This is a genomic window from Roseburia sp. AF22-2LB, assembly GCF_003461125.1.
Taxonomy (GTDB): domain Bacteria; phylum Bacillota; class Clostridia; order Lachnospirales; family Lachnospiraceae; genus Roseburia_C; species Roseburia_C amylophila.
In genome coordinates, this window is record NZ_QTWM01000010.1 from 1649 (window position 1) to 59319 (window position 57671).

The 57671-nt window shown below is 39.8% G+C and carries 48 protein-coding genes, 4 tRNA genes, 2 pseudogenes and 1 other annotated feature (1 of these 55 cut by a window edge); of the genes and pseudogenes, 6 read left to right on the top strand and 48 right to left on the bottom strand.

The window, feature by feature from the left end; genetic code table 11:
• From DWX96_RS12610 to DWX96_RS12625, 4 genes and pseudogenes are all read right to left on the bottom strand, one after another.
• Positions 1–629, bottom strand: a 629-nt coding sequence (locus tag DWX96_RS12610; protein ID WP_242988799.1) for an ABC transporter ATP-binding protein, incomplete at its 3' end; no start/stop codon positions are given.
• 669 nt (positions 630–1298) lie between these two features.
• Positions 1299–1676: pseudogene (locus DWX96_RS12615) on the bottom strand (tyrosine-type recombinase/integrase); the annotation flags it as partial.
• 187 nt (positions 1677–1863) lie between these two features.
• A complete protein-coding gene (locus DWX96_RS12620; protein ID WP_118057701.1) occupies positions 1864–2172 on the bottom strand; it encodes a nucleoside triphosphate pyrophosphohydrolase in 309 nt (102 codons plus the stop codon).
• Positions 2173–3285: an HNH endonuclease domain-containing protein gene (locus DWX96_RS12625; protein ID WP_197420866.1), complete on the bottom strand. Its 1113-nt coding sequence runs from the start codon at positions 3283–3285 to the stop codon at positions 2173–2175. It lies immediately after the preceding gene.
• 153 nt (positions 3286–3438) lie between these two features.
• On the opposite strand from DWX96_RS12625, the pseudogene DWX96_RS14910 reads away from it, so the two are divergent.
• Positions 3439–3492, top strand: a pseudogene (locus tag DWX96_RS14910) (hypothetical protein); the annotation flags it as partial.
• Positions 3493–3524: 32 nt separating this feature from the next.
• On the opposite strand, the gene DWX96_RS14655 reads toward DWX96_RS14910, so the two are convergent.
• The 25 genes from DWX96_RS14655 to DWX96_RS12750 all read right to left on the bottom strand — a co-directional run bounded on the left by DWX96_RS14655 (position 3525) and on the right by DWX96_RS12750 (position 27652).
• On the bottom strand, positions 3525–3794 hold the full coding sequence (locus DWX96_RS14655; protein ID WP_242988800.1) for a hypothetical protein: 270 nt from the start codon (positions 3792–3794) through the stop codon (positions 3525–3527).
• Between the two features lie 105 nt (positions 3795–3899).
• On the bottom strand, positions 3900–4172 hold the full coding sequence (locus DWX96_RS12640) for a hypothetical protein (RefSeq protein ID WP_118057699.1): 273 nt from the start codon (positions 4170–4172) through the stop codon (positions 3900–3902).
• Between the two features lie 220 nt (positions 4173–4392).
• On the bottom strand, positions 4393–5109 hold the full coding sequence (locus DWX96_RS12645; RefSeq protein WP_005604447.1) for an HAD family hydrolase: 717 nt from the start codon (positions 5107–5109) through the stop codon (positions 4393–4395).
• 668 nt (positions 5110–5777) lie between these two features.
• Positions 5778–6344, bottom strand: a complete 567-nt coding sequence (locus DWX96_RS12650; RefSeq protein WP_118057698.1) for a hypothetical protein — start codon at positions 6342–6344, stop codon at positions 5778–5780.
• Between the two features lie 20 nt (positions 6345–6364).
• A complete protein-coding gene (locus tag DWX96_RS12655) occupies positions 6365–6643 on the bottom strand; it encodes a helix-turn-helix domain-containing protein (RefSeq protein WP_118057697.1) in 279 nt (92 codons plus the stop codon).
• Positions 6644–6761: 118 nt separating this feature from the next.
• Positions 6762–7424, bottom strand: a complete 663-nt coding sequence (locus DWX96_RS12660) for a hypothetical protein (RefSeq protein WP_118057696.1) — start codon at positions 7422–7424, stop codon at positions 6762–6764.
• Between the two features lie 30 nt (positions 7425–7454).
• Entirely contained in the window at positions 7455–8168 is a 714-nt protein-coding gene (locus DWX96_RS12665; protein WP_118057695.1) for a metallophosphoesterase family protein, read from the bottom strand.
• 484 nt (positions 8169–8652) lie between these two features.
• A tRNA-Thr gene (locus DWX96_RS12670) sits at positions 8653–8725 on the bottom strand.
• A 100-nt stretch (positions 8726–8825) separates the two neighbouring features.
• Positions 8826–9488, bottom strand: a complete 663-nt coding sequence (locus DWX96_RS12675; RefSeq protein WP_118057694.1) for a hypothetical protein — start codon at positions 9486–9488, stop codon at positions 8826–8828.
• A gap of 82 nt (positions 9489–9570) precedes the next feature.
• Complete coding sequence (locus tag DWX96_RS12680) at positions 9571–9888, bottom strand: helix-turn-helix transcriptional regulator (protein WP_055274060.1); 318 nt, start codon at positions 9886–9888, stop codon at positions 9571–9573.
• Positions 9889–9919: 31 nt separating this feature from the next.
• Positions 9920–11788, bottom strand: coding sequence for an AAA family ATPase (locus DWX96_RS12685; RefSeq protein WP_118057693.1), 1869 nt, complete (start codon positions 11786–11788; stop codon positions 9920–9922).
• Between the two features lie 833 nt (positions 11789–12621).
• Positions 12622–12828 (bottom strand): hypothetical protein, encoded by a 207-nt coding sequence (locus tag DWX96_RS12690; RefSeq protein WP_118057692.1) that lies wholly within the window; start codon positions 12826–12828, stop codon positions 12622–12624.
• Positions 12829–12962: 134 nt separating this feature from the next.
• Entirely contained in the window at positions 12963–13865 is a 903-nt protein-coding gene (locus tag DWX96_RS12695) for a hypothetical protein (RefSeq protein ID WP_118057691.1), read from the bottom strand.
• The gene (locus tag DWX96_RS12700) at positions 13855–15006 is read right to left on the bottom strand and encodes a DUF2779 domain-containing protein (protein WP_199535180.1); all 1152 of its coding nucleotides are present in this window, start codon (positions 15004–15006) and stop codon (positions 13855–13857) included. Before DWX96_RS12700 ends, DWX96_RS12695 begins: the two co-directional genes overlap by 11 nt.
• Positions 15003–15320: a hypothetical protein gene (locus tag DWX96_RS14440; protein ID WP_197420864.1), complete on the bottom strand. Its 318-nt coding sequence runs from the start codon at positions 15318–15320 to the stop codon at positions 15003–15005. The genes DWX96_RS12700 and DWX96_RS14440 overlap by 4 nt, the downstream gene beginning before the upstream one ends.
• A 535-nt stretch (positions 15321–15855) precedes the next feature.
• Positions 15856–16524, bottom strand: a complete 669-nt coding sequence (locus DWX96_RS12705; protein ID WP_118057690.1) for a hypothetical protein — start codon at positions 16522–16524, stop codon at positions 15856–15858.
• 324 nt (positions 16525–16848) lie between these two features.
• The gene (locus DWX96_RS12710) at positions 16849–18645 is read right to left on the bottom strand and encodes a transglycosylase domain-containing protein (protein WP_118057689.1); all 1797 of its coding nucleotides are present in this window, start codon (positions 18643–18645) and stop codon (positions 16849–16851) included.
• 745 nt (positions 18646–19390) lie between these two features.
• Positions 19391–20737, bottom strand: a complete 1347-nt coding sequence (locus tag DWX96_RS12715; RefSeq protein WP_147337988.1) for a hypothetical protein — start codon at positions 20735–20737, stop codon at positions 19391–19393.
• 12 nt (positions 20738–20749) lie between these two features.
• Entirely contained in the window at positions 20750–21739 is a 990-nt protein-coding gene (locus DWX96_RS12720; protein ID WP_117947800.1) for a guanosine polyphosphate pyrophosphohydrolase, read from the bottom strand.
• Positions 21740–21761: 22 nt separating this feature from the next.
• On the bottom strand, positions 21762–22829 hold the full coding sequence (locus DWX96_RS12725) for a lysozyme inhibitor LprI family protein (RefSeq protein WP_118057687.1): 1068 nt from the start codon (positions 22827–22829) through the stop codon (positions 21762–21764).
• A 51-nt stretch (positions 22830–22880) separates the two neighbouring features.
• Positions 22881–23930, bottom strand: a complete 1050-nt coding sequence (locus tag DWX96_RS12730; protein WP_118057686.1) for a GGDEF domain-containing protein — start codon at positions 23928–23930, stop codon at positions 22881–22883.
• Positions 23931–23945: 15 nt separating this feature from the next.
• Positions 23946–24593, bottom strand: a complete 648-nt coding sequence (locus DWX96_RS12735) for an HAD family hydrolase (RefSeq protein WP_118057685.1) — start codon at positions 24591–24593, stop codon at positions 23946–23948.
• Positions 24594–24623: 30 nt separating this feature from the next.
• Positions 24624–24896 (bottom strand): sensor histidine kinase, encoded by a 273-nt coding sequence (locus DWX96_RS12740; protein WP_118057684.1) that lies wholly within the window; start codon positions 24894–24896, stop codon positions 24624–24626.
• A gap of 96 nt (positions 24897–24992) precedes the next feature.
• On the bottom strand, positions 24993–26528 hold the full coding sequence (locus DWX96_RS12745; protein WP_118057683.1) for an ABC transporter permease: 1536 nt from the start codon (positions 26526–26528) through the stop codon (positions 24993–24995).
• Between the two features lie 278 nt (positions 26529–26806).
• Complete coding sequence (locus DWX96_RS12750; protein WP_158561856.1) at positions 26807–27652, bottom strand: DegV family protein; 846 nt, start codon at positions 27650–27652, stop codon at positions 26807–26809.
• A 721-nt stretch (positions 27653–28373) separates the two neighbouring features.
• Here DWX96_RS12750 and DWX96_RS12755 point away from each other — a divergent pair.
• Positions 28374–28922 carry a TetR/AcrR family transcriptional regulator gene (locus DWX96_RS12755; RefSeq protein WP_118057681.1) on the top strand — a complete coding sequence of 183 codons (549 nt, stop codon included), beginning with the start codon at positions 28374–28376 and terminating at the stop codon, positions 28920–28922.
• Here the strand turns inward: DWX96_RS12755 and DWX96_RS12760 are convergent.
• Positions 28914–32093: an AAA family ATPase gene (locus DWX96_RS12760; RefSeq protein ID WP_118057680.1), complete on the bottom strand. Its 3180-nt coding sequence runs from the start codon at positions 32091–32093 to the stop codon at positions 28914–28916. The two genes, DWX96_RS12755 and DWX96_RS12760, sit on opposite strands and share 9 nt — an antisense overlap.
• Complete coding sequence (locus DWX96_RS12765) at positions 32090–33247, bottom strand: exonuclease SbcCD subunit D (RefSeq protein ID WP_118057679.1); 1158 nt, start codon at positions 33245–33247, stop codon at positions 32090–32092. Before DWX96_RS12765 ends, DWX96_RS12760 begins: the two co-directional genes overlap by 4 nt.
• Before the next feature lie 613 nt (positions 33248–33860).
• Between DWX96_RS12765 and pckA the strand changes: the two genes are divergently transcribed.
• Entirely contained in the window at positions 33861–35465 is a 1605-nt protein-coding gene (gene pckA, locus DWX96_RS12770) for a phosphoenolpyruvate carboxykinase (ATP) (RefSeq protein ID WP_118057678.1), read from the top strand.
• Positions 35466–35538: 73 nt separating this feature from the next.
• Here pckA and DWX96_RS12775 read toward each other — a convergent pair whose 3' ends face one another.
• Positions 35539–36294, bottom strand: a complete 756-nt coding sequence (locus tag DWX96_RS12775) for a tRNA threonylcarbamoyladenosine dehydratase (protein WP_022242242.1) — start codon at positions 36292–36294, stop codon at positions 35539–35541.
• Positions 36295–36442: 148 nt separating this feature from the next.
• Positions 36443–39217, bottom strand: coding sequence for a hypothetical protein (locus tag DWX96_RS12780; protein ID WP_118057677.1), 2775 nt, complete (start codon positions 39215–39217; stop codon positions 36443–36445).
• Between the two features lie 203 nt (positions 39218–39420).
• On the opposite strand from DWX96_RS12780, the gene DWX96_RS12785 reads away from it, so the two are divergent.
• Entirely contained in the window at positions 39421–40164 is a 744-nt protein-coding gene (locus DWX96_RS12785; RefSeq protein ID WP_158561855.1) for a LytR/AlgR family response regulator transcription factor, read from the top strand.
• A 269-nt stretch (positions 40165–40433) separates the two neighbouring features.
• Here the strand turns inward: DWX96_RS12785 and DWX96_RS12790 are convergent.
• The 10 genes from DWX96_RS12790 to ispF form a co-directional block, all read right to left on the bottom strand.
• Positions 40434–40506: transfer RNA gene (locus DWX96_RS12790), tRNA-Thr, on the bottom strand.
• Positions 40507–40573: 67 nt separating this feature from the next.
• On the bottom strand, positions 40574–42715 hold the full coding sequence (locus DWX96_RS12795) for a YhgE/Pip domain-containing protein (protein ID WP_118057676.1): 2142 nt from the start codon (positions 42713–42715) through the stop codon (positions 40574–40576).
• Positions 42716–42729: 14 nt separating this feature from the next.
• The gene (locus DWX96_RS12800; RefSeq protein ID WP_199534332.1) at positions 42730–43122 is read right to left on the bottom strand and encodes a hypothetical protein; all 393 of its coding nucleotides are present in this window, start codon (positions 43120–43122) and stop codon (positions 42730–42732) included.
• Positions 43123–43141: 19 nt separating this feature from the next.
• Complete coding sequence (locus DWX96_RS12805; RefSeq protein ID WP_118057675.1) at positions 43142–45313, bottom strand: YhgE/Pip domain-containing protein; 2172 nt, start codon at positions 45311–45313, stop codon at positions 43142–43144.
• 4 nt (positions 45314–45317) lie between these two features.
• Positions 45318–45914, bottom strand: a complete 597-nt coding sequence (gene sigH / locus DWX96_RS12810; protein ID WP_118057674.1) for an RNA polymerase sporulation sigma factor SigH — start codon at positions 45912–45914, stop codon at positions 45318–45320.
• 12 nt (positions 45915–45926) lie between these two features.
• Positions 45927–46682: a 23S rRNA (guanosine(2251)-2'-O)-methyltransferase RlmB gene (gene rlmB, locus DWX96_RS12815; protein ID WP_416390276.1), complete on the bottom strand. Its 756-nt coding sequence runs from the start codon at positions 46680–46682 to the stop codon at positions 45927–45929.
• A 10-nt stretch (positions 46683–46692) separates the two neighbouring features.
• Positions 46693–47154: a Mini-ribonuclease 3 gene (locus tag DWX96_RS12820; RefSeq protein WP_022242900.1), complete on the bottom strand. Its 462-nt coding sequence runs from the start codon at positions 47152–47154 to the stop codon at positions 46693–46695.
• Positions 47139–48557, bottom strand: coding sequence for a cysteine--tRNA ligase (cysS, locus tag DWX96_RS12825; protein ID WP_117698606.1), 1419 nt, complete (start codon positions 48555–48557; stop codon positions 47139–47141). The genes DWX96_RS12820 and cysS overlap by 16 nt, the downstream gene beginning before the upstream one ends.
• A gap of 31 nt (positions 48558–48588) precedes the next feature.
• Entirely contained in the window at positions 48589–49266 is a 678-nt protein-coding gene (epsC, locus tag DWX96_RS12830) for a serine O-acetyltransferase EpsC (RefSeq protein ID WP_022242902.1), read from the bottom strand.
• 130 nt (positions 49267–49396) lie between these two features.
• Positions 49397–49615: a binding site (T-box leader), on the bottom strand.
• 79 nt (positions 49616–49694) lie between these two features.
• Positions 49695–50234, bottom strand: a complete 540-nt coding sequence (gene ispF / locus DWX96_RS12835) for a 2-C-methyl-D-erythritol 2,4-cyclodiphosphate synthase (protein ID WP_022242903.1) — start codon at positions 50232–50234, stop codon at positions 49695–49697.
• 355 nt (positions 50235–50589) lie between these two features.
• Here ispF and DWX96_RS12845 point away from each other — a divergent pair, with 355 nt between their 5' ends.
• Positions 50590–51084 carry a DUF6512 family protein gene (locus tag DWX96_RS12845; RefSeq protein ID WP_118057672.1) on the top strand — a complete coding sequence of 165 codons (495 nt, stop codon included), beginning with the start codon at positions 50590–50592 and terminating at the stop codon, positions 51082–51084.
• A 184-nt stretch (positions 51085–51268) separates the two neighbouring features.
• Here the strand turns inward: DWX96_RS12845 and DWX96_RS12850 are convergent.
• The 5 genes from DWX96_RS12850 to DWX96_RS12870 form a co-directional block, all read right to left on the bottom strand.
• Positions 51269–51342 (bottom strand) — tRNA-Met (locus tag DWX96_RS12850).
• Between the two features lie 23 nt (positions 51343–51365).
• Positions 51366–51438 (bottom strand) — tRNA-Val (locus DWX96_RS12855).
• Positions 51439–51646: 208 nt separating this feature from the next.
• Positions 51647–52498: a DegV family protein gene (locus tag DWX96_RS12860; protein ID WP_118057671.1), complete on the bottom strand. Its 852-nt coding sequence runs from the start codon at positions 52496–52498 to the stop codon at positions 51647–51649.
• Between the two features lie 25 nt (positions 52499–52523).
• Positions 52524–54944 carry a homocysteine S-methyltransferase family protein gene (locus DWX96_RS12865; RefSeq protein WP_118057670.1) on the bottom strand — a complete coding sequence of 807 codons (2421 nt, stop codon included), beginning with the start codon at positions 54942–54944 and terminating at the stop codon, positions 52524–52526.
• Positions 54941–56749, bottom strand: a complete 1809-nt coding sequence (locus DWX96_RS12870) for a bifunctional homocysteine S-methyltransferase/methylenetetrahydrofolate reductase (protein WP_118057669.1) — start codon at positions 56747–56749, stop codon at positions 54941–54943. Before DWX96_RS12870 ends, DWX96_RS12865 begins: the two co-directional genes overlap by 4 nt.
• 169 nt (positions 56750–56918) lie before the next feature.
• Between DWX96_RS12870 and DWX96_RS12875 the strand changes: the two genes are divergently transcribed.
• Positions 56919–57671, top strand: the 5' portion of a protein-coding gene (locus tag DWX96_RS12875; RefSeq protein WP_022242649.1) for a Cof-type HAD-IIB family hydrolase. It continues 87 nt past the right edge of the window; 753 of the gene's 840 nt are visible here — the first part of the coding sequence; its start codon is at positions 56919–56921; its stop codon lies beyond the right edge, outside the window.

Below are 57671 nucleotides of genomic sequence, written 5' to 3' on the forward strand. Positions count from 1 at the left end.
AAGCTGGCGGCATTGGAATCATGGGTTACCATCAGGATCGTAGCTTGTTCGTCACGATTCAGGCCGGACAGCTTCTCCATAAGACTTCTTGCGTTCTTAGAATCCAGCGCACCCGTCGGTTCATCGGCAAGGATCATTTGGGGATGTAAGATCAGAGCCCTTGCTGCCGCAACACGCTGACGCTGGCCACCGGACATCTTGGACGGAAACTTATCCAGAACATCAGAAATTTCCAGATAGTCAGCCAACTGCTTCAGCCGCTGGCTGCTTTCTGTTTCGGCTACCCCATGCAAGGAAGTCGGGAGCAGGATATTTTCCCTGCCAGTCAGGTTGTCCAGCAATTCAAAGTTCTGGAATAGATAACCAACTTTTTTGCCACGGTACTCGGCAAGAGCCTTTTCCTTGAGGGATTGCAGAGTATCTCCCTCCACCTGAATGCTTCCACCTGTAGGCTGAATCACAGTTGCAATACAGTTGAGAAGCGTGGATTTGCCGGAACCACTGCTTCCCATAATACCGAGAAACTCTCCCGGCATGACCTGAAAAGTGATTCCGTTCAGTGCTCTCGTCTGGTTTGGCAACGTCCCATAGACTTTGGTAAGATTTTCAATATTCAAAATTGGTTTCATGTGAATGCCTCCTATCCATTTCTGGGTAAATGATAGCACAGAAGCACAATAAATAACACTTACAGTCGCTGTAAGGATTCTGTTCCTGTTTTCAGAACAAGAATGACGCATCAAGCGGAATAAGTATATGTTTTGTAAAAACGTCGGGTGACAATGAAAAAATATACTGGACTACCGGATTGGCTAACTTGCATTTCTTTGTCAATTCTGGTAACCGCTTCAAACATGGAAGTTTCTGTTCTTACTTTTATTATACTCAATCAATAAAATCAACACGGTTCAGCAAATTTTAATTATTTCCAATATGACAAAATTGCTTCCTGTTATATTTATCTATTTCTTTATTTCTCTATTATTCCGATCCGGTCTTCCAAAGGTATAAATAAGGTGTAAATTATTCGTCAATCATCAAAAAATCCTTTAAAGCCTAGGCTTTCACAGCATCCATTAAACACTGCCGTGGCAGATGAATAAGATTTTTAGCATATTTTATGTATCCTCCTAAAAGCCCTCAAAACCTTATAAATACTGGTTTTGCGAGGTGGTGCATTTGGCAGACTAACATTTGTTTTTTGATAAAAATTGATGCTTTTTCCCATATTTTTATGGGCAAAAGTGTTATTTTTGTGTTACAAAAAGCAAAGTTGAAAACAGCTGCGTCATGCTAGTCTACATTACACCTTTCATTTTCATTACATTTCTGGCCTCTTTTAATCTGACAAGTTCCTCTCTGGCATCATCTAATCCTAAGTGCGTGTACACATTCATGGTCACTGCTATATCCGAATGTCCCATGATGTACTGAAGCGTCTTTGGATTCATTCCCTGACGTGCCATATTCGAGCAAAAGGTATGTCTACATATATGTGGCGTAATCGGTGGAAGCTGCAAAGCATGCTGGTGATTATACTTGTCCCTAGCATGCTGAATGTACTTCTTCCAATGAAGTGCCACCATTGGCTTTCCCTCCTTACCAAAGAAAAGAAATCCACCATAGCCATCAATAATAGGCTCACGCTTTGGTCTATTACGATTGGCTACAATTCTCTGGCACAATTCCTTAAGCTCTGTCAGTTTACAGCCTGTAGCATCCTCTATGGATGAGAGTACCTTTTTTCCTTCTTTGTGATTATTCGATACAAACTGAGGTCGATATGCTGCATTAGATACAACCGAGCCATCAATATATGCAGTTTCAAACCCTTGTCGCATTTCGTTTATCATGCTTCCACCTCTACTCTACATATTCTAAAAATATCTTGTCAGAAAATCCGCCTCGTTCTTCCGCCTTCTTTGCTCTCATAGCCTCAAGCTCATCCAAGCTATATCCTCTCGCTACACAAATAGCCTGAAGCGCTTCTAGCACATCTGCCATCTCTTCTAGATTCTTATCTGCCTGATACTCTGCAACCTCTTCATTTAACTTTGTTTCGAGCGCAGCAATGTATTCTTCATCAGAAAGAATTTTTGTTTTACAAGTTTTCCCATCCGCTTCAATTATTTCTGGAATTTTATCTCGCACTAATTTGTTATAGACCTTCATTTACTCCCCCATCTGATACTGCCAGCTACTAAATCCACAGTTTTTTGCGGATTGATAAACTGGCAAAATAACCGATTTCAGTTCTCCTGCAAATTCGTTATATTCCAAACCTTGGTGATATACACGATATTTAATATCATCGCTATTAATATGCTCCTTCGCACACTTTTCAAATTCCTTATGAACCTGATCATACTTCCACATCAATTGGTAAGATTGATATTCCTGCCTTGCTAATCGTTCAAAGTAAGTCTCCCAATCTGGAAGATTATTGCTCTTTGAACTATTGATAGTCTTTGTCGTAGGATTTAAATTCCACATCTCATCATGCGCCACATAAGACCACGGAACAAAGTGATCGATAGAAATATCTTTTTCTGTCAAAATCTCATTTCCGTATATCTCACGAACAGGTTCCAATCCAATAATAAGCTTCCAGTATTTCTTAACCTTTTCAAGCTTACGCTCCTGAGGTGGATATAGCTTGTCCGCTATTCCTGGAACACTTGGATTCCTCTTCTGGATGTATAAAATCATATTGTATTCCAGCCAACCTCTGATGATTTCCTGATTTTTAATTATGTAATTAGCCCAATCGTCGTTCACAATAATTGATGTAGATAAACCATTCAGCGCAGTGAAGTAATACATAAGCCGCTGCTCTTGGTTAATCTTAGCAATCAAATTACTTTCAGAAACATCCCATTCTTTTCCCTTCATAGACGGCATAAATGGCGACTGTAGACGATATGGAACATTGTAAGTAAGCGTACGCTTCTTGCTATTTATATCTCGATCCTGAGTATTTTTCAGCAGATTCAAAATTGCAGTCTTTTTTTCACAGGATTTTAGCTCTGGATATTTCTGTTTAATTAGATTTACTACTGCTTCCAAAGTATCCTTCGGTCCAAGATTCAGATGATATTCTGTGACCATATACCAAGCATCAGCTATCATTTCATCTACGAGTTCCTCATAGGATATCTCTTGTTTTCCTTCGGTGACCTTTGCTACAATTGCCTTAAACCAAAAGAACTTATAGCACTCATTGGTATTGTCAAAAAGACGACCAAGATATTCAATATTCAGTTCTTCGGAACATGGTAATTGCATATACTCTCCACCTTTCAGATTTTATAATTGATCGTACTTTGCTGCGCTTCCCTTTGCTTTATCCACTGGATACTTAGCCTCGTTTTGAAACATCTTCATATTAATGATTTCGTCTGCATCCAAGCCAAGCTTCCGCAAAAGTTGTATCCTCACATGCTCAGGAGAACAAGGGCTTGCGGGCTATATCAAAGTGGTGTTGAGCTTGAACTTGTATCTAGAATACTTGGACATACATCTACTCAAACAACCCGCATATACGCTTCTCCATCGATAGAAATGCTGAAAGCGGCAATGGAAAACAATAGTGTTGATATATCCGAAACAGCTGAATGGCTGGATAATGAAGAAGAATTAGCCAGACTTTGTGGAATAAGATAATAATTATCCTCAGCTTTGAAGGTATTTACACGATAATTGTGGAGAAAAATAAAAAGCTGAGGATAAAAATAAACTGAGGATAATCCCGCCGCAAGGTAGATTTTTTTGAATCCTGTTGCATCATTTAACATAGGTCGATGCCTCAACTAAGGTACGGATCAATGAATCTGGAACTGACTGTTTCAGTTCTACAGAAATGCCGCTTGGGAAATGGATTATTGCAACAGTTTCATTGTCTAAAATCGCTGTCTGCGAATTATATGTGTTAACGGATTCTGTTGGTGTGGGTAGTTCAACGAAAGAAGTTTTCTTTTGTTCCATAGATTCCAAACAGAATGCCCGAACCTGCTTAAGCCGGTAATAGTAGTCAGCTTTGGTAATATAATGCCATTAGCATCACACCAGTCAATCACTTTCATTCCGACAGGACGGTTCTGGCAATCCGTGATCTGTTGAGCCCACTGTTGCAAGCGAACCTGCTTTGCAACTGCTGTAGTATTTGTAGCCATAATCTGTACCTCCCATATCTTAGTCAAAAAAGTTTAGGCTCAACTTTTTTAACAAATATACTATGATCATAGTATATCGATATTGATTTAGGTTTGGTAGGTACCTTCGTTTCATCGTTTACTTTTTATTGGCTAAAATATTGAATTTTCAAGGTTCAGCACACTTTTCAGTATGGGAAGTTTGAGATAGTAATATTTAGATGTTTTTAGTTCTTGTTTTTTATTGAGCAGAACTTCTTATAGAAAGTTCAGTATTATACTGCCCAATGTCGTTGAGTAATACATTATGTATTTCATATAAATTCTTAATTTTACATATATTTTTCTCACATATACTATTTCTATCCACAAGTACACATTTCATTCCAATTTTTTCACATGGCAAAATATCTGTTTTTATATTATCACCAACATATATAACTGAATCAATTTTCTCGCCTGACTGTTTGACCGCCTCATAAAAAATATCAACCGAAGGTTTTGCAAATCCTGTTTCTTCTGAAATAAGAATTATTTCAAAATATTTTTCAATGTTCGTACAACTCAACTTTGCTCTTTGCTGTATAGATTTCCCATTACTTATGATACCTAGTCGATATCCTTCCAATGAATGTAGCATATCAACCACATCATCAAATAAAATCCAACTATTTTCTAATTGTTTTTGATACTCTTCAAACAATTCCATTGCAATCTTTTCATTTTCCACATACCCACAATAACTTAACATTTTAATAAATCGATTTTTTCCTTGCTCTTCGAAAGTTATCTGTTTTGATAAATAATAATCAAAATACTTTCTAGAAATCTTACTCCAATAATCTGTTTGATTATTATTTAATACCAGTCCATATTTTTCTTTAAATATGAACTCTATCGCTTTTCTCTCTGAAGAATTGTAATCAATCAACGTATTATCTAAATCGAAATAAATCATAATAAATGCTCCTTATTCAATTAATTCTCAAGTAACACTTTTTCTTATACTACACTATGCATATTCTTATAGTCCGTATTTGTATTTCCACATCCTCCATAATAAATGCGACACTATATCACTCTTAGTGTATTCCTAACCGCGAATAATTTCAATTAATTTTTATTCTGTTTGGCGAACAGTTTTCTATATGTTGACAGCATGACCCGCAACTGTGCTTGAAGGCAAAAGAAAAGGCCCCGATTATAGATAATCCCTCTCAATCAGAGCCTTCGGTAGAACAGCCTAGCACAGCCGCCCCTGCTGTAAACATATTTATTTAGCTAATGCAATCCACCCCTACTATTCTTCTAATTCAGTTTGAACTAGCATAAATATTGTGACTGGTCACTTATCCAATATTACTAGTATGGGTTCTATCAACTTCACATAAAAATAACTGTGGAAAATCCAAAGACTTTCCACAGTTTTGTGTTTAGAACCGAACCTCCACACGCAGTTTCCTGCAGGTTTTCTACAACGCAACTGTCAAGAAATCATGCTTTCTGATGTTATTCACGTTAAACAAAAACTGATAACAAATAACGAATAACAAATATACCTTAACAATGAACACGAACCTCCTGGATCAACTATCAATCTCATGAAGCCTTGTACGGATATTTCATTTAGATGTCTACTTCAAACTGTACCGTTTGATTATATTTATCAAGTGCCATTTGCATTTCCATAATCGACTTAGACACAAGTTCATACTCGTTTTTAACTAGTTCCAAATCGTAATTAATGTATCTATACTCAGGAACCGAATTACGTGACATATAAGAACGTTGTTCTTCTCTGGATTTAGGCAATCGTTTACGCATTACGTCTAATACCGTTTTTCTTCTATTCAGCTGTGCCATCTTAATAAGAATGCTATCTATACTCATTGTTACATCACCTACTAGAACCTTTGCGTTTGCATTAGTTACATTAAGTTCATGCTTTATAATAGCAATCTTCTCATCTAGCGCAGCAATTGTTGTTGCGACCTCGACATAATCATAATCAGGAACAACTGGCTCCTCATTAATTGCCGCAACATATGTGCAGGCCTCTTCCTCCTTGTTCAGCCAGAAAGCCTTATCCTCTTCCAAACTCTTAAGCATTTTATTTGCATATGCTGATGTCATTGTTTGCGTATCTTTTCTCCTCTCTACTTTTCCTGATTTCTCCTGTTCTGATATCAGCATAAAGCCTTCCGCTAAGTTTGTCATTGTACTAACAGTTTAACGGAAAATCCCCATAAACGAACAATATCCCCGTCAATGACGAGGATATCTTCTATGCTGGTGTGCAGTAATCTGCTTAAGATTACAAAATTGTCTAAGCTCGGTAATGATCTACCTGAAATCCATTTGTAGACTGCTTGTGGATTTTCAAATCCCATAGCATTCTGCACGTCTTTCACGGTATAACCATTTTCCACGAGCAGTTTCTTAATCTGTCTTCCTGTTTCTTTTTGTAGGACCTGCAAATACATTGGTTCCATCTCTTTGTACCTCCGTAATTTTCTTCCATCCCGAATCACAAGTTTACCTGTAGATGATTAGTATAACGGATTCTATTACTAATTGCATTAAACTTTTGGTTTAAGATTTACTAATAACTCAATCCCACAGGTCATAGAAATATTGTTTAAGCATATCTATAGCTTCATCCTTACACTTTCTTCTATATTCTTCCAAACGATTTTCTTCTTCGCGATATTTATCGGAAATCTCTTTATACTCAGGCAACTCATCCATAAAATGAATTGTTCCTCCGCCACCGCGCTTTCTATTTTCCTCTAATTCTTTCTCGGTTTGAAGTTCATTTCCAAATAATCCAAATCGTTCCGTAAATTCATCCATTGCTTTGGAATGCGCTTCATCAAATGGATTCTTTTGTGAGCATGTATCTTTCTCCGCTTCTCGCCATAAAAATATCATTTTGTCTAGAATGCAATTCCACTCCTCATGGCAGGTATCATTTACAAGAATTCCATTTTCATTGGTATAGTTTTCTCCCAAATATCCTGGTGAACCCGTTCTTGTATCTTTCAGTGTTTGCAGCATATCCGGAATAAGCGTCTGAAGAAAAGAAAACATCTCCCAAACATCACAATCACAATAGCCCCTTGTAATACGCTGTTTACTCCACTTTACGCATTTAAAAAAATGTTTTATTTTTGCCAAGATTTTGCTTTTCTTTCCGAGACCTGACATAGCAAAATCATATTTATTCCATATATTTATTGGATCTCTTACTTCATAGCTTTTGCTTCTTCTCATTCCAATCCATCACTTTCTATTTTTCAATGCTTATTGATAATCTAGTTTTCTATGTAGAAACTCCTCTATATCCTCAAACATTATCTGAACCTTATCTCTTACCCTTGATGTATGATAATGCCCAGCATACCACCATTTGTAATCCAGCTTCTTTTCAATCTCTCCGAGCCACAGCTCTGTTGATTCATCCACTGTACTCTGATCAATCATTGAAAGAAACAAATCCACCGGTCGATAATCATACGGAACAGTATGTGATAGGACCACATCAACATTCCAGTCATTATTACTAAGTTGCTTTTCTACATACGCTTTTATCTCATCTGACGGTTGCTCATCTTCAAACCAATTGTAGCCTTTGCTTAACCTATAAAATTTATCAACACTATATGCCCCACCAATTACAATTGTTTTCATGCCCGCTATATCATATATTTCTCCATCCTTTGCAAAGAGAATATTTGGATATGCTTCTTCAACCCATACTTTTCCGCCATTCCACTCCTGCAGCTTGTATTCTACAATAGTTGTTGGTCTTCGCTCATGATTTCCATGAATACAGAATAACGTAATCGGTAGATTTGCTACTTTTTCTTTGTTCCTTCTGTCCCTGGAATCTCCATTATAATTTAGGCCCACATCACCTAATATAATCATGATATCTTCTTGGGAAGTCTCCATTCTTTCACAGGATCGAACTATGCGGTTCATATCACCATGAGTATCTCCTGTTATGTAAATCATAGCTTTCACCTTCTATTCTTCTCCCAATCTTGAATTCTCTCTAGCATAATGTCATCCTCCACATAGAACAATTGATTTTCTAGCACAATGTTACAAACCAACTGTCCAAATCTTAAATCCAGATATTTTTCCTATAATTTCCTGAATTCATCAATCATTGGCTCTATTCTACTGATTTCTCTTGCCATTTCTTAATTCCTCCCTAAATCATCCCTAACTTAAAATGGAGCCATAGCTTACGCCATGACTCCACCATTAAATATTTGCCCACATTGCAGCCATGTGGATATTCCTCAGTCAACTGGCTTAACACTTTAACCATCTTCATGGATTTCAGCATATCTCTATGCCTAAATCAATGTTTTTATTTTACCTAAAACAATTCAATCATTTAAAAGTTTACAATTCACAATTAAATGTTCAAATAAGACACAAAACCGTTAAAATTGGAGATGATTATCAGTCATCGCTGTTAAACCAATGTTTTCAAAGATAGGATTCGAACCTACAACTTCACGATTACAAATCATGTGCGCTACCCATTGCGCTACTTTGTATATTGGTAACCCAATTTTCGCTGAATTGGTATACTTATCTTGTAACGTAACCCTGTTACGGGAAGCCAGATTTAGGATTTTCGCAATGCAGGCAAATACTTTATGCTATTTCAATCAAAGTAGTCGCATTAGACACTTTAATCTGAGTATCTAATTCCTTTAAAAGTGTATTGTTCTTTTCCTCCAGGCTCTCTATCTTTTTCTTGATATCAAGCGGATCCACAAGTTCTGTTGTGTTTTCCTTCACATATGCATCCACGACTCCAAGGGGCTTATCGTCTTTTGTTTTACTGTCTTTTCCGAGAATGCTAAGGCGCATGCTCTCAGCAGTATTCTGAAGCTGACTGTTCTTAAGATCACATGTGCGCACACGCTCGTTATACTCATCCTGCATTTTAGACTTAAGGATTCCTTCAAAATCAGCTTCTCCATCGTATGTTCCTAGTCCACGAAGTCTGCTTCGAAGCGAAATAGCTCCAGCAACTGTGAATTTTCCATATGATGTTGTGATTTCTGTTTCAGCATTGGATGCAACAATAGCTGCGTCAATTTTCTGGAATCGTTCAATCAAATCAACAATCTGCTGATATGACGACTCCGCTTCTTTCGCATATTCATCCTTGCCAATGCGCTTTGAATATACTTTATCCTCATTTGGCTTTATGGTATCCACAAAACTTGCTTTGTCAATTTTATCTGATATCTTCTTTACTAGTAGGTCTCTTTCGTCAAGAGCCTGTGTTACTAACATCTTTTCGCTCATAAAAAATCCTCCCTTAAAACTATCTCTTAATATAATTCTAAGGGAGGATTCATGTAATGTCATTGAACTTGTAGTTCAAAAATTATGCTGCATTTAATTCTCTCATTTTCTTATAGTAGGTATAAACTCTTCTCTCCTGATCCGTAAGACATGCATCCATTTGACTTTTTGTTCTTCCAGCATTTCCGCAAACAATTGAATCCATAGGAACTTGAAGCATTTTGCTAATTGCATACAGATTATCGACTGTTGGCATACTAACGCCATCCAACCATCGATAAACACTCTGCACACATCCAAACCCTAAATATTCTTGAATATCTTTTGGTTTTACTCCTCTCATATCCATAATTCTTCGAAGATTAACACCTGTTTCTTTTTTATTAATTGTTGGAAACATACTATCGCCTCCTTTGCACTAAATTCTTGTTCTACTCAGTTCTTACACATACTTTCTTCCCCGAAAAAGCAATTCCAAACTTCAAGATTTCCGTAATTCCATCCTCTTTCATTTCAGAATCGTATCGCAACTCACCAATTTGCTTTAATGCTTCATTAGACCATTTTTCAAGCTCAACATCGCTTAATTTTTCTTTCCACTTTAATTCCAAAATAATACCAGGATACCTTTTTTCTCTTGGAATTAAAGAAACATCAAATCTGCCATCTCCAGATTCTCGGTTCGATTTAATCTTATACTGATTATCCATTAATGCTATTAATCCTAGCATCAAACCATGATAAAATCCTTCAGCTCCACCATCGAAGAAGCTAATTGATTTATCCATATATTCCCCAATAGCGCTCTGCAACTTCTTGTAATCATTGGCATAAAGACTTTCTGCAATCTTATTTGCTGTAGTCCTTGTAATTGCTCCAGTTTGCAAGAAATGTGACAAGATTTCACTCTTATATACAGCTGCAATCTCTCTATTTGGAATTGATACTTCACATAAATATGAACCATCTGCTTGCAGTTCCTTTTTAGGAGTTTTCAAATAGCCAGCAACCAACAATAAGCTATAAATATTTGCTGGATCCTCCGCAATCGATCTATACACCACATTTTGATCAATTCTTGCAACTACTCTTTCTCCTTGCAAAAGGTCATATAATCTTTCTGTAATATCATCTGTAGCCACTCTTAGTACATCATCAAGGATTTCATTTTTTCCTGTATTTACCCAATATGCTTGAGGAAGGCATCCCTTGGAAATATAGTTGATTACAGACCATGGATTATATATTTCTTCGCTGCCAAACAAATATCCATCGTACCAGTCTTTAAGTTCCTCCTCTTTATCTGATACTCCATAGTAACTGAGCATTGCTTTCACTTCAGATTCTGTAAATCCAAAAAAGCTATCGTATTCTTCATCCATTACGGAGTTCACTGTTAAATTATTTAGACCACTAAAGATACTTTCCTGAGCAATACGCAAAATTCCTGTTAGGAAACCATAGGATAAATTCTTATTATCCTTAAATGCTCCTGAAAAGAAATTTCTCATGAATCCAATAATTTCATCGTAGAAATCCTTAGAGTATCCCTCTTGAATCGGAGTATCATATTCATCAATAATGATTACTGGAGCCTTATCATAATGTGAAGCAAGCATTTTAGATAGTCTTTCTAGCGAAGAAGTAAGCTCCACTTCATTAGCTGTAGCACTAATAATCTTTGTAAAATACTCCTTCTCATATTGTGAGAGCTTATCACTATTTAGTAGCTCTTGATGTCTTCCATACTCTTCTTGAAGTAGTCCCCTTATTTTATCTATTGTTGCGTCCCAAGTATCAAATTTAACATCCTTAAAAGTTAAGAATATGACTGGATATTTTCCTTGATGTGAACGATACTCTTCTCCACATTGCCAAATATTTTTATCGGCAAAATACTTACTAGTATTCTTATCTGATATTTCAAAGAACACTCTGAGCATATCCATATTCAAGGTCTTTCCGAATCTCCTTGGTCTCGTAAACAAAGATACCAATGGCTTTTGATCCAAGAATTCTTTGATTAATAACGTCTTGTCGACATAGTAATATTCTTCCTGCGCACGAACATAGTCAGAGATGCCGATTGGTAATGATTTAACTTCTGCTTTCGCAACCATATTTTTCTTGATGTATTTTCCATTAGACACTCTTCCATCCATTGGCTTTGGAGAGTCGTCTGGAATTAACCAAGATCCTTTTTCTTTTATTGCACCCTGTATTCTTCCTTTTTTGCACATATCATTTACGGAACGTGGCGAAACATTCCACTCTAAAGCCTTTTCTTTACAAGTTTTCATATATATATCAGCTCCTGTCATTCGCAATATTATTCCTCATCTTACGCAAATTATACCTCAGTAAAACGCAAAAAGTCAAATCAATTCGATATTTTGCGTTTAATTATTGCGTTTGCTTAATGTTTTGCGTCTTGTATTTTTCGGCACTTTTATTTTGGTTTTTTCAGCCCACAAACTTGTTTGTAGCATATTACTCAGACAAGTTTAACTCCACTGAAAAAGGACCAGCCCAGCTGATCCTCTCCCTCTATCACATCCCCATTTTCCTTGTCTTCAAGTTCCATGTCCACCCCTACAGTTTTAGCTTCTAATAAGCCTCCCCCATCCCCGCAAGAGTGTTATTTTTGTGTTATTTTTTAACCTCGCATACCCGCAAGCCCTTGCTATTACTGGCTTTCTAGAAGAAACGACATAATCTGCCGTGACACACAAATAGTATTTTTATCATTGTTTTGTTTCTCCTTGTTTTGCCCCGGAATGCCCTGTTTTGCAAGGCTTTCCGGGGTTATGATGAAATGCTCTGAAATTACAGATTGTAGCAAATTGGAGTAGAACCCTGCAAGTTGCTACTACCTGTTAGTAGTAAACGGGAAATTTCTACCACTAAGAACTATTATTAATTGAAGGAGATTTCTCCTTTCGGATACTACGCACACACTCGATTTGTCCAAGTCATCCCTATCTGTTCATATTCTATATGATGTTCCGATACATCCTCATCAATAAATTTGACGCACTTACAACTCAAATAATCTGCGCCACATTTTGTACATTTACTGTTTTTTACCCATTTAATGGGTACACAAATCATCTTACAACATATTGTTGGGAAATTAGTTACTGTATACATATCCTTCCGAAGCCGGTCGTATATCATCCAGCCATACACAGTTTGTTTTTGTCGAATAGTCTACTGGTTTGTATTCCTCATCTCGAAATTTACCCAGTGAGCCATAGAAACTGATTACTGCTGCATTTTTACGGAAATCTATTTTCAATAATTTTTCTATTGATTTTCTTGAATAAATGGATATTTTCAACTTTTTCACTCCTATCTGTGCTTGATAAATAATTAGGATATATGATTGCATGGGGCAAAAATAGTTCATTTCTTCTGAGCATATAAAAACAGTGCCGAAACACTGTTTTTTACTTTGTATATTCTATTAGTAAATCATTTGCATATTAAAGGTCTGATTTCACTCAATCTATTTTCTAACGTCGTTTTCAAGTTAAGTATATCATATGGCTCTAGTTCTTCTGAATTTATAACTTCTTTATTCTCTTCATCATCGTCTTTAAAAGTCTTTATAAATGACTCTGCAGCCATAATTTTCTGCATTTTAGACCAAACAATAAAATCCAATTGTAATGGTGTAATTGAATTCTCCTTACAATATTGCTTTATAACATGAGCATAAAATTCGTATGGATATTCTTGTTTTTTACAATCCTCTTCCCATGTTTGCATAGAACTCCACGAACCTATTGACTCCGCTTTCAGTTTTTTTTCACCTTTTTTTGTAAATAAATTTTCCGGTAACTCCCTATTATTTTCAGAATAACTATCAGGATTTGAAAAAAATTTCTCCTTAAACTTTCTTTTGAACCATTCCAAGCTAAAACTATCTAACGGCATATGGCAAGCTTTAAATCTTTCTTCCATTTCTGAATCATGTTTACAACAATACAAATACTTAAACGCCATATTTATAATTTTTTGTGCTTGACCATATGTCATATTTGTCCTTTCTTTACATTTCTCAATTAAATTAACACATATTTTTTTATGAATTTCATCAAAACTTTCTAGCTTATCCGCCCTAAGATAATTCTTCATATCTCCTACTATTTCTTTTTCTTCAAATATTTCACGGATATATTCTTTGTTATCCTTACCATCTTTTTCCCATTTAAATGTTCTACAAGCATCCAAATATCCTTGATATAAGGCATCAACATAAACTTTATCTTCTTCCCATTTTACCCTTTCATTCTCTTTGTTCTGAAAATAATATTTAAACGGATCTTTTTTAATTGTATCCACAAATTCAGCAACTTCCTTTTCAATCTCCATCTTCCGTATCTCCTTCCACAATTCTCACAAGCTCTCCCCACACTTTCACCATCGCATAGGTATCCAGCTCACAGTACTTCAGCAAATTATGCCTTGCCTTTTTCTGCTCCTCCGCAGGCATATCTTTTATCCTCGGAAATATCGTCATTGCCTCCGAACCATTATGCACACCTTCTAGATTATGATAATTCAATTTCGGATCATTCGGGAATATCGCTGGCAGGACACTTTTAATTGAAAATGATCCTCCCATCGCCCGGTTATAATAATGGCCTGCCTGAAATGGATCCAGTAAATCTTTGATATTATCTCTGATATTTAATAAATGCTCAGCTAAATCCGTGAACATTACTGCCAGTTCCTTGATTCTGCTGCACTCAAACGACTTATTGTATGCCGTTACGCATACATTCATCGGAATATCCCTGCACAAAGCTTCCGCAATTGCCCGCAATGGATTTTCTCCTGATTCTGCAAGGAATTCTTTATGTAATAACGGTGCACCTGCCGACTCTATATAATGCAAAGAATACTGGAATGGTATTTGCTGATATGGCTTTGTTCCCAGGAACAATGGTATCACTGGTTGCATTGTCTCAAAATCCAGAAAATACAACGGATAAGATAATGTACTTAAAAATTCCCGGATTCCATCAATATTTACATATGTCCCCTTGTCTTCTAATGCAAATTCAATCTGCCTTAATTGCTTTTCATTCTTAAGCTTTCCACAGGCTTTTAATTGCTTATAATCAGAAATTCCTTCCCTGTAATATTCTAATTTCTTTTTTAACGGCATTCTGTACAAGTCAAATGCAGACGGTCTTGGCAAATTTTTTTTACAATAGTCCCAGTATGGACATCCATATGGGACTTTACAATATAATCCCAGTTCCTGATCCGGCTCAGCCTCTGATTCCAACAATGTATCTTCTTTTAATAAATTATTCTCTACCTCACCAATCGCATTTTTCACGAATCCGAACACATCTGTAATCTGGAACAGTCCTTTTAAATCCAATTCGCCATCATATATATAATTGTTATTGATGGAAACGATGTATGTTCCTGTAATCCGCACCCCACAATGTTCCAGCACATATTTCTGATAAGCAACATCCGCCACGTATACCGCTTTCATATTTTTTTATTTACCGTTGAACTTTTTACTTCATAAATTGCCCATCCATTATATTCTCTTTTCAAAATATCTACCGCACAATAGCACCCTTGATAAGAGAATGAGGCTTCACATATAACCGATGTCTCATGTTCTATTTCTACTTGTGTCCGTTCTATCATTGCAGGTAAATCTAACTGATTATTTGTAGTTTCTGTTACATCCACCGACTCTCCAAATAATTCTCTGGCCAGTTTTCCAACTTCTATTCCCACTTCCATTCTGGAGTCATCTGTGGCATCATCTGCATTCTCTTCCGGCTTATATTTATCCATCCACAGCATCTTTGGACATTGCCACAACCTGCAATATTTCGACTTTGAAAAATAATTCTTCATCTCTTATGCCTTACTTTTAATCTTCATATTAGCATTTTATACAAGAATATCATTTGCCACATTATCAGATATATTTTCAATTTTTACTTTCATATTGCTGTGCCCTCCACTGCAAGGTGAAAATTTCACCCGAAAGTGAATATTCTTGTGCGATGAAATCGCAACTCCGGAAATCATCTATGCGAGTTTACTCTACACTTCAATCGAAATGTAGGTATAATCTGTACTCATTTTTAGATATTGCACCTGTCTACTTGACAGGGGGCATATCATATCAATAGCAGGTGGTTTATTGTTTCGCCCATCTCCATTTCTCCGTTGTGAGAAATGAAGATGCACTCAACAGGCCAAAGCCCATAATTAAATAACAAACCCGTCAAAGAATATCAAGTCATTCACAACATCTATGCTTTCTTAACATTCCCCAGCGGGTTCGTTTGTTCGTAATTAAGGTCCTTTCATAATAAGTGCTTTATTTTCTATGTATTTTTGAAGGAAATATTATTTCATTAAAATCCGAAATAAATCCAATCTCCTCTTTGCACTCCAGATAATTGACTGTCACAATAATACTTAAAATAATTGCAGATATTAATATAGAAATACTTGTACCAAATTCAGAAACATTATTTCCAGCAGAATAAAACGTGCTAAACATTCCCACTTCTATCGGAATCACTGCTGAAATAATCAATTCTTTATAACTCTCTTTGTTCCTGAGTCTCCTAATCATATAACGATAAGCATCTTCATCATCTATAATATCCTTAAACGTTTTCTCAATATAATCTTTCCACTCACTATACTTATAAAATTTCAAAGCTCCATTTTTAGGTTTTTTCTTATCTTTCCCAATTATTGTATATGTTGAAATTTCCTTTTGATAATCTAGACTATATGGTGTATTTTTTAAATACTTATTTGTTTCAATATTGCTTACAATATTCACAATGCCTGTTAATATTAATAAAATACCTATTACACCTAGCAACAAAAAAAACAAATCACTACTTTGACTTAACCACTTACGTTTTTCAAAGAAAATGCCAACCAGTATTGATATGACACATATAAATAACATACCACATCCTATAACCAAGCATATTATATTCTTTGTATTAGATATTTTTCGTACTTCCATTTTCCAATCCTCCTCATTTTATATTTTATTATATCGTGACTCACTCATAAAGTTGTAAACCTTGGTTTCAACTTTCGCAAAACCATATAAAATCAAAGTTTCAAACACCAAGATATTATCATGCCGTGGCAGATAAATAATACCTTAATCATATATATTTTCCCTTCAAAATTTGATAAATACTGTATAATTTTGTATAGTATTCCAGTCTTTTGCTTTCTTCATTTTTCTTAACAAAAATAAACTTTCATTTTATATCAAATTCTGACATAGAACTAGGTATTGCACTTAAGGTTTCTTAATTATCGTGATTCACTTTTGTTTCTACTCTCTTACGAGAGCCTGTACTGGCCATTTTATATATTTGAAATACTTATATTTCTTATATTTCTCAGCATACTCATCCCACGTATAATATTCTATACTTGTATTTTTATCATTACTTTGATAAATAGTAATACCATTTTTATCATGATCCAACAAAATCTGAGAATGCTTATATTTACCCATTCTATCACTTCCTTTTATTTCATCACTTATTCTAATGACAGCACCAGATTCAGCCATCCCCAAGTACCTTTTACAATGTTCTGGTGTTATAGTTCGTTCCTCCAAAGAATGACATTTGTTTAACATATCATCATCCGTTCCTGCTTTATTACTAAATTTTTCCCACCAAATATGCCAATATACAGTTCTTGCAAAGCTCCAACAATTATTTTTCCCATAACTAGGCCAATCATCTTTTCCATCATTGGGACCATAAAATATCCCCCCTTCTATATAAGGTATAATCTTTCCATTTATAACATAAAAGACCTTTTCTACAATATCATCATCAAACTTTTCTTTTTGTATTTCTGTAATACGTCCATCCCTAATCATATTTCGCCAAGCTATCGCTCTATTTAAATTAATTCCAGTATGAGTAATGGTATAAGGATATAAAACCATTCTTTTTGGTGTAACTGGAGCACCTGTAAGAGAAAGAATTGCAACATAGAATTCATCTATATCCCACTCTTCAACCTTTTCCTGTTCAAACAGTTTATTTATAGCCTTAAATTCATTTCCATAAATATTCAATTTAATTGAATGTAAATATACATATAAAATAAACTTTTTAAATTCCCTGCGTTTATTATTCCGAGTATTTTCATAATAGTCTTTTAGTCCATTAAAAAAAAGATATGTATATATAAATTCAAAAATCTTTCTCCGAATAACACATTTACTATACCCTTTTTCTATACCTATATTACGAATTAATTGCATTTCCAAAGTAGAGCACCCACGAATTTTGCTTTTTAATCGCCCAAAAAAATCTTTAATAGTCCATGTGTTTTCCTCTATTTTTCTTCTTATTTTACCTATTATATATCTAAAGAATCTCATTTCTTTTATTAATGTCCAAATATATTTCAGCATTTGAATCACTGATTTTTTCACCTTATATCTCTTCATCATCTCCCTATTGGCTCTATACGCCTTAATTTTGTAATCAATAAACTCTATTGAAAACCAATTATAAGATTTCTTTCTTTCAAAAAAAGATTTATCCTCCAGCTCAACCATAATCTCAAATCTTTGCTGTAATTCATAATTTTCCCACTCTATTTTCTTCCCATCAAATTTATCAAAATAACCTTTTATAGTTTTAAAATCACACATTCCAAATTTTAATGTATTTAACTTATGAATGGTAATTAATAAAATACATATATTAACTCCATAAAATAAACTTATAGTTATCCCTTTTTCAATCAAATAATCTTTTAACCAATTTCCCGATACTATAATATTAATTATAATCCATATTCCAGCATCAATAAACAAAATTTGATATACAAAATCTATTATCTTGTACCAAAGATTACTAAGGAGTTCACATTTAACTTTATCATCAGACAAATATTCCTCCAATATAAACATTGACATAAGTAGCATAACAGCAGTCATCTTACAACTATATTGAGAAATGATTTCCATTGCAATTGTAGTTGCATATATTAATGAGATTTTTTGCTTTTTTGAAAAATGCTGATAACTAAAAATCACTATACATGATAAAAAATATACATATATTGAATTATTATTAAATACCTGTACCTCTTTAATCATTCATTTACTTCCCCCAACAATACTAAATCTCTGCTAACATTAACAACAATATATATTCTGTCTATTTGTGAATTCATCTAATAATTCTGTCTCAGCAACATTTTGCTTTACTAACTGAATTCTAGCGTCTTTTTCTTTTATATATAGCGAATGAACTTCATCAAATATATAATGCAACTTAAACAACATGGCATATGTGTCTTCCGTTTCTATCCTGTGCACCATTCTCTTCTGATTTTTTTTCAACTATTCCTTTTAATACGCTTATTGCCGTATTTCTATCCGTCATTTCCTTATCTTCACCAGAATAGACCTCAAATCTCTTATTTATTACCCTTTATGAGATATTCTTTATTCGCCAAAAGAATCTTGTTTGAAAAAAGAACACTGCATTCTCCCCTTTCATTCCCCAACAAAAAAATTCACAAACGACCAATGCCCTTACGCATCATATCTTTTGTGAACTTCTAATTTCTTTTTATCATATTTACTTAGCTTTTTCATAACTTTTCTCTCCCCCCAAAATTCTATATAAATATTATGCATCTCCCTCCTCCAAATTGCAACCTTTTTTAATAAAAATCGTCAAAATCTTCCCTCTTATCAATCTGCTTCACACCCCAATTCGACAATACTTTCTATGATTCCTATCTTATACTTATATCTCTATCCTTATCTAATTATTTTTCCATCACAAAAGAGCACAGAATTTCTTCCATGCTCTTATCTTACAACCCTCATCTATCTAATTATCTTCTGTCAGAACTTTCTCTTCCTCAGAATCCTTATCCCCGGATTCTTCGTCCTCATCCAGACTCGAAACTGCCTCATCTTCCCCCGAATCCGCAGTATCTTCCGATGCCACCACATCCTCCAGCACAGTTTCCTCTTCTAACACTTCTTCTTTCTGCGCTGCATCCTCCGACACATCTCCTTCTTCTAAAACCACACTTTCTTCCTGCGCCGCATTGTCCACAACTACTGTCTCGCCCTGCTCTGTATTTTCTGCATCTTCCGTGCCTTCATCCGAAGCCAAAACGCCCTCTTTCTCTTTCTCCTCTTCTTCCGTTTCTTCCACTCCCTCATCCTTCCGGAACTTCTCCCGGAACTGCTCTTTCTTGGCTGCCACAGCGTCCATGAGGGCAAGCTTCTTCTCTTCGCGGTTTTCTAAGGCTTCCTGCTTCTTTGCGTCACGGAGTTTTTGCTGTTCTTCGCGCTGCGCGGCTTTCTTAAGCTCTTTTTCCTGGCGCTGCTCTTCTTTGATGCGAAGCTTCTCGGCTTTATCCTGCTCCTTCTGCTGCAGGCGGTTCTGGCGAAGCTCGTCTTTCGCCTGCTGCTTCTGGCTCTTCTTGACCTGCTTTTTGGCGGAACGCTCGATAGAACGGATCATGCTCTTGGCATCACCGACTCTGCGGCGGGCACTGCAGTATGGATCGTAGAGGAAATAGGATGCTGTGGTAAGTGCCAGCAGCACCAGTCCTACGATAAGGCAGATTGGAAGCAGGAAATCGTAGAAGCCGTACTTTAATTCATAACCGATAAAGAGAACCAGCATCACCGGGAAAACTACTGCTGAGAAAATGTCACAGATGAGTCTCCAGAGAAAGAAGCACTGCTTCTGGTGTACAAAAATGGCTGCCTGCACGCCGGTAAAGAACATCAGCATCAGACAGATTTGTGATGTGATTCCATGTAAAAAGCCTACAAAGACGCACAATGCCAGTGAAAAGAAAAACATGGCAAGGGCGTAGCCTCTGCGATATGCATATTTGTATTCCCGCATTCCCTCTCGCTTATCTGCACTCAGGTCATGGATTTCATATACCCGGTCATTGACCCGCTCCTTCATGTCCTCCCGGTATTTGCGGCCTTCTCTGGCATGTGCCATATTTTCGTCCATGTCTTCGTCCAGTTCCTGCAACATTTTCTGTTCCATAAAAATCTGCTGCAGCAACTCATCTTCCCGCTCTCTGCGCTTTGTAATTTCATCCTGAATCCAGCTTGCCTTCTGCATCTGGAGACTCTCTTTCATCCATTGTTCCTTTTCCATATTTTCACCCATAGCTGCCTTCTCCGTTTCGTACGCTTCCATTCTGTTCTGTTTCTAATCAATCAAATCATTCTGAAATCTCGACAAATGCTCATAAGGAAGAATCAGTCTTCCCCGGTATAAGCCGCAGCCGTCATTCATCAGGCTGTTGCTTACTGCTGTAAACATGTCGACATCCACACCGGAAAGCTCCAGTTCCTGCAAACGCCTGCACCGTTCATAAGCTTCATCAAAATAAATGCATTCTCCCTCCGGGATGGTATCCCGGCGTGCTCTGGATGCTTCCTGCTTTTTCTCATAATTAATATGATTGGCGGAACCGATTTCTGCAATGTCATCCATCTGCTTTGTGCGAAGCTGCATTTCCACATAACATCTCGCACTGTTATCATAAAAAGTAATATGTAAGGATTTGTAATCGTCCTCATTTTCGCTGGTGATATAATCCCGGTAATATGGTTTTACAGCATCATCCAAAAGCGGGGAACTGCTTCTTAAGACACCGCCTGTCGGCTCTGCCGTAAATCCACGCTCCTCTAAAAACTGTGGCAACACATTTGCAATCTGATAAAGGTGCTTTAATTCCTCTTCTTCGCGGTTCTCATGATTTTTCAAATGACACCGTGGCATGGAAATCACAATCCGGTATGCAATCAGATCACGGAAGCAGTTCAGCTTTTCCTTTAATTCTGCAATGTCCGGATAGCTTTTATGCTTTTTATAATAATCATAAATGTACTCTACAATATAGCCGTTGAATTTGCCCTCCGCACGAATCAGTGACTTGATTCTTCCTTTAAAAGTAAAGGAAAGATAAGGATATTCCATTGCCATATATTTGTAGAACTCACGGATTTTCTGGGACTGCGCTGTCAGGAAATCATTGTGCTCTAACAGCTCCATAATCTGAATCAGGAAATTGCAGTGCACCAGATCCACTTCATTTTTTGATACTTTTGCGGATGCCCGGAGGTCCTGCGTATACTTTTTCAATATCCGGAACACCGTTGCTCCGGAGTATAAGTAATCATTTAATGTAACCATTTTTCCTCGCTAAAATATCTTTTTATTTCAAATACTCTGCCAGTTCATATACCCTGTTTCTTGTTAATTCTGCCGCCTTATCATTTTCCAATAATGGCTGCAGGCTTCCGCCCTCGGCATCTTTGCCGGCTTCCTCTACTGCACTGTCTTTTGTCTTAATCCAGTCACGCTCTTCCTGGGTAAGAGTCGCCATAGTGTCCTCATCCAAAGTCTCTTTTAAACGGCTCCAGATAGAATTCAGCTCATTATCCCACAACTGATACAACTGCAGAGACAGGGCATTCATTTCCTGCTGTGCCAGTTCTCCACTAGAAAGGTCTTCCTGCATGGCTGCTGCTTTCTCCTCGATTTTCTGCAATTCACTCTCTATGGATACATCGGAAGTTGTGGTTTTATCATTTACTGTAACCTTATCTCCACTCGGTCCTAAAAAGGTATCAAAGGTCAGCGTATTAAAAATTGCATAGAATGGAAGCGTCGTATCATCATCGGTAAGACCAATGGATGCCCAGTCCAGGAATCTTTCCGGCAATTCATCTAACGGTGCACCCGGCAGATAAATATATAAATCATAAACCTCTTCCAAACCAGCCGGTCCCGTGTAAATATATTTCACGCCGTCTTTAATTTCCGTGTCGCCTTCTGTTTCCTTCGTTGCAATATTCTCCAACTGCATCTCATAGGTATAATCATTTATCTTTTCCGGCTGGGTGAATTTTCCATAGAAATCACAATAGTAAAGGGTTCCATTTGGATATCCATCCCCGCTATCTCCCGCATCTGCATCATGATAATTTCCCACAAAAGAGCCATCCTCGGATAAAATCAATGTAGAATCCCATGCACCGGCTCCGCTGGTAAACATAAAGCTTTCTCCTGCAAGCTGTGCAAAAATGTCATCTTCATCCACATTTTCCGTTTCTGTCTCCTCTGTCACCTCTTCTGAGTTTTCCGTTTCTTCCGTCTCAGTCTCTGCCTCTGTTTCTGTGGTCTTTTTCTCCGACTCCACGACTCTGCTTCCGCAAGCCGCAAACGTTGACATTCCCAACGCTGCACTTAATATCATTACTAAAAACTTTTTCCCTTTCACAAACGAATCCTCCTGATGTTCCTTTTCGTTTCTCGCCCCTTTTTTATCTTTCTATGATTCTAAATCAAATACATCCTGGTTTCTTCCCCGTTCTTTTGCAGCATAGAGCTTCTCATCCGCTAAGCGGTATAATACCGTAACAGCAATCCCTTCTGTATAATGCTGTACTCCACTGCTGAAAGAACATTCGATATTCTTTTCATGCTTTGTAAATTCTTTATATTCCCATCTTATATGCTCTAGCATTTTACCGATTTCATCCGTGTTCATCCCCTTTAAAACCAGCATAAATTCTTCTCCGCCAAAGCGTACTGCAATCCCTTTGTTCTTTACATGCTTTGTTAAAAGTCTTGCAAATTCCACCAGAATAATGTCTCCAAACCCATGTCCGTATGTGTCATTCACATGTTTAAAGAAGTCAAGGTCAATCAGTACCGCATCAAATTCTTCCTTCTCATCCAGAATAAGGTCTCCCAGATACTGATTTAAATAACGACGATTATAGATTCCGGTCAGTGCATCTTTATCTGCGGCATCTTTCAACTGTTCATTCAACTTCTTTACTTCTTCTTCCTGTCTCTGTCTCTGCATCTGAAGCAGGATAGAAAGCAAAAAGACACAAAGTAAAACGATAAGCAGGGAACAAAGTGTGCTCTGCAGCACGACTTCTTTTGACAGTTTTTCACTTTCCAGCGGTCTCATATAGGCTAAAATAACTGCTGCCACATCTGCTACAATTACCACGCCGGCAAACCGGATTGCATTTCCGGTTGGAATAAAAATCGCAATTGCTACCATCGCAAGTACCATGTATACAATCGTTCCCGTCTGATATATATAATATAGTGTCGGAAATTCCACAAGGCTTAATACTGCTATCATCAAATAAGACGCATAACGTATCTGACCTTTTTTAATTCCAATGAAACTTCCTGCGACCATAAGTAACATACAGATTCCGCAGAAAATCGTTGTTCCGCTCCATCCGAAAATCAATGCATTTCCAATAAATCCTGCCAGATTTCCGATACAGCTTCCCATTGCCAGCACATAAAACTGTCTGCGGCTCACATCAATTGAGGTATCAAATAAAAAATTCATCTTTCCTCTCCCATTTTATGAAAATAAAATTTTCAATTTATCCAGTGTATTTGCACATATCGTAAGTTTCTTTTTTAATTCATCATCCGGCTGTGTCTGATCCGGAACCATTGCCACCTGACAGCCTGCCTGACAAGCACTCATAACCCCATTGGGCGAATCCTCCACCGCAAGGCATTCTTCCGGAGCAAGTCCAAGTTGTGCACATGCAAAAGTATAGATATCCGGTGCCGGCTTTCCGTGTTCTACCATGGTTGCACTGATGATTTCATCAAAGTACGGATATAGTCCTATCTGCTTTAAATATCTTTCTGTCCGTTCCATGTCGGTTGCCGTTGCAACTGCCCGCCGGATTTTCTTTTCTTTTAAGAAATTCAATAACTCAATAGCTCCTCTTTTTATCTCAATACCGTTCTTTGCAAGATATTCCTCCATCAATTCCTTCCGGTAAGCCCGGATAGCCGGATAGTCAAGATTCTCATCTGCAAACATTTCCTTTAAATGCGTCGGTGCAAAGGGTTGTCCTAAGGAACGCATGGACAATGCCTGCTCATCACTCATTTCATAGCCAAAATGCGCCATTGCCTTAGGCCAGCAGATTCTATAATATTTCTCTGTATCAATGAGTGTTCCGTCCATATCAAATAAAACTGCTTTTATCATATTACATTTTCTTCCTGCCTTTTTCATTGACTAATTTGCCATCCCCACTACCACAGTTACCGAAAAAAGATTTTCTTCCTGTTTCAGAAAAACATCCCCGTTCATTTTATGCATCAGCTTTCTGCATATATAAAGCCCCAGTCCGCTTCCTTCCTGGCTTCCTGCATTGGAGCCACGATAGAAGCTGTCAAAAAGATGCGGAAGTTCTTCTGCCGGAAGAACTTCTCCTGTATTTTCCACGGTAATCAGCACACAGTCTTCTTCTTTTGAAATTGATATACCAATTTTTTTTGCCACTACCATATTTTATAGCATTTTCTATGATATTCTGCAATACTTCCAGCAAACGTTCTGTATCTGCCTTCACCAGAAAATTCTGATACTCCCCCATGTTAAACCCTATATGAAGCTGTGAAAGTTTATCTTTATAGTATACTGTATCTCGACAGACATTTCCGATGGCATGCCTTCTTCCGTAAGTTCTTCTGCCAGGTCATCTAATTCTTTTGCCAAATCAGCCCGGGTCTTTCCTGCCATATTCCCCATTGCCTGTGATACATCTGATATGTAGACATCACTTTCTTTTCCAAATGTTGTAATCAGATTCTTACTTTTCATGGTATCTGTTGTAATAACCACTCCCAGCATAAAAACGGAACAGAGGAAAAAGGACAATATAATCGTAAGGAACCGTCTTGGACTGCTTAAAATATCATTGACTGCCAGATACCAGGTACTGTTAAAACGGCTTTTTCCCAGCCGGTAAATGGATTTCTTTTTAAAGCGTTCTCCGGACTGACCGTTTCGAATAGCATCCACCAGTGTCAGCTTCTTTACTTTTCCGGTACACCGGTATGCAAACCAGATAGTAACTGCAATAACAATGACTGCTCCTATGAAATTTACCGTAATGGCATGACTGTTTCCCAACATCATATTTTCTGTCACAGACTGCAGCAGCATATTGCCAAATGGGATGCTTGCCAGGAATCCAATTGCTGCTCCCACAACAGCCAGCATCAGATATTTTACAAGATAAAGGCTTCGTATCTTAAAGTCCGTAATTCCGATGGCTTTCATGACACCGATTTCCCGGTATTCTTCTGTCACCGTAAAAGTAATCGTAAATTTCAACACTGCAAAGGATACTATCATCAAGCATACACTTAAAACCAGCACCACAAATGCCCCAATCATATCCATGACATAACATAATTTAAAAATGTCCCGTCCCCGGTTAAATAGGATGTTGGATGCATTGCTTAACAAAGAGGCTATTTCCGATGGATTGTCTGTGTCAATATAAATAATCTCGCCACGGTATTCTGCAAGACTTTCATCCGATGCAAATTTCTGATAATCCGCTTCATTTAAAATAAATCTTTTATTTCCCATAAATTCAGAACCCAGCAGCGCATCTTTTGCTTTTCCGGCAATCGTAAGCTCCACACTGTTTTCGCCATGGGTAATCGTAAGTTTATCCCCCTCTTTTAAATCATTTGCATCTAAGAAATTTCCTGTGACATAGACCTCACCCTCAGGCACTTTTGTAAGCTCCTTATTATCCTTTGTGAAAAAATGTATCTCACTTTCGGAAATGGATTCTATGATCATTGCCTTGTTTGCTATATCAAGTTCTTTTCCCTCTGCCTTGATATTCCCCTTGGCTGCATACATAATATGATCCATGCGGTAGTCTTTTACATACTGACAGGTATCCAAAAGCTCCGGCACACCGCCATCCCCCTGCTGGGTCAGTACTACATAATCTCCAATGTCTGCCTGATTAAGATAATAATCGGTTCCATTTACTACCGTCAGTACATTGTTCAGCCCGCTTGCCACAAACATGGCAGCTAAAATAATAAACAGCAAAATTACAATATTAATTATTTTCTTTCGCTTTAAGTCTTTGCGTAAGATATCCCAAAACATCTTCTGCTCCTTTCTATCCTCTTAGTATACCTCAACTACGCGAAACGTGCTTTGCGATTTTCTCGCTACTCGTAACAAAGAATGTGCCTTGGCACATTCCTGCGCCTGCGGCGGTCGCTTGCGACATCTACCTTATACGCCGCAGTGTGCACCCTCGCGTTTTTTTACTTTGCAGGCAATTTCCTGTAAAGAAAAAAAAGAACCGGCAAAGTTTTATTTCCTTTGCTGGTTCTACTATAACGAATCAATTATTAAAGAATCCTTAAATCTGAAAATTCTTATTTCATGCTTTCTTTTAAAATAAATGCCATCAGAAGTGCATCTGGTCCGATATGGGTTCCGATTGCCATTCCAACTTCATGTAAGCTGCTTTCTGTCAGTGAAAATGCTTCCATGGTTTCTTTCCGGAATTCCTCTCCCATTTCCGGGTTATTGCTGTGAGCAAATTCTACCGGCATGCAGCTATCCACTTCTCCTTTTTTTAAGAAAGCCTGCATTCCGCTTTTGGCTGCTTTCATGCCGCGGGCTTTGGAATATCCTTCAATCTCTCCATTCCGGAGCAGCAGTACCGGCTTGATTCCCATTACATTTCCCACTGCTGCAACTACCGGAGAAATACGTCCGCCCTTTTTCAAATATAATAATGTGGACGGAACACCGGTAAGATAGGTGCGGTTCTTTACTTCTTCCAAGATTCCTGCAATCTCTTCTGCACTTTTGCCTTCTTCTTTTAACTTCACGGCATACTCCACCAGAAGCCGCAAGGATAAGGATGCCTGCAGGGAATCCACGATATATATCTTTTCATATCCGCACATTTCCTTCGCCAGCACTGCCCCATTATAAGTTCCCGAAAGCTTCGAGGAAATAAGAATCACCAGCACTTCTTCGCCTGCTTCTTCTGCCGCTTCATACTTTTCTAAAAATGCTGCCGGTGATGGCTGGCTGGATACCGGAAGTTGTTCCTCGCTGCGCAGTTTCTCATAAAATGCTTTGAAATTCTCTTCTGTATTCCGGTCAAATATAACATCTTCAAAGTTTGCGGAAATCGGCACCAGCTCCACGCCCATTGCCTTTGCTTCGATTTCTAATATATCAGATCCTGTATCTGTAATTATCTTCATTTTCGTCTCCATCTCTTGACTGTTGTCTGTATCTATGCCACACTATATGTGAGATAATTTATATCACATTGTTGTGGCTGCATAAGTAGCATTGTAGCATAGTTTTCCCTTTTTTCAACGGTTTGATGTGAGACATTTTATATCATTTTGTATCATGATACGGATGTGGTGCCGGTGGGTGGGACAGTCGTTTTATATTTGTTATTACGATTTGTATTTGATACATACATTGCTTCTAACGTCAAAGAGCGGTTTTTCTTGCACTGCATTTTTCTTTTGCCGATAAAGCCTGTCTTTCCAATGTTTGACAGTATGCCGGACTCTGTTCGCCTGAATGCGGATACGATATATGCAGTCTGTTAGAGACGCTTAGAATTCCGGCAGCAACCGGCAACGCTGGCACAGGGATGTGCCAGCGAGGCACATCTTAAGCATGGATGCGAATATGTGCCGGTTGCCGGAAGATACAGAATTTTTAACGGAATTCTTAGCGTCTCTTTCAGACGGAATGTGGTATCCGCAACAGACGGACAGAGCCGGCATCCGGTCAAAGCAACGGAAAGGACAGCCTGACAGCAAGAAAAATACAGTGCTAAGAAAAATAACGCTCTTTGCGTAATGAACCAATGCACATATCAAATGCAAATCGTAAGAAACGAATATCATATTCTGTCCCACCCACCAGCACACATCCATAGCACATACGAACAGGAGCATTCAAATGAAAGAAACAGACAAACGATACGAAGCGAACCGCCAGGTAAAATTAAAGATTGCCCGTGCCCTGACCAAACTCATGGACACCAAAGCATTTTCCGATATATCCGTAACCGATATTATTACCACTGCCGGAGTAGCAAGAGCTTCCTATTACCGGAATTTTCATTCCAAGGAAGAAGTGTTAATTAAGATTACAGACGATATTATGGAAGAATACCGGAAGCGGGCAGAAAAGCTTGAAAATGACTTTTTCAGCTATGAGGCAATTTTACTGATTTTCCGGTATTTTAAGACTTACAAGAAATTTATTTTAAGTGTATATAAGGCAGGTCTTGCATACATTTACTTAGACCTTTTTGATCAGGAATTAGAAAATCATATGGGTGACATGCCTTATAATGATATCCACCGGTATAAAGTCTACTTCTATTCCGGTGCACTCTATAATGTTTTCTTAAAATGGCTGCAAAACGGAATGAAAGAGCATCCTTCCGCTATGGCTGCCATGGTGACGGAAATGTTAGAACAGGGAGCCTATCCGCTAGCTTAGCTGCCAGCGGACATGGCTTCCTTCTTCATCTTTTGTAATAAGAAGCTGGTCTTCCATTTCCTGCTTTAATTCTGTTACATGGGAAATGATTCCAATAAGCTTTGAGCCGCCTGCCATCTCTTTTAATACCCGGACTGCCTGCTCTCTTGCATGCTCGTCTAAGGAACCAAATCCTTCATCAATAAACATCATATCAAGATGTATGGCAGCAGAATTTTCCTGAATCTCATCTGCCATGCCCAGTGCCATGGACAACGCCGCCATAAAGGATTCTCCTCCGGAAAGCGTACGGACTTCCCGCTCTTTTCCGGTCACATTGGAATATACCATAAGGTCAAGTCCCTTATTCTTTCCGATTGCAGCCTTCTTCTCATCAAACATTCTGAGTTCAAACTGTCCTGCTGACATTTCTTCAAAACGGCGGTTTGCTGCATAAAGAATCCGCTCCAGATAATAGCGTTGCACAAAGGTCTCCAAATCCATACGGCTGCCGGACACATTTCCGGAAATGACAGTATAAAGCCGTGTTATACGGTTGTGCTGCTCTAATACCTGCTGCCGCCCGCTCCATATTTCCTCTACCGCTTCTAAGATTTCCGTATCCTTCTGATTAGAAATCTCCCACTCATTGGCTGCCCTGCCTGCAAGCTTACTCTGCTCCTCTGCTGCCTTAAGTTCCTCTGAAAGCTTCTCTATATCCGGTTTTTCTTTCTCTCCTACAGTTTCTTTCGCTGTCTCATAGCGGCTCTGATACATCGTCTTCTGATTCTGATAATCTTCCCTTTTCTGCCGCATCTCTTCCATGGCATCTATCGAATACTGCTCCACCAGCGTCTGCCATTCCAGTTTGGAAATATCTTTTTCTTCTATATATAAATCATATTTTTGCTGCTTGGCTTCTGCTTCCTTTTTCCGTTCCGGAAGTTCTCTTTCACAACGGACAATGCCTGTCTGTGTACCGGTTTTCTCTTCCTCTAAGCGGCTCTTTTCTTTATCAGCCTTTGCATATGCACTTTCTGCAGAAGCCTTCTTCTGCTGTACTTCTGCCAAGACTTCATCCGCTTCTTTTTCAGATGTATAGTCAAGGGTGCGGTTCCGCTCTGTGTAAGCTGCCTGACAACGGTCAAACTGCTCTTTTGCCAATAGTTTCTTTTCTGTTGCTTCTGTCTCTTCTTTTTGAAGTGCAATCTTTTTTGCTTCTGCCTCTTCTAATTTATCAGACAATTCCTTCTTCTTTTTTATCTCCTGAGAAAGTGTTTCTTCTTCTTTTGCAAGCTCTTTCTTTTGTGCGACAAGCCACGGTTCTATTTCATTATCGGCTGCCGGGTTTGCTTCCTTTCCAAAGGCTTCTATTTTATTCCGGCACTTTTCCTTTCTTTCTGCCAACTCTTTCTCCCGGTTCTCTCTTCTTACGTGGCATGCACCGGCTTCTGTAGATGCCGCTTCCTGCTTCTGTTGTAACTTTGCAATCGTTTTTTCTAAAGCTTCTAACATTTCCCGGCTTAATTCTTCCTGCATTTCTACCGCAATGCATGGCTTTGGATGTTCCATGGAACCGCAGACCGGGCATGGCTCTCCCTCTTTTAATTCCTTTGCTAAAATACCTGCCTGCGCATCGAAAAACCGCTTACGATATGCTTCGTATTCCTGCTGCTTTGCCTGATACTGTCCGGATGCTTCCCGATAAATCTCTTTTGCATGTTCCTCCTGTTTCTTTTCTTTACCAAGAAGCTGCTTTGATTCTGTAATCTCTGCTACGGCATCTTCAATTTCTGCAAGAGCATCTTTCTTTCCGGTAATCTGTAACTTCCTTACTTCAATTTCTTCGAAGGCTTCTGCTTCTTTCTTCCACTGCACGATATTCTGCTCTAAGACAGTGCTTTTTTCTTTTGTCTCTTTTTCCGTCTCTTCCGCCTGCTGCAAAGCATCTTTACTCTGCTCTACTTCCTGTGCGGCTTTTCTTATTTCTTTCAATGCCGCTTTCGTGCGATTTACTTTTTCTTCTATAATACTGTAATTCTTCTGCTGTGTTTCCTTTTCCGCCTCTGCTAAGTTTCTTTCCTTTTCTGCCTCTTTTAAAGCTTTCTTTATCTCCGGCAGCTTTTCTTCTAATTTCTGCTGTTCTGCCTTTAAATTCTCCAGCCTCTTTACCGCTTCTTCATACTGCTGATAGAGCTGCCTTGCATCATAGGCAAGCTTTATCATCTGCTCTAACCGGGCAGTCTCTTTTATCTCCTCTTCCGCTTCAAAAAGGCGTGCCAACTCCCGCTGTGCTTCTTCCATCTGGGTAAAGGATTTTTGCAGATTTTCCGCTTCCTGCAACGCACTCCTGCAATGCTCCCGCAGTTTTTCCGCTTCCTTTGCTTCCTTCTTTTTCTTCTTTCCCTCTTCCTTAAGATACTGGCACAATTGCTGCATCAATTCTAAAAAGCGTTCCATCTCCGGTGCTTTTGCATCCGCCTGCTGCATCTTCTTTTTCAATGCCAACAGGGCTTCGGCTTCTTCAAAGGCTTCCGGTATGTCCGCATTCTCAGCTTTGGCATGAAACTTCGTACGGATTGTGGCAATCTCTGCATCTAATTTCCTTTTCCGGTCTCCTAATTCATTGGCAATCTTTTCATATTTTTCTGTGTGGAATAATTTTCGGAAAATCACTTTTTTCTCATCGGATTTTGCCCGGAGCAGTTCCATAAATTCTCCCTGGGCAATCATTGCCACCTGCATAAACTGCCCCTTGTTCAGCCCGACAATATCAATGATTTTCTGATTCGTTTCCTTTTGCGAATAAACGATTTCATCCGGCATGATTAAGGTAACGGATTCGCTTTCTTCTTTTTCACCGCTTCCCCGCTTCAATGGGCGGACATGTCTTGGCACACGGCGCACTGTATAGACGCCGCTTTCTTCTGTTCCTTCACAGAATTTCAATTCCACATAAGGCTCTGCGCCTGCTGTAGCAAACTGACTCTGCAGCTCTGTTCCACTTTTTTTATTAGCTGTAGAACTGGCTTCTCCATATAACGCAAAGGCTATGGCATCAAAAATAGTGGACTTGCCGGAACCGGTATCTCCGGTAATCAGAAATAAATTCTGGGATGGTTTTCGAAAATCAATTTTCGTCCGGTCTCCATAGGACCCAAATGCCTGTATTTCCAAGGTTAATGGTCTCATAACTCACTCTCCTCCTCTACTTTATTGATGACTTCCTTAAGAATTTCTCTCTCTTCCTCGTTCATCTCTCCGATAAACTCACAGCATAGCGAAAAGGCATCAAGCTCTGCCTCATGCCGGAATTTTTCCATTTCATAATTGGCTTTGTGCAGCGTTTCTCTTCGGATTTCCAGCAAATTGGGAAATGCATGACGCAGCCGGTCCTGCATGTCAAAGACATTGACATCCACCTTATCGGTAAGAATCACAGTTACAAAATTATCGGATGGCTGCTTTAATACTTCTTCTAATTCCCCTTCCACAATACGCACCTGACGCAGTGGTTTTAACGGAATTACTCTGGTGGAAAGCCTGCCCTTTTCTTCCAGTTCCACCATAATAATGCCCTTTTTCTGTCCCGCTTCACTGACAGAGCAGGCAAGAGGTGTTCCACAGTAACGATAACACTCTTTTCCCACGGTCATAGGCTTATGAATATGTCCCAATGCCGCATAGTCAAACCGCTCCAACACATCCGCAGACACTTCATCAATATTTCCCACGGTGCGGATTTCGGAATCCATCCGCTCAACATCCTCCGCCGCTTTTCCTGCCGGCAGATAGAACTGGTGGCTCACCAGCACATTCCGCTCTGCTTCATTTACATTTTCTCTTTCCAGAAGTTTATGCAAAGTTGCATCATACGAAAGATTGTTATCATTTTCATCCGTTCCCACAATCTGCTTTACCATAGACGGCTTCACAAATGGCAGAAGATAAAAATTCACTTTTCCGTACTTATCCGTCAATGTCACTTTCTCAATGTATTCCTCTTTCGTCTCAGGCGGCTTTCCTATCATATATAAATGCTGTCTTGATAAAATGCTTCGAAAACAGTTCACTCTTGGTGCGCTGTCATGGTTTCCGCTAACCATCATAATGACAGCCTCCGGCACCATCTCCGTCAGTTCATTGATGAAACAGTCGAATACCTCTACTGCCTCTGCCGCCGGCACTGCTTTATCATAAATATCTCCTGCAATCAAAATGGCATCCGGTTTTTCTTCTCTGGCCCGCTCTACAATCTGATGCAGGATATATTCCTGGTCTTCCCTTAAATCATGATTCATTAATTTCAATCCGATGTGAAGGTCGGATAAGTGAAATATCTTCATAGCCCATGTGCTCCTTTTCTATACAAGATTATCCTACAAAGTAAGATTATATTTTTCTCTATCTCTCCTAGGGCAGAATATATCCGAATGCATCTGCTACCGTTCTTTCTGGTATCCCTAAGCGGGTATCTGCACAAACTTTTATTGATGGACACCGGGCAAAACTCGCATCGTATTTTCCTGCTAAATATAAAGAATCAAGCTCAGACATTTGCCCGGCATCCATTTGTTTGCTGCGATACCCGCTAAGGGATACACACGAAAGAACGGTAATGCAGATGCATTCCGATATATTCTGTTCCAATAGAGATAGCCAAGTCCAACTCTTACTTTGTATTATAGCTTGTCTGGGGTTCTGCCGCAACGGACTTCTGCAGAATTATATGGCAGCATTTTTAAGCAGGAGACTAATTCTTTAGGGGGAAAATCTTTCAACTTTCTTCACTTTATAAAAATTTCGCAGTTTTTTTATTGATTTTATGACTTATTTATGTATAATAATTATGATGACGTAACTAGGATTTATAGTTTCTCAGTCAAGATATCATAAAAACCTGCTTTTTGCGGGCGATTATCATATTACTATATTTAAAGGAAAGAGGTAAAAAACAAAATGGCAGAAATCAATTTAAGCAAGTATGGCATTACTGGAACAACAGAAATTGTCTACAACCCATCCTACGAAACATTATTCGCAGAAGAGACCAAGCCAGAACTGGAAGGCTATGAAAAAGGTCAGGAAAGTGAACTTGGCGCAGTCAATGTTATGACTGGTATCTATACAGGTCGTTCCCCTAAAGACAAATTCATCGTTATGGACAAGAACTCCAAAGACACTGTATGGTGGACATCTGATGAATACAAGAACGACAACCATCCAGCATCTGAGGAAGCATGGAGTGCTGTAAAAGACATCGCTATCAAAGAACTTTCTAACAAAAAACTTTATGTAGTAGATGCTTTCTGTGGTGCTAACAAAGATACCCGTATGGCTATCCGTTTCATCGTAGAAGTAGCTTGGCAGGCACATTTCGTAACAAATATGTTCATCCAGCCTACTGAAGAAGAATTAAAGAACTTTGAGCCGGACTTCATCGTTTACAATGCTTCTAAAGCAAAAGTTGAAAACTACAAAGAATTAGGATTAAACTCTGAGACAGCAGTAATGTTCAACATTACAAGCCGTGAGCAGGTTATCGTTAATACATGGTACGGCGGAGAAATGAAAAAAGGTATGTTCTCTATGATGAACTACTATCTGCCATTAAAGGGCATCGCTTCCATGCACTGCTCTGCTAACACAGATATGAACGGTGAAAACACCGCTATCTTCTTCGGACTTTCCGGAACAGGTAAGACAACCCTTTCAACCGATCCTAAGCGTCTCTTAATCGGTGATGACGAGCATGGTTGGGATGACAACGGCGTATTCAACTTCGAGGGTGGATGCTACGCTAAGGTTATCGACCTTGACAAGGATTCCGAGCCGGATATCTACAATGCAATCAGACGTGACGCTCTTCTTGAGAACGTAACATTAGATGCTGACGGAAAAATCGATTTTGCTGATAAGAGCGTAACAGAAAACACCCGTGTATCTTACCCAATCAACCACATTGAGAACATTGTCCGCCCGATTTCTTCTGCTCCAGCAGCTAAGAATGTCATCTTCCTTTCCGCAGATGCATTCGGAGTACTGCCTCCAGTATCTATCTTAACTCCAGAGCAGACTCAGTACTACTTCCTGTCTGGATTTACAGCAAAACTTGCTGGTACAGAGCGTGGAATCACAGAGCCTACACCTACTTTCTCAGCATGTTTCGGACAGGCTTTCTTAGAGCTGCATCCTACAAAATACGCTGCAGAGCTTGTTAAGAAAATGGAAAAGAGCGGAGCTAAGGCTTACCTCGTAAATACAGGATGGAACGGAACCGGAAAACGTATCTCCATCAAAGATACTCGTGGTATCATCGATGCTATCTTAAGCGGAGCTATCTTAACCGCTCCTACAAAACAGATTCCATTCTTCAACTTTGAAGTTCCTACAGAGCTTCCAGGCGTTGATTCAGGCATCTTAGATCCTCGTGATACTTACGCAGATGCTTCTGAATGGGAGACAAAAGCATTAGATCTTGCTGACAGATTCATCAAGAACTTTGCTAAATACGAAGGAAATGAAGCTGGTAAAGCTCTTGTTTCTGCAGGTCCTCAGAAATAATTTTCCTGATAAGGAAATCAATAGAAACGGAAAACCGGATGTGATTCCACATCCGGTTTTCTTTATCTGTTTCTTATTTTGCTGCCAGATCCTTTACTACTTCACCTGCGATAATCAGTCCAGCGACAGATGGCACAAATGCCACACTGCCCGGAATATCACGCCGCTCCGTACATTTATGGGCTGCTCCCGGCGGACAGATACAGTTGGTTCTACAGCTGATTGCCATATCTTCAACTGGTCTGGTTGGCTGCTCTTCGGAATAAACCACCTTAAGCTTCTTTACGCCACGTTTCTTTAACTCACGGCGCATTACTTTTGCCAGCGGGCATACCTTTGTCTTATAAATATCTGCCACACGGAACTGACTGGCATCTAACTTATTTCCGGCTCCCATACTGCTGATAATCGGCACATTCATCTCCTGTGCCTTCATAACCAGTGAAATCTTCGCTGTTACCGTATCTACTGCATCTACGATATAATCATACTCTTCAAAAGGAAATTCATCCGCATTTTCCGGCAGGAAAAAGCATTTATGCACTTCTACCCTGGCATCTGGATTAATCTCTAAAATACGGTCTTTCATGACGTCTGTTTTATATTTTCCAACGGTCTTTCTGGTTGCAATAATCTGACGGTTGAGATTCGTCAGGCATACCTTGTCATCATCAATCAGATCAAAAGCTCCAACTCCGCTTCTTACCAGTGCTTCGCAGACATATCCACCTACTCCGCCAATTCCAAATACTGCAACCTTTGCATTCTTTAATTTTTCCATTGCTTCTTTTCCAAGCAATAGTTCGGTTCTTGAAAACTGTGTCAGCATCTTCTATCTCCTCTTCTTTGACTACGCTACATTTTACCGCGTCCTTATGTTCTTTGCAACAGAAAAATGCTGCACTCCCATTTCTGAAAGTACAGCATTTTTATTTTTCATTTCATGACTTTTCTATTTCCGATATATCCCTTTTCACTTATTTCATACGGCGTCCTGCATTTAATCTGCCATATGCTCCCGCAGCCACTCCTGCCGCAGCAATCAGTACAAGAAAATATAGGAATATCTGATTGTCGTCTCCGGTTTTAACCTGTGTGCTGCTATCAGACGTTGTTGCTGCCGGTGTCTGTAGCGAAGATGCGCCTGGCAATGTTGTAACAACATTACTTCCGGCGGTTAATGTCGTTCCATTATTATTTTCATTTGGCGTGCTTCCACCTGGTGTATTTTCCAGATTATTTCCGCCGCCCGGGTTTGACGGGTTTAAGCTGTCGGAAGAAGGAAGTCCTTTTTCTACTACAATCTGTGTTGCAGAAGACACATAATAATTGCGTGTTTCCTGATAACGTACCAGATAAGTTCCGTCGGCAAGTCCGGTCAATTCATTTTCTGTAATTGCGGTATAGGTAGTTCCATCAATACTGTATTCCATTTCCGCATTCACACCACGAATCTTTCCATCATTTTTGCCATCAATGGTTTCTGCTACTGCGGTAAGTCCTGTTGGTGCTCCACGATGTGCTTTGGTAATGCTGAAGTATTTTGTTACACTGTCTAAAAAGCGGGAACCACTGATAATTGCTGCAGCTGTATCACCCACTTCAATATTATCAACATAAGTAACCGTAAAATCCCTTCCTTCAGTTAATGTCATTCCATCATACGTTACGGTTACAGCCGGCTCTTTTCCTGTGCCATCATAGACAAAGGCAGCCGGGCTTAAAGTAATGTCCGCTTCTGCCAGCTTCTTATTACGAAGTACCAGATTTTTGGCACGATTTCCGGATTCATCCAGTACTGTAATATCAGTATCAACAAAAACTGAATATCCGAAAGGAATTAATTTGTCCAATGCCTGTTCCATTGCTGGTACATTTTTATAGTTTGCCAGACCACTTATCATGTTTTCTAGTGTAATTACAGAATCGTCATCCGGTGCTATTGTAATCATTTCTACAAAGAATGAGCAAGGGGATGCCTGTGAACCTACATGAAGTCTACTGCTCTTTAATTCCAGACCACCATTTGCAGTCCAACTTATCTCATGGATATCCGCTTCCACATTTTCTAATGTACATTTATCAGAAAGACTAGTATTTGCATCATTGAGCATTCTCAGGTTAAGCTTTCCATTGGAAACGCTTAAGTGATTCATGATATTAAATGCATCTAATGTTAAACTCTTCCCATTTAAATCAAGATTTACAGCCTTATATACAGAGGATAAATCAATTGTTTCACTGCTGTTCTTATAATCAACTAATAATTTTACAGTATTGTCTGCATTGGCATTATGGAATGCATCGGACAGGCTGTTATAATTTGTTACATTTCCGCTGGCATCTACAATAGCAGCCACCGGCTCCTGGTCATCACAAACAACACATTTTCCATTGATACGCTTTGGATGCGTACATCCGCTGGCAGTATATACGGTTCCATCTACGATGGCTCCTTTCTTTGTGCCGTCTACAAGCTGGATTACACCTGTTGCAGGAATCCCTTTCACCATGGAAGTTAATGCTGTTCCTTCCGTATTTCTCTTTAACGTAACCGTTCCACCTGCATTCAGGTCGACTGCATTCAAAGTCGAAATTACATATGTGCTGCCTTCCTGTTCTATTGTAATATCCCCATCAGTACACTCAATACTTCCACCTGCTCCACCCCAGGTAAGTGATGAATTTGTTGTTCCATTCTGTTTCAGTGTTACATCATTCTTTGCCTTTATATCAAGTTCTGCCTGAAACATCGGTACAGTTGCATTAGTTGAAATGCTTACTGCTCCTGCCAATGCCCGAATCGTCAGCTTACCATCTTGCATGACAGAGTTTGCAGTCTGTTCTATTGTAACATCCCCATTGGTTGAAGTTAATCTCACCTGTGGATTACTCTTGCTTGTTATTCCCTTCGCTGATTTTAAAGAAATATCTCCTGCAGCTTCAATCGTAAGATTACTGTCAGTCAACACCCCTGTGCTGGTATTTTCCAGTTCCACCTTTCCACCGGTATTTTTCAGGGTAACATTTTCTGCATGGAAAATTGGATAATAATCAGATGCAGAACTTAATGCAAGGTCTCCTTCTGTCTGTGTCAGGTTCAGTGTGGATACTCCACTGTCAATCATACCACATGGTGCGGTTATCGTAACTTTCTTTCCACTTAAATCAACCACTCCACTGCTCAAAGCAATTGGCTCTGAAGACGTTGATGCAGTTTCCAGTGTAATATCACCGGTTGTATCTATCTCAAATCTGCTGCCACCGTTTATTACATTACTATTACTTGTCACCTTAAAATTTCCGGTAAAATCCTTTGTGACAACGGCAGCACCGGTTCCGGCTAACAGAAATGCAGGAGAAGTTCCTTCTACAGTAAAATTTCCTGCTCCGGAAATTGTTAAGTTTCCGCCTGTTACTGTCACCGGATTCGGTCCGGAAGTAGCAATCTCCATATCATTATATACAGTCATGGTTGCCGTATCTTTATCAAAATAAATATAACCACCACTTTCCGGTTCTTCCCCTACTTTATCGACGCCACGAATCGTTGCAGATGGTCCCGGTGTAGAAGGAGGATCCACCGCCTTCACATACCAGCCCGTCTCTAATGTTGTAATTCCTATTTGAACGGATGCCGGCGTATCCTCTGCCTTTACCAATAGTCCGGCAGCATCTCCCATAAATAAGCCTGTCATCATAGCCAATGCCATCAAAAATGCCAGACATCGTTTTTTTCGTTTCTTTCCCATATTTCCTCTCCTTTTTTTATTTCTATTTCTTTTGTTCACACAGTTTCTATCTTAAGAAAACGCTTAAAATTTTGCAACCAATTCTTCCAAATTGTGATTTTATCTTCCTGATTGTCGATAAAAAATGATTTTTATTTTCTTTCAATATGTTATACTTGTTTCGTATCCGGTGTTTTTTACTTTTTATATACAGGAGAATAATTATGCTGATTTACTTATGCGAAGATTCTGAAAGCGATGCCTTACGGCTGAAACATCATCTGAATACATATGCCACGAAACATCATTGTAATATGGAGATTCTACTTTTTTCTTCGGGCGAAGAGATGATTCAATATTATAAGGAAGAAAAGCGTTATCCGGTTCTGCTGTTTTTAGATATCTATATGAATAACCAGGATGGTGTGGAAACAGCACGTATCCTTCGTTCACTGGGCTATGAAGGTGGCATTATTTTCACCACTTCTTCTACGGAACATGCCATGGCAAGCTATGAGGTAAATGCTCTTTACTATCTGCAAAAGCCTTACTCACACACAGATTTTCTCAATGCCATGAGCCGCTGCGATACGCTTTTAGAGGAATCCAATGAAGTATTTACCTTTTCTGTCCGTAGGAAGGAATATTCTCTTCCTTACTCAGATATTCTCTTTTTTGAAACCGGGCAGCACAATGTCCTGCTGCACGCTATATCAGAGACTTTTACGATTCCCGGAAACCTGACACAGCTTACCGAGGACTTTGCCTCTGTTGCCTGTTTTCTTCCGGTTGGCCGCAGCTATCTGGTAAACCTAAACCATGTCACTGGAATTCTGCAGCACGACCTTATTATGGAAGACCACTCCATTGTGCAGATTCCTTTTCGTAAACGTGACGAGGTAAGCAAGGCCGTTAATAGCTGGTTTGCAAAGCTTGAGAAAGAGCCAACTCCTCCCGGCTTATCCTAAGTCCAGATATTTCCCATGTTTCCAATGTACTCCTATTGCGAAAATGTTACAGACTTGTTACAATTCATTTGTACTTAGCTAAGACATGATTTCAAAGAAAATAAGGAGGACGAAACTATGTGTTTTAATTTCAATAGCTGTTCCGAGTTATTTAACACAATCTGCAAATTATTCAGACTCGGATGTTAATATGTTTTATGCGATTTGCATAATCACCAAAAAGGCTGTAACCCTTGAAAAATCAAGGATTACAGCCTTTTTTCTAGTTAAGCTGGCAACGGGAATCGGACCCGTGACCTCCGCACTACCAATGCGACGCTCTACCGACTGAGCCATGCCAGCAATTCTGTCGGAACTAATCCCGACTTGTAATACTATACTATAGAGAGCTATGATTGTCAATACTTTTCTACAGCATAATGTCAGATTTTTCTTTGCTATGCTCAATCTTCATATTTAACTTCCGGAACGGAATTGCAATTACAAGTCCAATCAGAAGTGAGATTATAATATAGATGCCCAAGATGCCGAGGCATTTCCAATAAGTCATTCCATACATACCACCAATGGTCTCTCGCAGGGCATCCATTCCATAAGGGAATGGGAAGAAACGGTAAATCCGCTGATAGATTGCCGGCAGTACTTCGATTGGGAAGGAACCGCCTGCTCCTGCTACCTGGATAACCATAATGACTACCGCCAAAGCCTCTCCGACATTTTCAAAGGCTACCGTTAATGCGTACATAAATAAGGTAAATACAAAGCTGCAGCATGCGCAGGCAAGCCAGAATAAGAACGGGTTATGGCATTGTATCTTAATATAAAATAAATCTCCCAGTGCAGTAATCAATGCCTGCACCTGTCCAATCAGGAAGAATGTAATATATCTTCCAAAGAATTTCTGGTAAGGTTTTGCATCCGGTATTTTCTCATCCGGAAGTACCTTTACATGAATGATTGCCACCAGAATCAACGCACCTACCCACAATGCCAGTACTGTATAGAACGGTGACATTGCCGAACCATAATTGGAAATCGGATAAATCTCTTTCGTCTCCATATTGACCGGAGAAGATAAGAAATCTCCTAACAAAGTCGGGTCGGTCTCTAAGATTTTCATCAAAGCCTGATACTGGTCACTGATTTCCAGAGCACTGAGACTTGTAATCACACTGTCAAGTCCGGTCTTCATTTCCTGTGCTGCTGCCAGTGAATCACTTAAGCTTTCATTTCCCTTATCGAGGGTTTCACTATAAGCATCCAACACTTCCGATACTTCATCAAAATCTCCATCGACACCATTTAAAATTGCCTGTGTCTGATTCAGCGACCCCTGCATGGACTGAATGGTTGTCTCCAGCTGACCTTTTACCGAATAGTCAAACGTATCTTTTAAAGCTTTTATTTCGGTCTTACAGGAAGTTATTTCGGTAGATATTTCAGTGTTTAAAGTATCCTTTGCAGTATTTAAATCTGTGACATTATTCTGGACACTGTTTAAATCTGCTTCAATTTTATCTAACTGTGCTTCGATTTCTGCAATCTGACCGGAAACACTTTCATCATCCTTCCAGTCTGCCACACTGTTTTCAAATAACTGGCGGATCAGCGGCATCATATTAATTGCGCTCTGCAATCCGCCGAAAGATAAATCACCATAGTCATCCAACTGATCTAAGGCATTCTGTATCAGCGTATTGATGTTGTCAAGGCTGTCGGCTGCTGTATTAAGATTTGCTGAAATAACCTCAGCCAAAGCACTGGCATTAAGGCTGCCGGAATTCAATGCTCCCTGCATGGTATTTACCGTATTCGAACCATCATCTACCATCGTATTCAGATTCGGCAGCATAACCTGTGTCGTATCAATCAGGCTGGATGCCGAATTGGTAATGCTGACAAAAGAATTCAGCAATGCAATATAGCCGTCCAAATCTCCGCTTAAATCATTAAGCTGTGTCAGGAAAAGATTCATCATAGAGCCGGAATCCATTCCATTTTCTACCATGACATCATTTACCTTTAACATGACTTCTGCCAGAGTGCTGACAAAGGTTGCATTAACCTGCTCCTGTACTGCCGTTTTTGCCTTGGATGTAATCTTTGGTGCAATGGCATTTTTCTTCTCATTTTCATAATAAATAATCTGCGGATTCTGTACTTCTCCGTTAAGGAAGCTTATCATTTTCTCGGAGAAATCCTCCGGAATAATCAGTGCCGCATAATATTCACTGCTGTATACACCGTCGGTTGCTTCATCCATGGTATCAGTAAACTGCCAGCCCATAGTCTGATTGGCTTTCAGGGCATCAATGACGCTGTCTCCGATATTTAAAGACAGACCTCCCATGTCAATTCCCTCATCTGCGGAATATACTGCTATCTTAAGATTTGATGTAGATTCCGGTCCATACGGGTCCCAGTTGGACAATATATTAAACCATGCGTACAGTGACGGAATAATAGAAAGACCTATTACAATAACCACTGCTACCACATTTGTGCTGACTCTCTTAAAATCCCGGTAAAAGATTCTAAAAATATTTTTCATGTGTTATCCCTCTGCTACTCCTTTGTGCTATCCGTTAAAAGTTCCTGCTCTGCCGTCTGAAGTACGGTACGAATCCGTTCTTCTACCTGGGCAATTCCATCGCCAATCAGTGCATCTCTCTCCTGTTGCTCCCGGTTAGAAATCTCATTTAATTTTTCCTGTAATTTATAGTCCGAATATTCTACGAAAATTAAATATCCTGCCAGAATAAACAGCGATACAATCCACAGAATCAAAAATACAATTTTTGAGCTTTCTGTCCAGAATAACAATGCCAGGAAAATCAGTGGAATAATGATAAGGCACCGCAATCCGATGCGGATACGTTTCTGGTTCTTCTTATGAATCTCCTGCTCATAGCCTAAAAGCATGTCATAAAGCTTTTCATAATCTTCTTTCTTTTCCATCTGCTCTTCACCTGCTCTCTTACATCATCTTCGTATCTTTCATTCGCTTTTCTACGAAATGATTGATACCCATAAATGGTATGCGAATCATCAGTCCGATTAACAATGCCGCTGCTGCGAAAATCAGAAGCTCTGCCAGATTCTTCTCATAGGTTCCGCCATACATGCCGCCAATGGTTTCACGCATGGCATTAATGGCATATGGGAATGGGAAGAAAATATATACCCGCCGGTAAAATTCCGGCAATATCTCAATCGGATATGTTCCACCGGAACCTGCAATCTGGATAACGACCATTACAACCACCAGTGCTTTTCCGATATCTCCAAAGGAAAGTGTCAGTGCATAAATTAACAGCGTAAAGGTAAAGCTCGTCAGCGACGCCGCAAACCAGAACAATACCGGATTCTTCACCTGGCAATGCAGCAGATAAATATTACCCAGCACAATAATCAATGCCTGTATCTGTCCCATCACAAAGAAAATGAGATATCTTCCAAGGAAAAGCTGATAACGCTTCGGATTCGTCAAATCCTTTTCGGATGCCTTTACCTTAATCAGTGCCACCAGTACAATACCGCCTACCCAGAGTGCCAGTGTTGTATAAAATGGTGCAACCGCAGAACCATAATTTTTAATCTCATAAACCTGCTTTGTCTCCACTTTTACCGGCTGTGCAAAGAATTTACCATAGGATTCCGGATCGCCGCCCAAAAGTTCCATGATAATCTGCATCTGTTCATCTTCCGATGCTTCATTCAGCTTGCTGATTGCCTCTTCTATCTTTGTATCACAGGTCTTCAGCAATGTCTGAATCTGTGTAAAGCTTTCATCTGTAGCATCTACCATATCTAAGGTTCCATCGAAAATGGTTTCCATGTCACCTAATGTATTATTCAGATTATTCAAAAGATTGGTTACATTGACCAGTATCTGGGATGCCGTATCCAATATTCCGGATACTCCAGGCACCAGATTATTGGTGTATACATTCTTCATATTTTCAATGGTCTTGCTGCAGGTAGACAATGCTGTATTCATTCCGCCTGTCACAGTATCTACCGCATCTTTTACTGCATCTGATGCATTGTCCGGCATCAGTGTCTCTAAAAGCTTCTGCATTTCTTCTGCATCCTGCTTCAACGCATCAATCTGTGACATCACATCATCCATATCCGTTTTCTGCTCGTCCGTAAAGCTCTCATCTGTCTTGAGTCCACTGATTGCTCCATAAAGCGACTGCAACTGGTCATTTAAAGTCTTAATATCATCCGTTGTTGTCTCAATACTTTCAGTTGTCTTCTTGGCAGAATCTCCCAGTCCGGCATTGGTAATATCCGTTGAAATCTTATTCAAAGAATTCTCAATATCCGTTAAGGTTGTCTCCACATTCTTGGAAAAATCTGAAAGTGTAGTATCCGTACTGTCTAATTGTGTCTTTGTTCCATTTAGGGAATTTACAGCTGAATCAATTTTATCTTCCACCTTTGACACACTGGAATTGGCTTCATCAATCCCTGCGCTCAGTTCTTCATTTCCGGACAGGAAGCTGTCTATCATGGTATCATAGTCCTTTAAATTCTGGCTGAGCTGCTCTAATTTCTGGCGGAATCCATCCACACCGCCATCTTCACTTATTTTCTCAGAAAGATTATCCATCTGGGCAAACATGGCACTTGCCGCTGTCTCAAGAAATGTCTCATTGATACTGGACTTTAATGTGCTCACTGCAGTATCGGTAATTTTCGTTGCAATGGCATTTTTCTTCTCATTCTCATAATATGTAATGGTCGGATTCTCCAGTCCTTTAGAAAAGATGCTGAACATGCTCTCGGAAAAGCGGTCACCAATAACTACTGCCGCATAATATTTTCCACTTTCTACTCCGCTGATTGCTTCATCAGAGCTGTCTACAAACTGCCAGCCTATGGACTTATTCTCCTTCAACTGCTCAATCACCTGAACACCCATGTTGACGGTTGTGCCATCCTCTAATTTCATTCCTTCATCTTCAGATGCCACTGCAATATAGATATTTCCGGTGTTGGCATAAGGATCCTCGTTGGAATAAATATTAAACCATGCATACAAAGATGGAATAAAACACAATCCGATTGCAATGACCAGTGCGAAAAAATTCCTGCAAAGTCCTCTTACGTCCTTACGAAAAATGTGAATGATATTTTTCATGCTGTTACTTCCCTTTCAACTTCTTCTTTAAACGCTGCAACGCATTATCCACAGCCTTCGGCTCTTTTCCCATAGCTTCTGTAATCTGCTCATAGCGAAAGCCCTGCAGATAATACGACAACACTTCCTGTTCCATTTTGCTTAAAGTTTCATTTACTTTCCGCTTGAAATCTTCCCGGTCTTCCTGACTGATAAATAAATTTTCCGGATTCGCCTCATCTATAGTCTCTAACACATCCGCCAGATTCCTGCCTTCCGAATCCTCACTATCTGCATAAAGGGGTACATACGAATTGAGCGGTGCATGCTTTTTCCGATTGGAAGCCTCCACCGCTGTATACATCTGCCTTGCAATACAAAGGTCTGCGAAATGAAAAAAGCTGCTGTCTTTATCCGGCTGATAATCCCGGACAGCTTTAAACAGACCAATCATTCCCTCCTGAATCAAATCGTCCGTCTCACCACCAATGAGATAAAGTGCTTTTGCTTTTTTCTTAACCAGACTCTTGTATTTGTCCATCAGATAATCTGTAATTTCTTTTTCACCACTACGAAGTGCTGCAATTAATTCCTCATCACTCATGTTCTGATAAGATTGCATCTCTCTCTCCTGTTAACTTAATCTCTGTCTTACAATTTCATAAGCTAAAACACCTGTTGCTACCGATGCATTTAAGGAGTCAATATCTCCCTTCATTGGAATCGATGCCACAAAGTCACAGTTTTCTTTTACTAATTTGCTGACACCTTCTCCTTCATTTCCGATAACCAGTCCGATAGAACCTTTTAAATCCAGATCATACATGGTTGTGCCACCCATATCTGCACAGACAAACCACATGCCCTGCTCCTTTAATTCCCGGATGGTATTGGTAAGATTGGTTACCTTTGCTACCGGTGTATAATAAATGGCTCCTGCGGATGCCTTTGCTACGGTAGCGGTCAGTCCCACTGCACGGCGCTTTGGAATAATGACGCCATGGGCACCTGCCAGATTGGCAGTACGGATAATTGCACCCAAATTGTGCGGGTCTTCAATATTATCCAGCAAAATGACAAATGGTGCTTCATTTTTCTTTCTGGCATTTTCTAAAATATCTTCTACCGTTGCATAAGAAAATGCTGCTGCCATGGCAATGACACCCTGATGCTTCTTCGTCTCTGACAACTGCTCTAAACGCTCTTTTGCCACAAACTGTACCAGCGTATCATGCTTTTTCGCTTCTCTTAAAATGGTCTGAATGGGACCGTCTTTACAGCCATCTAATACAAACAGCTTGTCTATGGTTTTCCCGGAACGAAATGCTTCTAAAACTGCATTTCTTCCTTCTATCTTCGTGCTTTCCGCCTGTGTGTTTTCCATCTGCATTTCTTCCATTCTACTTTCCTCCTGCCAGATCATTCTTTCCGGTCTTCACATTATAGTGTCTGATTGCTTCTTTCGCCAATTCCAAAATCCGCTCAAACTGATCCGTCAGATATAAATAGCCCATCAATGCTTCAAAGCCGGTGGCACGGCGATAATCTGACATAGTTGCGTTTTTTGCCATGGTCGGAGACTTGGCATTTCTGCCTCTGCGGTAAATTTCCGTTTCGTCTTCCGTAAGCATTGGAGTCAGTGTCTCCATCATCGTTGCCTGTGCATGTGCTTTCACCAGATGGCTGGTGGTCTGATGCAGACGGGATGCCTTGGTATTGCCTTTTCCAACTACAATGCTTCTTATGACAAGGTCATAAATGCCATCTCCTATGTAGGCAAGTGCCAAAGGGGAGTAGGTTGCTACATCCACCTTTGGCAGGTCAAAATATTCTTTGATATGGGAATCTATGCCTTTTTCCATTTTACACCCTCTCTGGTATCCTCTAAGACAATTCCTTTTTCCAAAAGTTCATTACGAATTGCGTCTGCTTTGGCAAAATCTTTTTCTTTCTTTGCAGCCTTACGCTCTTCGATTTTTTCTAATACATATGCTTCTAAATCTGCATCGATTTCATCGGCAGGATTTGCTGCTTCTCCCGCTGCTAAATCAAGAGATAATACATAATCAAAATCTTTTACCAGTGCAAGCTTGGTTGCATCGGTCATATCGGCTTTCAATACTTCATATACTACAGTCAGTGCCATGGAAGTATTTAAATCATCCTCTAATGCCTGCAGGAATTTCTCTTTGTATGCATCAAATTTATCCTGCTCTACTTCTGTAGACGCATCCAGTTTTGCAATGGTCTTACGAAGTTTTACATAGGAATTTTCCATATTATCCATTACTTCATAAGAGAATTCCAATGGCTTTCTATAATGGGACTGCAGACAGAACATACGATATACCAGCGGCAGATAACCTTTTTCTTCCAACAAGGAAACGGTCAGGAAATCTCCCTTGGATTTACTCATTTTTCCTGATTTATCATTCAGATGATGCACATGGAACCAGTAATTACACCATTTGTGTCCAAGATATGCTTCACTCTGTGCAATCTCATTGGTATGATGTGGGAAAATATTATCCACACCACCACAGTGAATATCCATATATTCACCTAAATGCTTCATGCTGATGCAGGAGCACTCGATATGCCAGCCCGGATAACCAACGCCCCATGGACTATCCCATTTCAGTTCCTGGTTATCGAATTTGGACTTGGTAAACCACAATACAAAATCACTCTTGTTGCGCTTATTTTCATCCTCAGATACGTCATCACGGACACCTACCATCAGCTCTTTTTCGCTCTGGCTGGAGAATACATAATAATCATCTAATTTTGATGTATCAAAATATACATTTTCTCCGGCAATATATGCATAGCCTTTCTCTAAAAGTACCTCTATCATATGAATAAATTCCGGGATACAATTGGTTGCCGGCTCTACCACATCCGGACGTTTGATATTTAATTTGGAGCAATCGGAAAAGAATGCATCGGTATAATACTTTGCAATCTCCATAACGGTCTTGTGCTCACGCTTTGCGCCTTTTAACATTTTATCCTCACCGGTATCTGCATCACTGGAAAGATGTCCTACGTCTGTTATGTTCATGACACGCTTTACATCATAACCTGCATAGCGAAGTGTTTTCTCTAATACATCTTCCATAATATAGCTGCGCAGATTTCCGATATGTGCAAAATGATATACGGTTGGTCCGCAGGTATACATTTTCACTTTGCCATCTTCGTTTGGCACAAAGGTCTCTACTTTTCTTGTAAGGGTATTAAAAATCTTTACGTTGTTCTCCATGTTATCCTCCATCGTTCCTGGAATTACTTATTTAATTCTTTTCTACTTCCTGCTTTAATGCTTTTATCTCTTTTTCCATATCAATGATACGGTTGCATAATTCTGAATTTTCCCGCTGCAATACATTGATGTCTTCCTGTACCGGGTCCGGCAGATTGCACTGATCCATATCGCTGCGTGGAATTTTTACATTGTTACGTTTTACGATTCGTCCCGGAACACCTACTACGGTACAATTTGGCGGCACCTCTTCAATTACCACACTTCCGGCGCCGATTTTCGAATTCTCTCCTACGGTAAAGGAACCAATGATTTTTGCTCCGGCACTTACCATTACATTATCCTCTAAGGTCGGATGACGTTTTCCGGTTTCCTTACCGGTTCCGCCCAGGGTTACACCCTGATATAAGGTTACATTATCTCCGATAATTGATGTCTCTCCGATGATAACGCCGGTACCATGGTCGATAAAGAATCCTTTTCCAATTACTGCGCCCGGATGTATCTCAATTCCGGTTTTTCTTGCTGCTTTCTGTGAAATATATCTTGCCCGGAAGAAATGTCCCTTCAGGTAATGCTTATGTGCACGCCTATAACTAAGCATAACACGAAATGATGGATAAAGCAAAACCTCCATTGGAGATTTTAATGCCGGATCACGTTCCTTGATAATCTCAAATTCTTCTTTCAACTCTTTTATAAAACCCATGATTACAGCCTCCTGTTCACTGTATAAATTCTTTCCTTTATGCATGCAGGCATGCGATTTTTCTCGCGGAGCGTTTTTTGCTTTACAGGAAAGCAATTTCCTGTAAAGTAAAAAATCGTCTCTATATAAATATAGAGACGAAGTTATTCCGCGGTTCCACTCTAAGTAAAGCATTGCTGCTTTCCCTCAATACACGTAACGTGTGCTATTCGTTCCTGGCTACTTGCTTTCACCGGGACTGCTTCCGGATGCACTTCATATACTTTGGAATCAAGACTGCTTTCAGCCGATGACAGTCTCTCTCTTTTATTCACGCATGTATACTACTCTTTCCGTTCACTGCATTTATCAATTCATTTCTGAATCATTTTTAAATTCTTTTTACGCTACTAGTTTATGCACGAATTGCCATTTTGTCAATAGAAAAGTTATTTTCCGCATCCCGGGCAGCCTGCACAATTTCGTTCACTGCCTCCCACTGCTATGCTGTTTTCATAGATACTTGAGATAGCACAGATTGCCTGGGAGCTGATTCCATCTTCGCTTCCGGTAAAGCCAAGCCCTTCCTCTGTGGTTGCCTTTACATTTACCTGACTGACGTCTATCTTCAATGCCTGTGCAATATTTTCTTCCATCTTCTCAATGTGTGGACGCATCTTTGGCTTCTGGGCAATAATCGTAGCATCGATATTATCAATGACATAATTCTCTTTCTCTAAAAGCTGTCCCACTTCTTCCAATAATTTTATACTGGAAATCCCCTCATATGCCGGGTCTGTATCCGGAAAATGCTTTCCGATATCTCCTAAAGCCGCTGCCCCCAGCAACGCATCCATGATGGCATGCAGCAAAACATCTGCATCCGAATGTCCCAGCAAGCCAAGACTGTGCGGTATCTCCACTCCGCCTATGATTAATTTTCTTCCTTCTACTAATTTATGAACATCATATCCCATTCCTACTCGCATGTGATTTTTCCTTTCTTTTTCCGCTTTCTTCTTTACCTTCCTCCGCAGTGCGCGCACGAAGCGGCTCCACCTCTTCGCGCTCCCGGGCTTTCGCCCTATTTCCTTTCTCTTCCTCCGCAGTGCACGCACGAAGCGGCTTCACCTCTTCGCGCTCCCGGGCTTTCGCCCTATCAAAATCAAGAAAAATCCATCTTTGCCTGCAAGCAGTCAATCTGGATTTTCCTTGATTTTGGCACTGCTCAATGCTTACGGACATTATAGCATACTTTGATTATTTTCTGATACAGGTTTATAGATTTCTTTTTTCATATTATTTCCTGTTTTGTTTCATACTATAGTATCAGGAGGTATATTTATGAATTCTAAAAAAATTTTTATCTGGGGATTTATCTTTGTGGCTATCGTTGGAACTTTATTCCATTTTATCTATGACTGGTCTGGCAATAATTCTATTGTACGACTTTTTGCGCCATGGAATGAGTCCACATGGGAACACATGAAACTCTTATTTTTCCCGATGCTTATCTTCATTTTATTTTTGTTTTTTAAGCTTCCGGAACAAAATCCTCTCCCTGTAGCATTGTCCATTGGTGCACTGGCAGGATTGGCTTTGATTCCAATTCTCTTCTACACATACACTGGTGTACTTGGTTTCTCTGTTATGGCAATCGATATTGCTATCTTCTACATCAGCGTTCTGGGAGCTTTTCTTGTGGGATGGTTCTTAAAAGACAAACGTTCTCTTGCTGATCATCGCGCACTTGCTCTTATTTGCCTGGTGATTCCTGCTATTTTATTTTTTATCTTCAGTTTCTATCCACCTGAAATCGGACTCTTTCAGGAGCCATAATTTTTCCGCTTTTGTAATTGAACAAAGAATGTGCCTTGGCACATTCTCGCGCCTGCGGCGGTCGCTTGCGACATCTACCTTATACGCCGCAGTGCGCATCCTCGCGGAGCGTTTTTTACTTTACAGGAAAGCAATTTCCTGTAAAGCAAAAAAAGAATCTTGCATCTGCAAGATTCTTTTTCAGTAGCGGAAGGGAGATTTGAACTCTCGACACCACGGGTATGAACCGTGTGCTCTAGCCAACTGAGCTATTCCGCCATATTCAATTATTTGTTTTGGAATGGGACCTACAGGGCTCGAACCTGTGACCCTCTGCTTGTAAGGCAGATGCTCTCCCAGCTGAGCTAAGATCCCATATTCCTGCGGGTTACTCATCTGCAACCCGCTTTGCTAGTATACTATATAGGAATAGTGAAGTCAAGCACTTTTTCAAAAATATTTTTGAAATATTTAAAATTTTTGAAAATATTTCAAGATTCAAAATTACTCAAATAATTCTGTCAAGCTGCCGAATACCTGCCTTATGAGATACCTTTGCAAATCATATATCTCTCCGTACTCCCTACTCCTTCGCAATAAACAAAACACCCAGTGTTCCCGGTCCACAGTGGCTGGATACTACACCACCCGCTCTGGTCTCTAAAATTTCACGAAAGACATGAAGGTCATTAAGGTACGCACGTACTTTATCTACGATTTCCGGGGCACTGCCGGAATGAGTGATAAATACGCGTTCCGGCCGGGCATTCTTCATTGCTTCTTCCATGTCTTTCACATAAGAGAGCACAACCTTTTCCATATTGCCACGGTATTTCTTGCCCGGTCCCATCTTACCATCTTCCACACTGATGCGGGGATGGAGTTTTAACGCACCTCCTGCTAATGCAGCAAGTCCGCTGCATCTGCCGCCACGATAAAGATAGGTCAGTGTATCCACCACAAAGCTCGCTCTTACCAGTGGCTTTAATGTCTCAATATAGGAAGCAATCTCTGCTGCGCTCTTTCCCTGCTGTGCCATTTCGGCTGCTTCTATGACAAGAAGTCCGATACCGGTAGAAAGGTTTGCTGAATCGATTACAGTCACCAGATTTTCCGCATTCAGTTCTTCCGCTGCAAGACGCATGACATTCATAGAAGAAGACATCCCGGATGCAATGGCAAAACAGATAACCTCCTGACCTTTTTCTACATAAGGCTTTAACAATTCTACTGCCTGCTCTGCGGATGGTGCTGAAGTCTTTGGAGTGGTCTTGTGTTCATCCGACCAGTCAAAAATCTCCTGCGGAGTAATATTTACTCCATCCAGATATTCTTCGTCACCTAATAAAATGTGAAGCGGAAGAATGGTAATATCATAACGTTTTACCAGTTCTTCAGATAAATCACAGGTACTATCTGAAATTATCTTTACCATATCAAAAACCTCCCAAAATAAAAATTTACATTTCTTCCAGCAGACGCTCTACCAGTTTTACACAATCAGCTGCATCCGGGGAATAGCCATCTGCACCGATTTCATCTGCAAAGCTCTGTGTAATTGCTGCGCCGCCTACGATAATCTTGCTGTTGCAGCCGCGCTCTTTTGCCAGTTCTACCACATCCTTCATACGCATCATAGTAGTGGTCATCAGGGCAGAAAGTCCGATAATCTGGGCATTTTCTTTTAACGCTGTATCCACAATAATATCCGCTGCCACATCCTTGCCAAGGTCTAAAACACGATAACCATAGTTACGGAGCATCAGTGCTACCAGATTCTTACCGATATCGTGTATGTCACCTTCTACGGTTGCAATAATAATGGTTGCCTTTGGCTCTGCGTCCTTATCTTTGGAAAGCATTGGCTCCAAGTATTCAATGGCATGCTGCATGGTCTGCGCACTGGAAATCAGCTGCGGCAGGAAATAAATCTGCTTGTCAAAAAGAACACCTACTTCATTAATGGCAGGAATCAACTGTCCATTAATAATCGCTCCCGGTTCTTCTCCTGCTGCCAAAGCTTTATCTACTTCTTTTAAAATATTGCCCTTATTTCCCTTTAATACGCAGTCAAATACCGGATTTGCCGGCTCTAAAGTGCCTGCCGAAGCTGCGTTATCGGTTGCCGGAGCTTCCTTCTGTGCCCGTTGGTTCATCCGATTGATATAGCGGATATCGGAACCTTCTTTATGTAAAAGCATATCCGAAGCCACTGCCGCATTCATTAATAAATCCTGGGATGGATTTGCAATTGCCATCGTAAGTCCTTTTGCAATTGCCATAGTAAGAAATGCACTGTTTACATAAATACGTTCCGGCAGACCGAAGGAAATATTGGAAAGTCCACAGGCTGTAGCAAGTTTTAACTCATCCTTACAATACTGGATGGTATCAAAACATTCCAATGCTGCCAGCGGATTGGCACCTACCGTTGCTACCAGTCCGTCCACGATAATATCTTCTTTATGAAGACCGATTTTTAAGGCGGCATCTAAAATGGTACGGACAATCTGCCGCTTCTCTTCTGCGTCTTTTGGAAGTCCCTCGTCAGAAAGCGGAAGCAAAATAAACATTGCTCCATATTTCTTTGCAATCGGAAGCAATTTTTCGAATTTCTCTTTTTCTAAGGAAATAGAGTTAATCAAAGCTCGTCCCGGATAAATACGAAGTGCTGCTTCAATAATATCCACATGGGATGAATCGATACAAAGCGGACAATCCACTGTATAAGTAACCTCATGAATGGTATTTAACATCATCTGTTTCTCATCGATTCCATTCATACCCATATTGACATCCAGAATGGCTGCACCATTTTCTTCCTGCGCCCGTGCCATATCACGAACCATATTAAGGCTGCCTTCCCGAAGCTCTGCCTGCAATTTCTTCTTTCCGGTCGGATTAATCCGCTCACCAATTACCATAAATGGTCCGTCCAAATCAATTTCTACCGTCTTACGCTCGGAAGTAAGCACTCTTCGTCTTGGTGCTTCCACATGATGGATTCCCATTGGTTTTACTTTATCTGCCAATGCTTTGATATGTGCCGGGGTCGTTCCACAGCATCCACCAATAATCGAAACGCCTTCTTCGACTAATTTCGCACCAACTTCCGCAAATTCTTCCGGTGTGGTCTTGTATACCGTTACACCATCCTCTAATTCCGGTAATCCGGCATTTGGCTTTGCCAAAACAGGAACATAGGCATATTCTACGGTCTGGCGAATCGGCTCTAACATTTCCTCTGGTCCTGTGGAGCAGTTCATTCCCACTGCATCAGCACCCAGGCTCTGCAACGTAACTACCGCAGTTACCGGGTCTGTTCCATACAAGCTTCTGCCATCCTCGTTATAAGTCATACTTGCCATAATCGGCAAATCACAGGTTTCACGGATTGCCAGCACAGCGGCTCTTGTTTCCTGCAGACTCATCATGGTCTCAATGATAAATAAGTCTACTCCCGCATCTGCCACAACTTTGACCTGTTCTTTATAAATATCTACCAGTTCTTCAAACTGCAATTCACCCATCGGATAAAGCTGCTGACCGGTCATGGTAATATCACCGGCTACCAGCGCTTTTCCGCCTGCTGCCTCTTTTGAAATGGCAACTAATTGGTGGTTCATCTCTACCAGCTTATCTGCCAGTCCATATTCTTCTAATTTAATGCGGTTTGCAGTAAAGGTCGGTGCCAAAAGAATCTGTGTTCCAGCCTCCACATAAGCCCGCTGCAAATCTATCATGGTCTGTGGATGCTCTAAAATCCACTGCTCCGGGCAGACTCCTACCGGCATTCCTGCATTCTGAAGATTGCTTCCGGTTGCACCATCTAAGATAACCGGTCCATTTTTTACTAATTCCTTAAATTCCTCTCTTGTCATCTGCGTTCTTCCTCCTGTCGGATTGCCTCAATAATTCTCGCAATTAAGCCCGTCCGGTTAAATGGTGTCATAAAATAAAATCCGTCTGCAATATCATATAATTTTGCTGCGATTTCAACAGATAATTCAATTGCCACTTCTTCTGCCTCTTCTCTTGTCATATCTTCCCGATACCGGTTTACAATTTCATCGGAAACATGGATGCCCGGCATCTCATTTTTCACAAACATTGCATTCTTATAGCTTACCAGCGGCATAATACCGCACATGATTTTGGTGTCAATGTGTTCCTTGATATAAGTCAGTCTTTCCACATCTTTCTCGGTATATACCGGCTGTGTCAGGAAATAACCGCATCCTGCTTCCGCTTTACGCTTCATCCGTTCAATAATCGCATCCGGATTGGCGCCATGATAATTCAATGCACCACCATAATAAACCGGCTCCTGTGCAAAAACTTCTAAATTCATTTCCTTAACATACTGCATCAGTTTGATGGAATTGAAATCAAAAACAGAAGTCACTCTTTCGCGGTCTGCCCTTGAAACCGGGTCTCCTGTCACAATCAGGAAATGGCGGACATCATTCATATGCATGCCTAAAAGACCTGCACGCAACGCAATCACATTGCGGTCACGGCAGCTGATATGCGGCATTACTGCCACACCGGTCTTCTGCTGGATTTTCACTGCCAGCTGTCCGGCATCCATTCTCGCCCGCGCCATCGGGGAATCGGAAAGGGTAATCAGATCCACATTACATTTTCTTAAATCTTCTGCTCCTTTCATAACCTTGGATGCATCCTCGGAAAATGGCGGGTCCAATTCTACAATATAAGCCTTCTCCCCACGGGAAAGCTTCTCTTCAAAAATAGATGGAGTTCTTGTAACCTCCTGCGTTACTACATTTTCAATTTTCTTTGCTGCCTTCGGCACATCCTGTAACTCGCCAGAAAGCAAAGCAATATATTCCGGTGTGGTTCCACAGCAGCCACCTAAAATATCTGTACCAAGGGCTGCAATATCCTTCATTTTTTCTGCATAATAAGATGCATTATTGGAATAAATTGTCTTTCCTCGCAAAGTATATGGGTACCCTGCATTTGGAAGTGCTGATACGAATTTGTCACTGGAGAACTTCAGGTTCTTCATAAACTGATACATGTGGGTACTGTCCAGTTCACAGTTAAATCCATAGGCATCCACATTTTCCATCTCGGAAGCTTCTACTGCCACACGTTGCATGGAGAGACCTGAGCGGGTGTATCCACTCTTGTCAAACGCAAACTGCACCAGAATAAATGCGTCTGATTTTTCTTTGATATATGCCGTCACCGGCTCAATATAGGTAAAGTCACTCTGTGTCTCAAATACAAAACAGTCTGCACCACAGGAAAGGAAGGTGTCACAAATTTCTTTGTACTCCTGTAACACATTGTCATAATCCTGATGGTCAAGATCATAAATCGGTCCTAAATCTGCTCCGATAAATACCGGAATATTTTTTCCATTTTCTGCCTGAAATGCGGTTACTGCTTCCTTTGCAATCTCATAGCCCGCCCGGACTGTCTCTTTTACTTCCTGCATATCTGCAAGAAACATGGTATTTGCCGCAAATGTATTGGTGCGGATCAGCCTTGCTCCCGCACGCAGATATTCTAAATGAATCTCCTTAATCTGCTCCGGATTCTTGAGATTCTCCTTTTCTGCAATCACGGTATCTTCGCTGTATTTTTCCTCATAATAAGTGCCCATGGCACCATCGGTTATCAGTCTTTGTTCTTTGATATATTCTTTTATATTCATAGTATGCTCCAGTTTATCTTACATTTGAATTCCTACTAATTATATATGTAAGCTCCTTTTCCTGCAACTTAAAAATATAAATTTAATCCGGTGAGTTGCTTTTTTCATTTTCTGTGCTACACTGTTATTCATTGACAATGATATTTTCAAATACAAAGGAGTACACTTGATGAATTCAGTAAAGCTAATTGCCTTAGACATCGATGGCACCCTCTATAATAAAGACGGTGTCATTACCTCTTATAATAAAGAAATGATTCGAAAAGCCGTAGAAAACGGGATTACCGTTATTATCTCCACCGGCCGGCCTTATATCGGTCTTCCTGTGGATGAAATGAAGGAGCTTGGCATCCAATATGCCATTACTGCCAACGGTTCTGCGGTATACCGCGTCCCGGAAAAGGAACTGCTCTTAGATGAAAGCATGGATACCGATTTAAGTGTCCGGCTGTTACGCAAGCTCTATACGCAGTCTCTTCATATCGATGCCTTTATCAATGGTGACGGCTATACCCAGTTTTCCACCAGCGAGCTTACCAACCTATTAGATATTCCGGATTCCTTAAAAAAATATATCCAGACCACCCGGAAGACGATTACTGACTTAGCTGCTTATATCGAAGAACATAAACTTTGTGTTTCAAAACTGACTTTAAACTTTGCACCGGATGCAGATGGAAGCTATACCACAAGAGAAAAAACAAAAGAAATCTTAGACACCTTCCCGGAAGTCACTTATGTGTCCGGCGGTTTTCATAACTTAGAAGTTACCAGATGCGGCATTGCCAAATCCAAAGGACTTAAATTCCTCTGTGATTACCTCCACATTTCCATGGAAGATACCATGGCGGTAGGTGACAGCGAAAATGATCTCGATATCGTCAAAGCTGCCGGCATTGGCGTTGCCATGGGAAATGCGCAA

Bases quoted from the DNA above. Each gene is read 5' to 3' on its own strand.
- DWX96_RS12620 (WP_118057701.1), bottom strand. From the start codon at position 2,172: ATGAAGGTCTATAACAAATTAGTGCGAGATAAAATTCCAGAAATAATT.
- DWX96_RS12625 (WP_197420866.1), bottom strand. From the start codon at position 3,285: ATGCAATTACCATGTTCCGAAGAACTGAATATTGAATATCTTGGTCGT.
- DWX96_RS14655 (WP_242988800.1), bottom strand. From the start codon at position 3,794: ATGTTAAATGATGCAACAGGATTCAAAAAAATCTACCTTGCGGCGGGA.
- DWX96_RS12640 (WP_118057699.1), bottom strand. From the start codon at position 4,172: ATGGCTACAAATACTACAGCAGTTGCAAAGCAGGTTCGCTTGCAACAG.
- DWX96_RS12645 (WP_005604447.1), bottom strand. From the start codon at position 5,109: ATGATTTATTTCGATTTAGATAATACGTTGATTGATTACAATTCTTCA.
- DWX96_RS12650 (WP_118057698.1), bottom strand. From the start codon at position 6,344: ATGCTGATATCAGAACAGGAGAAATCAGGAAAAGTAGAGAGGAGAAAA.
- DWX96_RS12655 (WP_118057697.1), bottom strand. From the start codon at position 6,643: ATGGAACCAATGTATTTGCAGGTCCTACAAAAAGAAACAGGAAGACAG.
- DWX96_RS12660 (WP_118057696.1), bottom strand. From the start codon at position 7,424: ATGAGAAGAAGCAAAAGCTATGAAGTAAGAGATCCAATAAATATATGG.
- DWX96_RS12665 (WP_118057695.1), bottom strand. From the start codon at position 8,168: ATGATTTACATAACAGGAGATACTCATGGTGATATGAACCGCATAGTT.
- DWX96_RS12675 (WP_118057694.1), bottom strand. From the start codon at position 9,488: ATGAGCGAAAAGATGTTAGTAACACAGGCTCTTGACGAAAGAGACCTA.
- DWX96_RS12680 (WP_055274060.1), bottom strand. From the start codon at position 9,888: ATGTTTCCAACAATTAATAAAAAAGAAACAGGTGTTAATCTTCGAAGA.
- DWX96_RS12685 (WP_118057693.1), bottom strand. From the start codon at position 11,788: ATGAAAACTTGTAAAGAAAAGGCTTTAGAGTGGAATGTTTCGCCACGT.
- DWX96_RS12695 (WP_118057691.1), bottom strand. From the start codon at position 13,865: ATGGAGATTGAAAAGGAAGTTGCTGAATTTGTGGATACAATTAAAAAA.
- DWX96_RS12700 (WP_199535180.1), bottom strand. From the start codon at position 15,006: ATGAAAGCGGTATACGTGGCGGATGTTGCTTATCAGAAATATGTGCTG.
- DWX96_RS14440 (WP_197420864.1), bottom strand. From the start codon at position 15,320: ATGGATAAATATAAGCCGGAAGAGAATGCAGATGATGCCACAGATGAC.
- DWX96_RS12705 (WP_118057690.1), bottom strand. From the start codon at position 16,524: ATGGAAGTACGAAAAATATCTAATACAAAGAATATAATATGCTTGGTT.
- DWX96_RS12710 (WP_118057689.1), bottom strand. From the start codon at position 18,645: ATGATTAAAGAGGTACAGGTATTTAATAATAATTCAATATATGTATAT.
- DWX96_RS12715 (WP_147337988.1), bottom strand. From the start codon at position 20,737: ATGGAAGCGTACGAAACGGAGAAGGCAGCTATGGGTGAAAATATGGAA.
- DWX96_RS12720 (WP_117947800.1), bottom strand. From the start codon at position 21,739: ATGGTTACATTAAATGATTACTTATACTCCGGAGCAACGGTGTTCCGG.
- DWX96_RS12730 (WP_118057686.1), bottom strand. From the start codon at position 23,930: ATGAATTTTTTATTTGATACCTCAATTGATGTGAGCCGCAGACAGTTT.
- DWX96_RS12735 (WP_118057685.1), bottom strand. From the start codon at position 24,593: ATGATAAAAGCAGTTTTATTTGATATGGACGGAACACTCATTGATACA.
- DWX96_RS12740 (WP_118057684.1), bottom strand. From the start codon at position 24,896: ATGGTAGTGGCAAAAAAAATTGGTATATCAATTTCAAAAGAAGAAGAC.
- DWX96_RS12745 (WP_118057683.1), bottom strand. From the start codon at position 26,528: ATGTTTTGGGATATCTTACGCAAAGACTTAAAGCGAAAGAAAATAATT.
- DWX96_RS12750 (WP_158561856.1), bottom strand. From the start codon at position 27,652: ATGAAGATAATTACAGATACAGGATCTGATATATTAGAAATCGAAGCA.
- DWX96_RS12755 (WP_118057681.1), top strand. From the start codon at position 28,374: ATGAAAGAAACAGACAAACGATACGAAGCGAACCGCCAGGTAAAATTA.
- DWX96_RS12760 (WP_118057680.1), bottom strand. From the start codon at position 32,093: ATGAGACCATTAACCTTGGAAATACAGGCATTTGGGTCCTATGGAGAC.
- DWX96_RS12765 (WP_118057679.1), bottom strand. From the start codon at position 33,247: ATGAAGATATTTCACTTATCCGACCTTCACATCGGATTGAAATTAATG.
- pckA (WP_118057678.1), top strand. From the start codon at position 33,861: ATGGCAGAAATCAATTTAAGCAAGTATGGCATTACTGGAACAACAGAA.
- DWX96_RS12775 (WP_022242242.1), bottom strand. From the start codon at position 36,294: ATGCTGACACAGTTTTCAAGAACCGAACTATTGCTTGGAAAAGAAGCA.
- DWX96_RS12780 (WP_118057677.1), bottom strand. From the start codon at position 39,217: ATGGGAAAGAAACGAAAAAAACGATGTCTGGCATTTTTGATGGCATTG.
- DWX96_RS12785 (WP_158561855.1), top strand. From the start codon at position 39,421: ATGCTGATTTACTTATGCGAAGATTCTGAAAGCGATGCCTTACGGCTG.
- DWX96_RS12795 (WP_118057676.1), bottom strand. From the start codon at position 42,715: ATGAAAAATATTTTTAGAATCTTTTACCGGGATTTTAAGAGAGTCAGC.
- DWX96_RS12800 (WP_199534332.1), bottom strand. From the start codon at position 43,122: ATGGAAAAGAAAGAAGATTATGAAAAGCTTTATGACATGCTTTTAGGC.
- DWX96_RS12805 (WP_118057675.1), bottom strand. From the start codon at position 45,313: ATGAAAAATATCATTCACATTTTTCGTAAGGACGTAAGAGGACTTTGC.
- sigH (WP_118057674.1), bottom strand. From the start codon at position 45,914: ATGCAATCTTATCAGAACATGAGTGATGAGGAATTAATTGCAGCACTT.
- rlmB (WP_416390276.1), bottom strand. From the start codon at position 46,682: ATGCAGATGGAAAACACACAGGCGGAAAGCACGAAGATAGAAGGAAGA.
- DWX96_RS12820 (WP_022242900.1), bottom strand. From the start codon at position 47,154: ATGGAAAAAGGCATAGATTCCCATATCAAAGAATATTTTGACCTGCCA.
- cysS (WP_117698606.1), bottom strand. From the start codon at position 48,557: ATGGAGAACAACGTAAAGATTTTTAATACCCTTACAAGAAAAGTAGAG.
- epsC (WP_022242902.1), bottom strand. From the start codon at position 49,266: ATGGGTTTTATAAAAGAGTTGAAAGAAGAATTTGAGATTATCAAGGAA.
- ispF (WP_022242903.1), bottom strand. From the start codon at position 50,234: ATGCGAGTAGGAATGGGATATGATGTTCATAAATTAGTAGAAGGAAGA.
- DWX96_RS12845 (WP_118057672.1), top strand. From the start codon at position 50,590: ATGAATTCTAAAAAAATTTTTATCTGGGGATTTATCTTTGTGGCTATC.
- DWX96_RS12860 (WP_118057671.1), bottom strand. From the start codon at position 52,498: ATGGTAAAGATAATTTCAGATAGTACCTGTGATTTATCTGAAGAACTG.
- DWX96_RS12865 (WP_118057670.1), bottom strand. From the start codon at position 54,944: ATGACAAGAGAGGAATTTAAGGAATTAGTAAAAAATGGACCGGTTATC.
- DWX96_RS12870 (WP_118057669.1), bottom strand. From the start codon at position 56,749: ATGAATATAAAAGAATATATCAAAGAACAAAGACTGATAACCGATGGT.